Source organism: Microbacterium sp. K24, from assembly GCF_004794465.1.
In the GTDB taxonomy this organism is placed as follows: Bacteria; Actinomycetota; Actinomycetes; order Actinomycetales; family Microbacteriaceae; genus Microbacterium.
On record NZ_SSDJ01000086.1, the window covers coordinates 1 to 54611 of the forward strand.

Consider the following 54611-nt stretch of genomic DNA (forward strand, 5'->3'; position numbering starts at 1 on the left):
GGGCGATCGCGACGCGCTGCCGCTGGCCGCCGGAGAGCTCGTGCGGTCGGCGCTCGGCGAAGCTCTCCCCCGGTGTGAGGCGCACCCGCTCCAGCAGCTCGACGGCGCGCGCACGCACCTCGGCGCTGCTGAGCTTCGGGTGATGCAGCCGGATCGGGCGCTCGAGGTGATGCACGATCGTGTGGAAAGGATTCAGCGAGGCGAACGGATCCTGGAACACCATCTGCACATCCGACCGGTAGCGCTCCAGTGCCCGGCCGCGCGTGCCGGACGGGGCGCCGTCGAGCAGGATCTCGCCGCTCGTGGGCGTCTCCAGCTTCATCAGCATCCGGGCGATCGTGGACTTGCCCGATCCCGACTCCCCGACCAGTGCGACCGTCCGCCCCGGCTCGAGCGTGAAGGACACGTCCTTCACCGCATGCAAGGTCGTCGTCTTGAACCCGGAACGCAGGTGGAAGTCCTTGGTCAGGTTCCGCGCTTCCAGCGTGCCCGTGCCGCGCGCGGCATCCGTCTGAACGCTCATCGCGTGCCCTCCTGGCTGACGCCTGTGCGGACGAAGTCGCCCCGATCGCCCTTCAGCGACGGGAAGCTCGACAGCAGCTTCCTCGTGTACTCGTGCTGCGGGGTGCGGTAGATCTCCTCCGCCGTGCCCTGTTCGACGATCTGCCCCTGCAGCATCACCGCGATCCGGTCGCTGATCTCGATCAGCATCGGCAGGTCGTGCGTGATGAAGATGACGGCGAACCCGAGCCGCTCGCGCAGTCGCATGATCTCTCGGATGATTCCCCGCTGCACGACCACGTCGAGTGCGGTCGTCGGCTCGTCCATGATCATGACCTGCGGGTCGAGCGCCAGGGCCATCGCGATCATCATGCGCTGACGCATGCCGCCGGACAACTCGTGCGGGAAGCTCGTCAGTCGGGAGGGATCCACCCCGACGAGGGTCAGCAGCTCCTCGGCGCGCGCGGTCTTGTCCTTGCGCGACATGCCGGGGCGGTGCGTGTCGAAGATGTCGAAAATCTGCGCCTTGACGTCGATCACCGGGTTGAGCGAGTTCATCGCCCCCTGGAAGACCATCGAGATCTTGTCCCATCGGAACGCCCGCAGACCGTCACCGTCGAGACCCACGATGTCGATGTCGTGGCCGTCGCGGTCGTGGAAGACGATCTCGCCGCTGGTCATCAGCGCCGGCGCCTTGAGCAGGCGGTTCATGCCGTAGGCGAGGGTCGTCTTGCCGCAGCCCGACTCACCTGCCAGGCCCAGGATCTCGCCCCGGTGCAGCGTCAGCGAGACGTTGCGCACCGCCTTCACCGGCGGATCGACCTCGTACTCGATCGACACGTTCGTCGCGGTCAGCACTGCCTCGGTCACGCGGTGACCCCCTTGATCTTCGCGGCCTTGCGCACGCGGCGGGCGGCATCCGGCGCGTTGCGGAGCTTCGGGTTGATGACCTCGTCGATCGCGAAGTTGATGAGGGCGAGGCCCGCGCCGAGGATGGCGATCATCAGCCCTGGCGGCACGAACCACCACCACGCTCCGCGGCCGAGCGCCTGACCCGACTGGGCGTCGTTGAGGATCGACCCCCACGTGATCGAGGAGTTCGGTCCGAGACCGAGGTACGACAGGCCGGCCTCGCCGAGGATCGCGAAGATGATGGCGAAGAGGAACTGCGCCGTCAGCAACGGCAGGAGGTTCGGCATGATCTCGACGAGGATCACGCGGAACGACCGCTCGCCGGCGACCTTCGACGCGTACACGTAGTCGCGGGTGCGCAGCGAGCGCGTCTGGAGGCGCAGCACGTAGGCCGCTCCCGCCCAGGAGGTGATGCCGAGCACGAAGGCGACGAGCTGCCAGCTGCGCTGCGGCACGAACGAGGCGATCACCATGACGAGCGGGAGTCCGGGGATCACGATCATGACGTTGGTGAGGAGCGCGAGCGCATCCTCACGCCAGCCGCCGAGGTAGCCCGCGAGGACGCCGAAGATGAGCGACAGCACGATCGCGATGCCGCCCGCGACCACGCCGATGAGCAGGGAGCCCTGGGCGCCGATCGCGAGCTGGGCGAACATGTCGTTGCCGAGCTTGGTGGTGCCGAGCCAGTGCTCGGCCGAGGGCGCCTGCAGCGCGGGGTTCGCGGTGCTGCGCGGATCCTGCGAGAAGATCGGCGCGAGGATCGCGAACAGCACGATCGCCAGCACGAGGATCGAGCCGACGACGAACTTCGGCGAGGTGCTGGGGAGCACGCGACGTTTGCGGCCCTGCTGCGTGGCCAGCGAGACCGTGCTGGCCGGCGCTGTCATCGGCGCCTCCTCGACGGTGAGGAGCCCGGCGGTGTTCTGCGGATCAGACATTCTGGCGAGCCCTCGGGTCGATGAAGCCATAGACGAGGTCCATGAAGAAGTTGGCGGCGAGCACCGTGATCGTGATGACGAGGAAGAGCCCCTGCATCAGCGAGTAGTCGTTGTTGGTCACGGCCTGGAACATCAGCTTGCCGATGCCGGGGTAGGTGAACACCTGCTCCATCACGATGGAGCCCGCCACGACGAAGCCCAGGGTGATCGAGAAGCCGGCGATCGACGGGATCGCGGCGTTCCGGGCCGCGTACGTGGTCATGATGCGCCGCGGGCGGAGCCCCTTGGCCTCGGCGGTGAGGACGTAGTCCTCCGCGAGGGTGGCGACCATCATGTTGCGCATGCCGAACATCCAGCCGCCGACCGAGCTGATCACGATCGTGAGCGCAGGGAGGATCGAGTGGGCGAAGGCATCGGAGAGGAACGCCCAGGTCGGTTCGGGGCCGTTCGGGAAGTCGAAGACGTCGTACCCGCCGAAGAGCGGGAACCAGCCCAGCCCGACCGCGAACACCGCGACGAGGATCAGGGCCATCCAGAAATAGGGGATCGACTGGAGCACGGTCGTCGCGGGGATCAGATGATCGACCCAGGTTCCGCGCTTCCACCCCGCCCAGGCTCCGAGCACGATGCCGAGCAGGAACGAGATGATCGTCGTGGTGCCCACGAGGACGAGCGTCCACGGGATCGCGCCGGCGATCAGCTCCGTCACCGGAGTGGGGAACTTCGTCACCGAGACCCCGAGGTCCCCCTGGAACATGCGGCCCCAGTAGGCGAGGTACTGCTCCCACAGGGAGGAGTCGTCGCCGCCGAGCAGCAGCTTGATGTTCCGGATGGTGGTCTCGGAGATCTCGCCGCCGGCCCGCTGCATCTTGGCGATCATGATGTCGGCGGGGTTCCCCGGCATGAGACGGGGAAGCAGGAAGTTGATGGAGATCGCGGCCCAGAGCGTGAACGCGTAGAACCCGATTCTTCGTGCATAGAACTTCATGTCACTTCTTCCTGACCTCCTGCTTCCCCGTCCCTTCTGCTTATCCGACCGGCTTCAGCTGCGTCAGGACGTAGCCTGCCGCGATCGCACCCCAGGACGGCGGGAAGGCGTACAGGTCCTCCTCCGTCGGCCAGCCCGTGTAGTCCTTCGTGTTGTAGAAGGTCTGGGTGGCGTTGATCACGAGCGGGATGTAGGGCAGGTCACGGACGATCTCGGTCTGGATCGTGCCGTACAGCTCCTTCTTGGTCGCCTCGTCGTCGGTGCTGATCGCGGCCTGGATCGCGGTGTCGACCACCGGGTTGTCGTACCGGCTGAAGTTCCAGCGTCCTGCCGGGACCTCGGTGCCGACGGCGCTCGTCGACTGGACGGCCGTTCCGCCGAACCAGTCGCGGTAGATCTGGAACGGGTCGGCGACCGAGGTGCCGATCATGCCGCCGACGATGAGCTGGAACTCGCCGCCCTGACGCGAGTCCGAGAACTCCTGCCACTGGACCGTCGACGGAGTGATCTTGATGCCGGCGGCAGCAGCCTGTTCGGCGATCAGCTTCGCGGCGTCGTTGTAGTCCGTCCAACCGTCGACCGAGGTCAGCGTGAGCTCGAGCGGCACACCGTCCTTCGCGTAGAAGTCGCCGTCCTTGACGTAGCCGGCGGCCTCGAGGATCTCCCCCGCCTCGGCGGCGTTCGCCTCCTGCGGGCTGACCTCGTTCGCGGAGTCCGCGACCCACTTCTCGTCGCGCGGGAGGAGGGCGTAGGTCGGCGAGATGTCGCCGGTGAGGCCGACGAACGCCTTGTCCTTGATGGTGGCGCGGTCGATCGCCGCGTTGAGCGCCTGACGCACGGCGACGTCGGTCTGCGGACCGGTGCAGCCGAGCTCGGCGTTGGAGCAGGTGTAGAGGACCGTCGGGTCCTGCGGGGTGTTGACCCAGTCGATCGCGCCGTTGGCGGTCACGTCATCCGGGTTCGGGATGAACATGCCCGTCCAGTCGAGCTCTCCGGCCGCGAGCAGGTCCTGCGCGGTCTGGTTGTTGTCGACGGCGATGTACTGGACCTTCTTGACTCCGAGCTTGTCGGCGTCGCGGAAGTTCTCGTTCGCGACGAGGGTGTAGGACTCGCTGGTGGTCTTGTCGACGACGTAGGCGCCGGAGCCGACCGGCTCCTCGTTCGCGAAGTTCGCAAAGTCGGTGACATCCGCCCAGATGTGCTCGGGCAGGATGTAGGTCGATCCGAGGCGCTGGAACTCGGTGGTGTACTGCGCGGCCGAGTAGGTCAGCACGACGGTGGTGTCGTCGGTGGCCTCGGCGGACACGAGTCCGTTGCCCTCGGGGTTGTTCGCCTCGTAGTTGAAGGAGAATGCGACGTCCTTCGCGGTGAGCGGCTCTCCATCGCTCCACTTGAGGTCGGGCTTGATGGTGATCGTGATCACCGTGCCGTCCTCGTTGTACTCGTACGAGTCGCCGATGAGCCCCACCGGCTCGGAGTCCGACGTCTTGTTGAAGAAGAACAGCGGCTCATAGATGGGTCCGAGCGCGCCGTGGAGCACGGTCGGTGCGAACGGGTTGTAGTTCGCGGTGATCGGCGTCTGGCTGCCGGCCCACACACGGAGGGCCCGGTCGCCGTCGGCGTTGCCGTCGTCGCCGCTGCCGCCGGTGCCGCAGGCGGTGAGGCCCAGGGCGAGGACGGATGCCCCTGCGACGGCGGTGAGCGCGATCTTGCGCTTTCCGTTACGGATCATTCTTCTGTTTCCTCTCGGTGCTGCACTGCAGGAGGGATCCTCCGGATGGAGGGGTTTGTTAGGACAGTAACCTAACAAACCCCTCCACGGCGGACAAGCCTTCTTCCGAGCGGAAGATAACGTTTCGGACTCGACGAGAAAAACCGTCATCTGCGCGCACTAAGAGTCGCGAGGACACTAAGATCGATGACGGAGGTTAAGGTAGTCATGACTCAAACTCGCGGCATCCGGGTCGCCGTCTCGACGGTGATCCTCACGCTGCGTCGCGCGGAGAACGGCGACGCGGTGCTCGCGCTGCCGCTCGTGCTGCGCACCCGTGAGCCGTTCGCCGATCAGTGGGCGCTGCCCGGCGGCTGGCTCACCGCCACCGAGTCCCCCGTCGACGCCGCGGCACGCACGCTCGCCGAGACCACCGGACTCGCACCGAGTTATCTCGAGCAGCTCTACGCCTTCGGCGCCGTCGACCGCTCCCCCACACGCGTCGTCTCGATCGTCTACTGGGCCCTGCTCCGGCAGGACGACGTCGTCGCGCAGAGCGCCGCGCACCTGGCATCCGGTCGAGCCCCCGAGAACGTGCAGTGGTTCGACATCGCAGCCCTCCCGTCTCTCGCCTTCGACCACGCCAAGATCGTCGAGTACGCCCTCTGGCGGCTGCGCAACAAGGTCGGCTACAGCCGCGTCGCGCACGGGTTCCTCCCCGCCGAGTTCACCCTCGCCGATCTGCGCGAGGCGTATGAGGCGATCCTCGACAAGCAGCTGGATCCCGCCAACTTCCGCCGCCAGGTCGAGGCGGCGGGCAATCTGCTCCCCACCGACCGCTTCCGCACCGGAAGCCACCGACCTGCACGTCTGTACCGCTACAACACCGATGTCGAGCTGGCCGACCGCGGCCCGCTCGGTTCCGAAGAAACGAGCACCCGATGAGCATCACCTTCGTCCCCACGCCCGCGGTTCCGGCGCTGGATCCCTCCGTGGACCACGCGATCCAGGCGATCGTCGGCGGCGCGTCGACCGACGCCACCTGTGCGACCGACCTCGCCGCCGGCCCCTGGGACTTCGACTCCCGCCCCGGCTACGGTCCGGGCTCCTCGATGGGAGATGTCATCCCGACCGGAGCCCCACGCCAGGGCGAGCTCCCCTCCGCGTACCGCGAGGCGGATGAAGACGAGCTCCACGCGCGCATCGCCGCCGCGAAGGCGACTCTCGGCGACCGTGTCGTGATCCTCGGCCACTTCTACCAGCGCGAGGAGGTCGTGCGGCACGCGGACTACGTCGGCGACTCCTTCCAGCTCGCGACAGCCGCCAAGGGCAGGACGGATGCCGAGGCCATCGTGTTCTGCGGCGTCCACTTCATGGCCGAGACCGCCGATCTGCTCTCGCAGCCCGAGCAGGCCGTGATCCTGCCGAACCTGGCGGCAGGATGCTCCATGGCCGACATGGCCGACATCGACCAGGTCGAGGAGTGCTGGGAGCAGCTCGCCGACGTGCTCGGCGACCTCGACACCCCGGACGCCGACGGCCGGGTGCCCGTCATCCCGGTCACGTACATGAACTCCTCCGCCGCGATCAAGGGCTTCGTCGGGCGGCACGGCGGCATCGTGTGCACGTCGTCGAACGCCGAGACGGTGCTCGAGTGGGCGTTCGAGCGCGGGCAGCGCGTGCTGTTCTTCCCCGACCAGCACCTGGGTCGCAACACGGCGAAGGCGATGGGCGTTCCTCTCGAGCAGATGCCGATGTGGAACCCCCGCCGGCCGCTGGGCGGATCGTCGGCCGCGGAGCTCGTCGACTCCCGTGTGATCCTCTGGCACGGCTTCTGCTCGGTGCACCGACGGTTCACCGTCGCGCAGATCGACCAGGCGCGCGCCGAGCACCCCGGGGTTCGCGTCATCGTGCACCCGGAGTGCCCGATGGAGGTCGTGGATGCCGCTGACGAGGCCGGATCCACCGATTACATCCGTCGGGCGATCGACGCCGCCACCGAGCCCACGACCTTCGCGATCGGGACCGAGATCAATCTCGTGCGCCGCCTCGCGGCCCAGTACCCGCAGCACGAGATCTTCTGCCTCGACCCGGTCGTGTGCCCATGCTCGACGATGTACCGCATCCACCCGGGATACCTCGCCTGGGTGCTCGAGGAGCTCGTCGCGGGACGCACCCCCAACCGGATCACCGTGTCCGCCGACGTCGCCGATCCCGCCCGCGTGGCCCTGGAGCGGATGCTGGCGGCGAAGCCGCCCGCGAACACCGCGGCGAAGCCGCCGCTGACGGCGGCCGGAGCACGATGAACGTCCTCGTGGTCGGCTCCGGTATCGCCGGACTCACGGCCGCCCTCCACGCGCAGGAAGCCGGGCACGCCGTCACGGTCGTCACCAAGGGCGAACTCGGCGACGGCAGCACCGGCTACGCGCAGGGCGGCGTCGCCGGCGTGTACGGCGCGGGCGACTCCGCAGAGCAGCACGCGGCGGACACGGTGGCCGCCGGCGCCGGTCTCTCCGATGTCGCGGCCGTCGACGCCCTCGTGGCCGACGGCGCGGAGCGCATCGCCGAACTGATCTCCCGGGGCGTCGCCTTCGACCGCGACGCGGACGGTGTGCTGATGCTCGGACGCGAGGCCGCCCACAGCCACTCCCGCATCGTGCACGCCGGCGGCGACGCGACCGGAGCAGCCATCTCCCGCGCGTTCGTGGCCGCGGTGCGCCGCTCACCGATCCTCGTCATCGAACACGCGTTCGTGACGGAGCTCATCGCGACCGGCGGTGCCGTGCGCGGCATCCGTCTCCTGATCGACGACGCGTCGGCGCCGGCATCCGCGTCCGCACTCTCGGCCGATGCGGTCATCCTCGCGACGGGCGGGGCCGGTCACCTCTACGCGCACACCACCAATCCGGCGGGGACGACGGGCGACGGCATCGCCGCTGCCCTGCGCGCCGGCGCCGCGGTCGACGACCTGGAGTTCGTCCAGTTCCACCCGACGATCCTCGCGACGGGCGCCGCCTTCCTGATCTCGGAGGCCGTGCGGGGCGAAGGAGCGACCCTGATCGACGACGACGGACGACGATTCGTCTTCGACAGCCACCCCGACGGCGAGCTCGCCCCGCGCGATGTCGTCTCCCGGGCGATCGCACGGCGGGCAGCGGCGCAGGGTGCGCCCGTGCGGCTGGACGCGACGATGCTCGGTCGCGAGACCCTGGCGAGGCGGTTCCCGACGATCGACCGGGTGACGCGGGAGCGCGGCTTCGACTGGTCGACCGAGCCGATCCCCGTGACACCGGCCGCCCACTACCTGATGGGCGGCGTGGTCACCGACCTGCACGGCCGCAGCACGATCCCCGGACTCTTCGCGGTCGGCGAGGTCGCGCGCACCGGCGTGCACGGGGCGAACCGGCTCGCCTCGAACTCGCTGCTCGAGGGCGCGGTCTTCGGCGCTCGGGCAGCCGCGGCGCTCGGCGAGCCGTGGCCCGACTCACCCTCGCTCTCGGCGCCGTATCCGCGCGATCCCGCGCCCGCATCGCGGGAGTATCGCGACGGGAACGAGAGGGCGCCGTTCACCCGCGCAGCTCTGCAGAAGCTGATGTGGGACCACGTCGGTCTGCTGCGGTCCGACGAAGGGCTCCGATACGCCCTCGACACCCTTCGGGCGTGGCGGGCCGCCGCGACCGAGCCGCGCACCGTCGCCCAGCATGAGGATGCGAATCTGCTGCTGCTCGCCGAGGCCACGGCATCCGCCGCCCTCGCGCGGACGGGTTCGGTCGGCGCCCACTACCGGCTCTCGGATGCCGAGATCCGCACCACCGCACCGATCCTGGAGACCGTCTGATGCTCACCCCCGCCATCCTCACGCGCGTCGTCGGCGCTGCTCTCGAAGAGGACGCTCCTTGGGGCGACCTCACCAGCACGACGCTGCTGCCCGCCGAGGCGACGGCCACCGCCGACCTCGTCGCCCGCGAGGCGGGCGTGTTCAGCGGCGGTGAGGTCTTCACGACCGCCTTCGCCCTGACCGATCCCGCGTTGATCGTCGACCTCCACGTCGGCGACGGCGACGAGTTCTCCCCCGGCGACGTGCTCGCCTCGGTGTCGGGCTCGGCGCGCAGCATCCTCACCGCCGAACGCGTCGCGCTGAACTTCACCCAGAGGATGAGCGGCATCGCCACGCTCACCGCCGCCTACGTGCGCGCGATCGAGGGCACCGGCGCACGGATCGCCGACACCCGGAAGACCACCCCGGGGCTGCGCGCGTTCGAACGGCATGCCGTGGCGTCCGGCGGGGCGCGCAACCACCGCTACTCGCTGTCGGATGCCGTGATGGCGAAGGACAATCACCTCGCCGTGCTGAAGCGCTCGGGAGCCGACCTCGCCACCGCTCTGCGCGAGGCGCTGTCACGGCTGCCGCATACCACCCACGTGGTCGTCGAGGTCGATCGGCTCGATCAGATCCCGGCGGTCCTCGACGGCGGCGCGCACACCGTGCTGCTCGACAACTTCTCCCTCGACGAGCTGCGCGAAGGTGTCGCCCTCATCGGCGACCGGGCGACGGTCGAGGCCTCGGGCGGCGTGAACCTCGAGACCGTCGGCGACATCGCCGCGACGGGCGTCGACGTCATCTCCGTCGGTGCGCTCACGCATTCGGCGCGGGCGCTCGACCTGGGCCTGGATCTGCGGATCGACTGAGCCCGTGCCGTACCTGGACATGCTCTATTTCGACCACGCCGCCACCTCTCCCGTCCGTCCCGAGGTGCTGGAGGCGATGCGTCCGTACCTGACCGGGGTGTTCGGGAATCCGTCCAGCCACCACACGGCCGGCGAGGCCGCGGCGCGCGCGCTCGACGACGCCCGCGCGCGAGTCGCCGCGGTGCTCGGCATGCGCCGCAGCGACGTGGTCTTCACGGCGGGCGGCACCGAGGCCAACAATCTCGCGGTCAAGGGAATCGTCCTGGCCGCCCTCGAGCGGAACAGGCGGCACCTCGTCGTGTCGCCGATCGAGCACGAGTCGATCCTCGAATCGGCCGAGTACCTCCGGCGCTTCCACGGGGTCTCGGTCACGATGCTGCCGGTCGACTCCGCCGGACGGATCGACCCGGAGGCGCTCGATGACGCGATCCGCGACGACACTGCACTCGTCTCCGTCGGGCACGCGAACAACGAGATCGGCACGATCCAGGATGCGGCGGCGCTGGCGACCGTCACCGGGGCGGCCGGCGTTCCCCTGCATCTCGACGCCGTGCAGTCGGCGGGGTGGCTGCCGCTGCGCGACCCCGGTGCGGACGCCGTGTCGATCGCGGGACACAAGCTCGGTGCGCCGAAGGGCATCGGGGCGCTCGCTGTGCGCGGACGCGTGCCGCTGGAGCCCCTGCTGCACGGCGGAGGGCAGGAACGCGGACGCCGCTCCGGCACCGAGAACGTCGCCGGAGCTGTGGCGCTCGCGACGGCCCTCGACCTCGCCGAGGCCGAGAGGACGAGCGTCGCCGCCGTCGTCGCCGCCGCGACCGGACGATTCATCACCGGCGTGCTCGCGTCGGTGCCCCAGGCGACGCTCACCGGCGATCCCGTGCGCCGGCTGCCCGCCACGGCGAGCTTCACATTCGCGGGAACGAGTGGCGAGTCGGTGCTGCTGGAGCTCGAGCGGCGCGGTGTCATCTCCTCGAGCGGCTCGGCGTGTGCGGCGGGCAGCGATGAACCTTCGCACGTGCTCCTCGCCTGCGGCATCGCCCCGGACGTCGCGCAGACGTCGGTGCGCTTCACGTTCGGACGGGAACCTCTCGTCGCCGATGCCCCGGAGCGTCTCGCGGCGCTCGTCGCGGAATCCGTGCGGGCGGTCTCCGGCTGACGCACGGCCATAGACTCGGCTGGTGACTGCATCCGCCCCGATCGTGACGATGATCGTCCCCGGACGCGACATCGCCGCGTTCGCTCCGGCCGCGCTCGATTCCCTGCGGACGCAGACCGAGCAGCGCTGGCGCGCGATCCTCATCGACGACGGCTCGACCGATGCGACCGGGGCGATCTTCGCCGCGGCCGCCGACGACGACGCGCGGTTCTCGGTCGTCCGGCACGCGGCATCCCGCGGCCTGGGCGCCGCCCGCAACGTCGGACTCGCGCTCGTCGACACCCCGTTCGTGGGCTTCCTCGACGGCGATGACGAGCTCGCATCCGACGCGCTGTCGCGTCTGACCGGCACACTGGCCGAGACCGGGAGCGACTTCGCGGCCGGCGCCTACGTGCGCCTGCGTCCCCACGGCGACTCCTACAACGCCGGGCGTGTGCAGCCCTGGATCGCGGCGGCCACCGATCCTGCGCGGCTCCGCACGTCTCTCGCTCAGCATCCGCGAGCGGTGTCGAACATCGTGGCCTGGTCGAAGGTGAGCCGCACCGACTTCTGGCAGGACCTCCGCTTCCCCGAGGGCGTCGCCTACGAGGACCAGATCGTCGCCCAGCAGATGTACACGCGGGCCCGGTCGTTCGATGTGATCCCCGACGTCGTCGTGCGGTGGCGAGTGCGCCCCGACGGCACCTCGATCACGCAGGGGAAGTCGCAGCTTCCCGTGCTGCGCGACTATCTCGCGGCCCTGCGCGGCGGCATCCGTGTGCTGCAGGATGCCGGCCATCGAGCGGCCGTGACCGCGCGGCTCGACCTCATCCTCGCGATGGACATGCCGTCGCTGCTCGACATCGCGGCCACCCACGACGACCCCGCCTACGCCGCGGAGGTCGCCGCCTTCATCGACGAGCTGGAGGCACTGCCCGAGTTCGCCGACGCCTCCCCCGACGAGGCCATCGCGGCGGCGCTCTCCTGGTGAACGAACGAGAACGGTGAATCCATGAACGACTATCTCGCCTCCCTCTTCTCGCTCGAAGGTCGCACGGCCGTGGTGACCGGCGGCAGCTCGGGCATCGGCCGCGGAATCGCGACGGCGCTCGCCCGCGCCGGCGCGTCGACGGTGATCGTGGCCCGAGGCCGCGAGCGGATCGACGAGACCGTGCGAGAGCTCGAGGCGAGCGGATGCCGCGTCGCCGGCGTCGTCGGCGACCTCGGCACCCGCGAGGGGATCCACGCGCTCGCGAACGCCGCGATCGAGCCTTTCGGCGAGCCGGACATCCTGGTGAACTCGGCGGGCATCAACATCCGGCCGTCCTACGCCGAGATCACCGAGGCGGACTGGGATGCGACGATGACGGTCAACGCCCTCGCACCGTTCCTGCTGGGACAGCGCTATGCCCAGGGCATGGCGCAGCGCGGCTACGGCCGGCTCATCCACATCAGCTCTCAGCAGGCGCACCGCGCCTTCGTCGGCAGCGGCATCTACGGAGCGTCGAAGGGTGCCGTGGAGTCGCTTATGCGTTCTGAGGCCGAGGCCTGGGGCGGCACCGGTGTGACGAGCAACACGCTCGTGCCGGGATTCGTGCTCACCCCGCTCAACGCCCGTCTGCAGGAGGACCCCGAGAAGATCGCCGCTCTGGCGGCCCGCACGATGATCGGGCGCAACGGCCTGCCGAGCGACTTCGCCGGCGCTGCGGTGTTCCTGGCCGGCGCCGGCTCGGGCTACGTCACCGGCCACTCGCTGTTCGTGGACGGCGGGCTCTCGGTGCACTGAGCCTGCTCGGGGCGGCGGTCCCGGCTGTTCAGTTCTCCGGTGGGTACACCCGCTCGTCGACGCGGGGGTCGGCGAGCAGCGGGACCGCTGCGGTCAGCGCGGCCACGGCATCCGCTCCGGCCGAATCGACCGGAGCACGATCGGCGCGACGCTGCTCGAGCGCTGCTCGGAGGCCGCCGGTGACCGACTCCTCGACGACCGGCTCGGTGGCCAGCACGCGGGAGGCCGCGACCTGCTGTGCGGCGAGTTCCGCGTACAGACCGTCGCGGGCGAGGAGTTCCGAATGCGTGCCCGACTCGACGATCTTGCCGGCCTCGACGACATGGATGACGTCGGCCCCCATGACCGTCGACAGCCGATGCGCGATCGACAGAGTCGTGCGGCCCTTCGCCGCCTCGTCGAGAGCTTCCTGCACGACGCGCTCCGACACCGTGTCGAGGGCCGATGTGGCCTCGTCGAGGAGCAGCACCGGCGGATCCTTGAGCAGCACCCGCGCGATCGCGATGCGCTGCTTCTCCCCGCCGGAGAGCCGGTACCCGCGTTCGCCGACGATCGTGTCGTACCCGTTCTCGAATCCCGCGATGATGTGGTGGATGTTCGCCGCCTCGCAGGCGGCGATGAGCTCCTCCTCGGTCGCCCCGGGGCGCGCGTACATGAGGTTCTCGCGGATCGTGGCGTGGAACAGGTAGGTCTCCTGCGACACGATGCCGACGTTGTCGATGATCGATTCCTGCGTCAGGGAGCGCACGTCGGCGCCGGCGAAGAGCACGCTCCCGCCCTTCGCCTCGTACAGACGGGGCGCGAGGTACAGGATCGTCGTCTTGCCCGCGCCCGAGGGACCGACGAACGCGACGTGCTTCCCGGGCTCGGCGACGAACGACACGCCGTCGAGCGTCGGTCGGGCGTCGGCCGACGCATCCGGGTAGCGGAAGACGACGTCCGAGAACTCGATGCGTCCGCGCGGGCCGGGGGCCTCGTCGACCGAGATCGCGTCGGGAGCATCCTCGATCTCGGGCACGAGATCGAGGTACTCGAAGATCCGGGCGAACAGCGCCGACGACGTCTGCAGATCGAGCGACACCCGCATGAGCCCCATCAGCGGCATCAGCAGTCGAGCCTGCACGGTCGTGAACGCGACGACGGTTCCGGCCGTGATCGCGCCCGTGCCACCCGCGATCAGGTAGCCCGAGACCAGGTAGATGACGGCGGGCACACTGGCCATCAGCACCTGGACGACGGCGAAGAAACCCTGGCCGCTCATCGCCCGGCGCACCTGCAGCACGACCTGGTTGCGGTTCTCGGCCTGATATCGCGCGGACTCTGTGCGCTGCCGGTTGAACGCCTTCGACAGCAGCATTCCCGAGACGCTCAGCGTCTCCTGCGTGATCGAGGTCAGCTCCGACAGCGATTCCTGGGTCTCGCCCGCGATGCGCGCGCGCACCTGTCCGACGCGGCGCTGCACGAAGATCAGGAACGGCATCAGCACGACCGCGATGAGGGTGAGCCGCCAGTCGATGATGATCATCGCCACGAGCGAGGCGACGACGGTCACGACGTTCCCCAGGATGCTGGTGACCGTGTTGGTGAGGACGCCCGAGACCCCGCCGACGTCGTTCTGCAGCCGCGACTGGATCACGCCCGTCTTGGTGCGGGTGAAGAAGCCGAGTTCCATGGCCTGCAGGTGCTCGAACAGCTTCACGCGCAGGTCGCCCGTCACGCTGTTGCCGACCGTCGCCGTCAGCCACGTCTGCGCGACGCCGAGCATTGCCGAGAACAGGAACAGCCCGACCATCGCCGCGACCAGCCAGGCCAGCAGCTCGAGCTGCGGGCCGCCGCCGTCGACCGGGAAGAGCGCATCGTCGAAGATACGCTGAACGATCAGCGGCGGGATCACGGCGATGGCTGCGCCGGCCACCACGAGGATGCCGGTGAAGAAGATCCGCCAGCGGTACGGCCGGAACAGCGCCACGACCCGCGCGCCCAACCCGCTGATGCGCGGCGCCTCGGCGTTCTGCCTCCGCTGCGCGTTCTCGTCGACGCCGCGGAAGCCGCCGCCGCGCCCTCCGCCGCCCATACCGCCGCCCATGCTCATGGCGCCAGCGTACTCAGCGCGGCGGACACCGGGCTCCGCTGCATCCGCTCTCGGCGGATTTCGCCGGGATCGGAATGAAATGTCCGACCCTGTGGTTACGCTGAGAGACTCGCGCGATCTCTCGCACACCCCCCGCATCTCGTCGCCCAGGAGGCCGCCTATGTCTGCCGTCGATACCGGCTCCGTTCCGACCACCAACACCGCGCCTGCTTCCGGCGAGATCTCCCGCACCGACATGCGCGTGATCTGGCTGCTGCTCGTCGCCGCCTTCGTCGCCATCCTCAACGAGACGACGATGGGCATCGCGATCCCGCACCTGAACGCCGACCTGGGCATTCCGCCCGAGCTGGGCCAGTGGCTGACCAGCGCCTTCATGCTGACGATGGCCGTCGTGATCCCGACGACCGGGTTCATCCTGCAGCGCTTCACCACTCGTCAGGTGTTCATCGCGGCGATGGTCGCGTTCTCGCTCGGCACGCTCGTCGCCCTCGTCGCGCCCGGATTCGGCGTGCTGCTGATCGGCCGCGTCATCCAGGCCGCGGGTACCGGCATCATGATGCCGCTGCTGATGACGACCATCATGAACGTCGTCCCGCCGCAGTCGCGCGGACGCATGATGGGTCGCGTCGGCATGGTCATCTCGCTCGCGCCCGCGATCGGGCCGACGCTGGCCGGCGCCGTCCTCGAGACGTTCAACTGGCGCGCGCTGTTCGCGATCGTCCTCCCGATCGCGCTCGTCGCCCTCGGCATGGGCGTGAAGTGGATGACGAACCTCGGCGAGACGCGTCGCGTTCCGCTCGATGTCCTGTCGATCCCGCTCGCCGCCCTCGGCTTCGGAGGGATCGTCTTCGGTCTCAGCCAGTTCGGCGGCGAAGGCGGCTCCGGCGAGACGACGGGCATCATCGCCCTGGTCGTCGGCGCCGTGTCGCTGGGCCTGTTCGTGTGGCGCCAGCTCCTGCTGCAGCGGGTCGACGACGCGCTGCTCGACCTGCGGGTGTTCCGCGCCGGCAACTTCACGTTCTCCGTCATCATCATGACGATCCTGGCGCTGTCGATGTTCGGAACCCTCACGCTGCTGCCTCAGTACCTGCAGAACGTCGCCGGACTCAACGCCCTGCAGTCCGGACTGATCCTGCTCCCGGGCTCCGTGCTCATGGGTCTGCTGGGGCCGATCATGGGACGCGTCTACGACTCCCGCGGCACGCGCCCCCTGCTGATCCCGGGCACGATCCTGGTTTCGGCGGCGCTGTTCTACTACTCGACGGTCGGCGAGCACACCGTGTGGTGGGTGCTGATCATCGTGCAGGCCGCGATGTCGGTCGGACTGGCGATGTCGTTCACCCCGCTGTTCTCCGCCTCGCTCGGATCGCTGCAGCGTTCGCTGTACTCGCACGGTTCGGCCGTGCTGAACACGCTGCAGCAGGTCGGTGGCGCGGCCGGAGTGGCGCTGCTCACCGTCACCTACTCGGCGATCCTGCACGCCGGCGAGAACGAGGGCCTGCCGACCGCGGTCGCCGGTGCTCCGGGGGCGCGCATGGCGTTCCTCATCGCGGCGATCATCTCGCTCGCGGCCGTGGCGCTGAGCCCGTTCGTGCGCAAGCCGGCCGACGATGCCGGCGACGGGTTCCACGGCGGTCACTGACCGTCGCGCACGCCTGGTGGCGTCTGCCGTCTACTGCGTCTTGGGCGCAGGGAAATGGCAGACGCCACCGCTGCAATAACCGGCGGCATCCGCCTCGAGCAGGTTCAGGGCGTCCGCGAGAGGCAGCGGCGCGAGAGGCGCTTCCTGCTCCACGGAGTCCTGCTGCGTTTTCGTCATCCTTCGATGGTACGCCTGTCCGGCGGGGGTGGCGCCGGGGCTCTTCCGCGGCGCGTTGCCGCGGCGTATCGTGCGGGCATGATCATCACTCCCCCGGACCCGAACGCGGCAGAGGGTCACGTCGCAGAGATGTACGCCGATGACATCGACGATGACGGCTTCGTCTTCGTCCACACCCAGGCGATGGCGGTCAATCCCGAAGCGCACGCGGCCTTCGAGAACCTGATCCAGGCGATCGTGCCATCGATCGGTCTCCGGGTGTACGAGGCGGCGACGCTCGGAGCGGCTCGCGCACTGGGATCCACCCACTGCCTGCTCGCTCATGGCCGCAAGTCGTTGCGGGCCGGCATCGTCGACGAAGCGGGCCTCACTGCCTTCGCGCAGGGAGACGACAGCGGATTCGCGCCCGCCGAGCGGGTCGTCATCGATTACGCGGCGCGACTGTCGACCGACCCCGCATCGATGACCGACGACGATGCGCGGTCCTTGCGCGACGCCGGATACTCGGACCGGCAGATCGTCGACATCACTCTGGCGGCGTCGGCGAGGAATTACTTCAGCCGCACCCTCCTCGCCCTCGCCGTGCCGGTCGACGAGGTGCCAGGGCTCGACCCGGCGATCGCCGCCGCTTTGACGCGCCCGGCATCCGACGGCGCACCGCCGACAGCAGATCGATAACCGCGCTCGCCTACGGTTGAGCCATGCTCAAACGTCTCCTCGCCCGCGTGTTCTGGGCGTTCAGCCGATGGACGCTCGTGAGCGAGGGCGCACCGACCCGCCCGACGGTGCTGGTCGGCGCCCCGCACACGTCCAACTGGGACTTCGTCCTCATGCTCGCCATCGCGTGGCGTCTCGGCATCGACGTGCACTGGCTCGGCAAGAACAGCCTCTTCCGGGGCTGGCGCGGCCCGATCATGCGCCGCCTCGGCGGCATTCCCGTGGACCGCGCCGACCCGGCGCGTGTCGTGAAGGACGTCGTCGGCCAGGTGCACGCCGGTACGGTCTTCGGCCTCGTGGTCACGCCGGACGGCACCCGAGGGGGGAACGAGTACTGGAAGTCCGGCTTCTACCGGATCGCGCGGGAGACGGGGATGCCGGTGACGCTCGGCTTCGTCGACCGCACCACGATGACCTCAGGTCTGGGCCCCACGATCGATCTCACCGGTGACGTGGCAGCCGACATGGAGCAGATCCGCGCCTTCTACGCCGACAAGAGCGGGCTGCGTCCCGAGCGGTGGACCGAACCGCGCTTGCGCGAAGAGAACCCGACCGCTGGTCCCGACGCCGGATGACGCCCGACGCCCCCGTCAGTCCTCCGTCGGGGCGTGGGCGCGTGCGTATTTCCTGTCCGTGGCGGAGAGCTGCTCGACCATCCCGACGACGGCGCCGGTGATCTGGCGGATCTCCTCGCGAACGGTCTCATCGAGCAGGGCGGAGTCGCTGTCGAGCACGGACTGCTGGGCGTCGGGCGAGAGCTCCGACCACCATTCATCGATCGGGGGAAGCGTCATCATTCCTTCTTTCTGGCGGCCGCGGCAACGGGCTGGACATCAGCGGATCACGAGCACAACACTGAGATCATGACAGTCGATCTGCCTCCGGACGAGCCCCGCGTCGAGCCCCATGTCGACGATCGCGTGGACGGCCGCGACGAGACGCCGAACGAACGAGCGGATCGGAACTGGCTCGAGCTGCTGCAGGAGCTGCGGGTGATGCAGACCGGCACGCAGATCCTCACCGGCTTCCTTCTGGCTGTGGCGTTCCAGCCGCGTTTCACCGACATGGATCAGCTGCAGCGCGACGTCTATGTAGTCCTGGTCGCACTCGCCGCGATCGCGACGATCCTGGCGCTCGCTCCGGTGGGCATGCACCGTGCGCTGTTCGGCCACCGCCGAAAGCCCGAACTCGTGCGGATCGCGGCACGCATCGTGCAGATCGACCTCGTGGTGATCGGCGCGTTGACGATCGGTGTGACCACGCTGATCATCGACTTCACGCTGAACCGCACGGCCGGCATCATCGCTCTCATCGCCGCGCTCATCCTCGTCGTGGCGTTGTGGATCGCGCTGCCGGGAGTGATGCGCGGACGGCGCTTCGCCCAGACCTCGGAGGGGTGACCCCGACCCGTGCGGGCCGGGTGGAGGTCACCGGCCCGCGGGGCTCCGGTTCTCGGCACTGACCATCCATGCGAACTGCTCGAGGCGCTCGATGACGGCATGCAGGATGTCGGCCGACGTCGGGTCCGCCTCGTCGACGTCGTCGTGCACGTCGCGCATGGTCGACACGACCGCTTCGAGTCGTGCGGTGATGAGGTCGATCGTCTCTGAGGTCGAGACCTCGCCGGTCGGGAACTCCGGCAGCGTCGTCGTGGCCGACACGGTGACGCTGCGGCCATCCGGCACCGCGTGCAGCGCGCGCATGCGCTCGGCGACCGTGTCGCTGAACGTGCGGGCGTCGTCGATGATCTCGTCGAGCTGGCGGTGGGTGTCGCGGAAGTTGCGTCCGACGACGTTCCAGTGAGCCTGCTTGCCCTGGGTCGCGAGTTCGAGCAGGTCGACGAGCACGGCCTGCAGGTTCGCCGCGAGATCCGGAGAAGCCGTGAAACCCTTCTCGGCGTTCTGCCGCCGGGTCGTCTTCGCGCCGCCCTTGGTCGTGGCGGCAGTCTTCTTGGTCGTCTTCGTCTCAGCCATGGTGCGAGGTTAACGGCCCCAGCGGCGTGTGCCGAGGGGGTTGACACCGGTGCGGGCGCGCCCCGAGTGTGACGGGGGAACGAAAGGACAGCACGTGACGGAAGAGCAGCAGGACGGACGCCCGGACGTCGACATCATCGCGATCAGCGACGACGACGCGGGAGAGGTGCTGACGGTGCAACGGGCGGCCTTCGTGTCGGAGGCCGCGATCTACGGCAGCGTCGACATGCCGCCGCTGACCCAGACTCTCGCAGAGCTGGAGGCGGAGCTCCGGTCCGAGTCCGGTTTCGTCGCCCGCATCCAGGGACGCCTGGTGGGCGCGATCCGCTTCGTCGAACGCGACGGCATGCTCCTGATCGGACGCATCGCGATCGCTCCCGACATGCAGGGCGAGGGGATCGGCCGGATGCTGCTGCAGGCGGCCGAGGAATCGTCGGGGGCTCACCTGGCGGAACTGTTCACCGGCAGCCTCAGCGAGGCGAACCTGCGGCTGTACGAGGCGTGCGGATACGAGGAGCATGAGCGGATTCCCGACGGCGACGGGACCGAGCAGGTGTTTCTCCGCAAACAGCTGCGACCTTGAGAGCCTCCTGGCAATCGCGGCAAAGGGGTTGAGTCGATCGGGCAGGTCCGGCATCGTGGCCCGGACGTGTCGCGACCGCGGCATGCCCCAACCGGAAGGAGAGTCTCGTGCTCACCCTCACCGACAACGCCACCGCCATCGTCTCGACCCTCGTGAGTCGTCAGAGCGAAGCCCCGGATGCCGGCCTGCGCATCCATTCCACCGCGACCCCGGATGCCGAGGGCGGCGCGCGTCTCGCCGTGCTGGTCGCCGCCGACCCGGAGCCCCAGGACCAGGTCGTCGAGATCTCCGGAACCCGGCTGTTCCTCGATGAGACAGCGGCCACGGCCCTCGACGACAAGGTGCTCGACGCCGGCGTCGACGACGAGGGCGCCGTGTCCTTCGCCGTGATGCCCAAGGTCGCCTGAGCGAAGACTTCCGGATGCCGCGGCCCTCTCGGGGTCGCGGCATCCGTCGTGTCGGGAGGCTCTGACGGCGGCGTGGTCAGTTTAGACCCGTCACGAGGTTGATGATCGTGGCGAGGATGACGGTGCCGAAGAGGTAGGCGAGAACAGTCTGGGCGATGACGACGCGGCGGATGGCGTTCGTGGTGACATCGGTGTCGGCGACCTGATAGGTCATGCCGAGCCCCAGCGAGAAGTAGATGAAGTCCGTGTACTGCGGCGGCTCGTCCTGGTTGAAGTCGATGCCACCGTGCGCCTCGGAGTAGTACATCCGCGCGTACCGCAGCACGTAGTCGACCTGGATGAGGAGCCACGAGGTCGCGACACTCACCACCGCGATACCCGCGAGGAGGTACTCTTCGGCTCCCGGCGCGTTCTGTGCCTGGATGATCACGCTCAGAACCGCTGCCAGGCTCACCAGGCTGCCGATGACCGAGATCAGTCGGGCCACCCGCCTGCCAGGCGCTTCGACCGTCGCATGCTCGCGTGTCTCGGTCGGTCCCATCGGCCAGACCAGGCAGAGGACCCAGACGACATTGACGAGGGCGAAAACACCCCAGCCGGCGAGGATTCCCGGGGCCGGGCCGTAGAGGAAGGCCACGGACACTCCCGCGACGCCGCCGAGGATGATCGAGGCGAGCGCACGCAGGCGCACTCTCTTCCGCACGGTGATTGCAGCCATTCTCGGATGCTATCCGCCGGAGCGCCCGGATCCGCCCCTCGTCAGAGCTCGGTCACCGTGCCGGCCTCGACGCGCCACCGCCGGTCGGTGTGCACGGTGGCGAGCATCCGCCGGTCGTGAGTCACCAGCAGCAGCGTTCCCTCGTAGGATTCGAGCGCCTGCTCCAGCTGCTCGATGGCGGCGAGATCGAGGTGGTTCGTCGGCTCGTCGAGCACCAGCACGTTCGTTCCGCGAGCCTGCAGCAGGGCGAGCCCCGCGCGGGTGCGCTCCCCCGGTGACAACTCGTCGACGGGACGACCCACGTGATCGGCCTTGAGCCCGAACTTGGCGAGCAGCGTGCGCACCTCTCCGGTGGCCATCTCGGGCACGAGCTCCTCGAACGCCGCCGCGAGCGGCTGAGATCCGGCAAGGAGAGAGCGAGCCTGATCGATCTCTCCGATCTGCACGCTCGCCCCGAGACTCGCCGTGCCCTCGTCCGGATCCTGCTGCCCGAGCAGGGCACGGAGGAGAGTCGACTTCCCCGCCCCGTTCGGACCGGTGATGCCGATGCGCTCGCCCGCGTTCACCTGCAGCGACACCGGTCCGAGGGTGAACGATCCCTGGCGGAAGACCGCGGAGCTCAGCGTCGAGACGACCGAGCTGGAACGCGGGGCAGAGGCGATGGTGAACTCGAGCTGCCACTCCTTGCGCGGCTCGTCGACCTCTTCGAGTCGCGCGATGCGACTCTCCATCTGCCGCACCTTCTGGGCCTGCTTCTCGCTGGACTCCGTCGCCGCCTTGCGTCGGATCTTGTCGTTGTCGGGCGCCTTCTTCATCGCGTTGCGCACGCCCTGGCTCGACCACTCCCGCTGGGTTCGAGCGCGGCCGATGAGGTCGGCCTTCTTCTCGGCGAACTCGTCGTACTTCTCGCGCTGTTGGCGGCGCACCGTCGCGCGCTCCTCGAGATACGCGTCGTAGCCTCCGCCGAACACGCGGTTCGAGCCTTGTGCCAGGTCGAGCTCCAGCACTCGGGTCACGCAACGCGCGAGGAACTCGCGATCGTGGCTGACCAGCATCACTCCGCCACGCAGTCCGCGCACGAAGGCTTCCAACCGCTCGAGACCGTCGAGATCGAGATCGTTCGTCGGCTCGTCCAGCAGCGCGATGTCGAAGCGGGACAGGAGCAGCGCGGCCAGGCCGACGCGGGCCGCCTGACCGCCGGAGAGGGAGGTCATCAGGATCTCGTCGGCAGCGCCTCCGTCGAGTTCGAGGCCCAGGTCGGCGAGCACGGATGGGAGCCGCTCGTCGAGATCGGCGGCGCCGCTGGCCAGCCACCGGTCGAGCGCCGTCGAGTACGCGTCAGCGGGGTCGATGCCCGGGGCCGCGAGCGACGGGTCCCCGAGCGCAGCCGCCGCGGCATCCATCGCGATGGTCGCGGCGGCGCACCCCGTGCGGCGCGCGATGTAGGCCGCGATCGTCTCGCCGACGAGGCGGTCGTGCTCCTGGGGCAGCCATCCGACGAACGCGTCTGCCGGGGCGAGAGCGATGCTGCCGGCCTGAGGCTCGTCGAGGCCGGCGAGCAGACGGAGCAGGGTGGACTTTCCCGCGCCGTTGGCTCCGACCACTCCGACCACGTCGCCGGGGGCGACGGTGAGGTCGAGCGCGTCGAAGAGGGTGCGATGGCCGTACCCGCCGGCCAGCCCTTGGGCCACGAGTGTTGCGGTCATGACTCAATCCTGTCATCGGGCGGACGGTCGGATCTCCCGATCCACTCCCGCCGTCAGTCGGGACGGTGGGAGCTGTGGTCCTCCACGTCGGGTTTCGCCCGAAGGACGTCGGCGATCTCCTCCTCCGGCCGCGGCGCGATCGTCTCATCCTCCTCGAGTTCCGGGATGGTCGGCTCCCCGGGGGCCGGGATGTGTTCATGCGCGAAATGGTCGTGGTCGGACACGGCGAACCCTTCGATCGGCGGCATCCTCAGCGTACGCCGACCGGCCCATCGAAGACGCGTACGCTGAAGAGGTACCGCGATCCGTGCGGGAAAGGACTGCTCCCCCGTGAACATCACGCAACTTCGGCGTTTCGTCGCCGTCGCCGAGAAGCTGCATTTCCCCCGCGCGGCAGAGTCGCTGAACGTCTCTCTGGCTGCTGTCTACTCGTCGATCGAGCAGCTCGAAGAAGAGGTCGGGCATCCGCTCGTCACACGCGGAGGCGAGACTCGCCTGACGAAGGCGGGCGAGCTCCTGCTCGTCGAGGCACGCGAGCGGATCGCCGCCGCGCCGGCACCGGCCGCGAAGCCGGTCGTTCCCGCCGGAGGCAAGGCGAAGGCCTCCAAGGGCAAGGGGCGTGCTCCCGTGGTGAAGGGTCAGCCGAAGCCGTACAAGAAGCGCCAGGGACGCTGATCTCGCGCGGCGATCCGCGCCTCAGTCCCAGTCGAGGTACTCCTCGATGTTCACCGCGGTCTCGATGGGGTGCGTCATCGGGAACAGGTGGTCTCCGCCGGTGATGGTCTTCACGCTCGCGCGCTCGGGCACGGTCGACTGCAGACGCTCGCCGGTCGCCGGCGGAGTCTCGGTGTCGTCGGAGCCCTGGATGATCAGCACGGGGATCACCGGTGCGACCGGGATCTCGCTCTCCTCCACGCCCAGCAGGAGCAGGCCGTTGACGCGCTCATGGTGCGATGCGGCGAGCGCCCGGGCGATGGTGCCGCCGAAACCGTGTCCGCCGACCCAGGTGTCCGTGAGCCCGACGTGGTCGATCACCGCGAGCACGTCGTCGACCCGCTCCTCGAGCGGGACGTCGGCATCTGTGCTGCGGTACCCGATCCGCAGCACATGGAATCCGGCTTCCTCGGCGAGGTAGTGTCCGACGATGCCCAGCACATCGGTCGCCAGACCCTGCTCCTGGATCAGCACGAGCTTGACCGGACCGTCGCCCTCGTCGACGAACGGGATGGCGCGGGTCTCGGGCTCGAAAATCTGGGTGTCGGTCATCGGCGTCAATCTCCTCGTGCCGTCGGTATCGGAAGCGCGGGCGGAACGAACTCGGCGGACGCCTGCGGCCGGACCGCGGCTCACGCCGCCGCCATCCAGCCTATCCGGATGCCGTCGGGGCACCGCCCCACGGATAATGGTCCGGTGACGCGTTGGCAGGACAGCACCCGGCTTCCCGTCGTCCTCGATGCGCTCGAACGGTCAGAAGACGATCCGGCGGTGCGTCGCCTGGCCGCGGCGTTCGGAGGCGAACCCGTCGCCGTCGCGGAGCGCCTGATCGGGGAACCGGCAGTCCGGTCGCAGTGGCGGCGATTCGCCGCGGGTGGCGAGATCGTCCTGCACGACGGAGCGGTCGCCGGCGTGCTGCTGGAGGTCGTGCCGACCTCCACTGCTCCACAGGGACTCTCTCTGTCCGACTGGATCGACGGCGTCGACAACGATGCCACTCTCGATGACCTCGTGAACGCCATCGGCGCACCGCGTCGCTTCGCGGGGATGCGCGAGCCGTATCTCGATCTCGATGGCGGATACGCACGGCTCGATTTCGCGGGTGAGGGCGGCTGGAACTCACCGGGCAATCTGCGCCGCATCGTCATCACGCGTGCGAAGCCCGGTCTCGCTTGTCGGCCTGACGACGACGACTGCCCGACGTGCGGTGAACTCCTGGTGCGCGGGGATGGTCGCGACGGAGGCGTCGACGTGGAGCGAACCGTCAGGGCTCTCGCCGAGGGTCTCGACGCCGGGCTGCTCGCGGAAGACTCCCACCGGGTGCGGCTCGCCGACCTCCGGGCGCTTCACGCATCGGGGCTCATGGAGCGCGTGGAGACGCAGCTCACCTGCACGACGTGCCGACGGATCATCTGCTGCACGCTGATCCGCGGGTCCGCTCCGACCTTCGGTTACTTCGTGCTGAACGACGCCATGCGGCACCCGCTGGAGCCTCTGCCTCCTGTCGAGCTGTGGGGAGATCCGGAGCGGATCGCCCAGGAGCGGGATGCCATGCACTACCTCGCGCATGCGCCCGGAGCCTGGTTCCTCGTCGAGCAACGGGGAGTCCTGTACCTGCAGACTCGCTACACGTACGGCGCCATGGTCGACGATTCCGTACTGATCCGGCTGGATGACGCCGAGGTCGATGCGTACCTCGTCGGCGGGTCCGAGTACCTGTCAGACCTCGCTGCGCAGGTGCAAGACAGTGCTCCGTACAGTGACGCATCGCCGTACCGGCCTCGGGATCTCTATCGGGGTCCGGATGGGGCGAGCTATCGCGCGGCCGTCAGCGCCGCGATCGTCAACCACACCTGGATCGCCGGTCAGCGCCGTACGACGTGAAAGGTCGCGCGTGGATGCTCGGGGGTCTCGCCGGCGATGGCCGTGAGCGCGGAAAAGTAGCGTCGTCCGATCTCCACCGTCGTGATCGATCTCAGGCGGTATCCGAGCGGCTCAGAGTTCCACGCGGCGTCGTGCCGCACTTCGTGGAGGTAGACGAATCGGCCGAGGATCCCCTCGAGGATCCCGATCCACAGGGCGTCGCGCTCCTTCTCCTTCTGAATGCCGATCAATCGGCCGCCCCGGCCGAGTCCGTCGAGGACGCCCACCGTCGAGTCGAGATCGAGCGGAGCCGAGTACGCCGGGGGCCAGTCCGGCAACGTCTTCACGAACGCTGACGCAACTGACTGGTCATCCGAGATCCGCTTCACGTCCTTTACGCGAAACGCGACGAGCCCGTCGAGGTAGCCGCCGTCGACGGTCCGAGCCATCAACGCCCATTTCTTTCCGACACGCAAGACGATTCCGTCGAGGCGGTCAGCGTGCTTCGGTCTCCGCTCCACGTGCACGACAGACGTGGTCGCCGTCGCCTCTTGCAGCCGAGCGTGCAGCCTCTGGGATTTCACGAGTCTCCTCCAGAGCCGTCAGCTGCCGAACGACTGCCCGTTGATCGCGGAGAAGAACAGCGACAGCCACACGATGAAGAAGGTCGCCTGGGCTACCGTGCCCAATGCCCCGATGATCATCGCCCATCTGGCGAGACCAGCCCCCGATTCGATGTTGCCCGGCGTGCGCAGCTGCCGCAGGGCGAGCACACCGAGAACAAGCCCCGCGATAGGAATCACGAATGCGGCGATGAAGCCGACGAGCGAGAGCGTGTTCGTCCGCGGCGCAGTGGTTGTCGTTGTCATCGCGACCTTCCGGTTCTTCGTGTCGCCGCGCAGAGCATCGCGACGGAATCGACTGTGAGCATATTCTGCTGGATCGCCACCTCGAGCCGCTCCAGCGTGGCCGCGCTCAGTTTGCCACGCGCCACGTCAACCCGTCACGGAAAATCCACGACGTACCGCTACCGAACACCTCATGACGGGCGAGTCAGGCGGTCCTCGTCCGCTGGTGAGATGAGCATGCCCTCGTGGGTCACTGTTACCCCGAGAGTCTTGCCTCGCCGGTCGAGAAACATCACGTCGACGTCGCCCAGTTCTGTCCAGCGTTTCTTGCTCGCAGCTTCAGGGAAAAAACAGCCAAGGCTTTCAATCGCGCGAACTATATCGCGGTCGTAGGCATAACTGCGCTTCACTGCGGTCGGGCGCCCCCTCCTGTAGTGCCAGTTGTCTGGCGCCACACCAACCGTTCTCACCGAATCGAGGTGCGCCAATAGTTCGAGCAGCGGGTGCTGTGCGTCTCCGCTGTTGAAGACGAACTCGATGCGGGCGGTCGCCGGTCGCATCGCCTGCATCCACGCAGACTGCTCAGCGAACGAAGGTGCGGTCATACGGCCAAGCTAGCAAGAGAGGTGAGGTTCCGCCCCCGAAGCAACGGGCTCATCTCACCCGTCAAATGAGCTCGCGAGGCGTCAAGCGGAAGACGACTAGTTGTTGGAGCGGAACTCCGCCCCGTCGCCGTCGCTCATCGCATCCTCTTCTTCGTTGTCTTCGGCGAGAAACGCAGTCCCGAAGACATCGCACCCCAGCTTGGAAAGGCAGCGGATCAAGTCCGCCTCCAACACAAATCCACCTTGCGGACTGTCGGAGTCTCCTGACCACCAGAGCGTGGTCTCTCCGCCTTGACGTAGCTCCATGAGTGCCTGAGCGTTGGGTTCCAGTCTGACCACCAACGCGCGAAGAGCAGAGAAGCCGGTCTGATCGTCGGCACTCGGTTCGTCAACACTCTCTGTGAGCGACCAAAAGGTCCGCTGGTGCGTCAGGCGTTCGGGCGCATAGTTCCTACCGGGCCCGCCCCGCAGGAGTGAGATCACCGATGTCACCCCAGTCGGTGGGCTCCAGTCCGACCATTGCAGAGATCTCGGCTACCGTCTTCGTTTCGCTGCGGATGGTGAGCGACGCCCTGTTGCCCTGGATCATGAACGGAGCTTACTTGGGCCCGCCAGATGTATTTCAGATGCGGAACACCACGACGTCTCGCGAACGTCAGATTTCGATCCCACGTCTGATCATTTCGCCTTCCACGGCCTGTCGACGCGCTTTCCAACCGCGCCGCGTACTTGGGCTGTTGTGCCTGCCGTTACTGGATGTGCGAGCCTCGCCCGAGGCCGCCCAATGAAAGTTCGCCCGAAGGCGGTCGTCATCCGCCGTGCGCAGGTCCGATTCAAACGCGGCCTCGTTCTTCCAACGCATGTCGGCAGGCAATGCAGTTCACCCCACCCGCGACTTCGCTTGTCGTTACGCGGCCACCACCGGTCAGCTTGGATTCGAGAGGACTCCTCGCGGACACCGGACCTACTTCGTTCCGCCTCAGTTGTTGAAGCGGAACTCCACCACGTCGCCGTCCTTCATGACGTAGTCCTTGCCTTCGAGGCGCGCCTTGCCCTTCGCGCGGGCCTCGACGACGGAGCCGGTCTCGACCAAGTCGTCGAACGAGACGATCTCGGCCTTGATGAAGCCCTTCTCGAAGTCGGTGTGGATCACGCCGGCCGCCTGAGGGGCCTTCCAGCCCTTCCCGATCGTCCACGCGCGAGCTTCCTTCGGGCCTGCGGTGAGGTACGTCTGCAGGCCGAGGGTGTCGAAGCCGATGCGTGCGAGCTGGTCGAGGCCCGACTCGTCCTGTCCGGTCGACGCCAGCAGCTCAGCGGCATCCTCCGGGTCGAGGTCGATGAGCTCCGACTCGATCTTCGCGTCGAGGAAGATGGCCTTCGCGGGCGCGACGAGGGCGGCGAGCTCCGCCTTGCGCGCGGCATCCGTCAGCACACCCTCATCGACGTTGAAGACGAAGATGACCGGCTTCGCGGTGAGCAGTCCCAGTTCGCGGATCGGCGTCAGGTCGATGCCGGCGACCGACAGCAGCACGCCGCGCTCCAGCGCATCCTTGGCGGCAAGCGCGGTCTCGAGCACGACCGGCTCGATCTTCTTGCCGCGTACTTCCTTCTCGTAGCGGGTGATCGCCTTATCGACGGTCTCGAGATCCGCGAGCATCAGCTCGGCGTTGATCGTCTCCATATCGGATGCCGGGTTGACGGCGCCGTCCACGTGCACCACGTCGTCGTCGGAGAATCCGCGGACCACCTGCGCGATCGCGTCCGCCTCGCGGATGTTCGCGAGGAACTTGTTGCCGAGCCCCTCCCCCTCGCTGGCGCCGCGGACGATGCCGGCGATGTCGACGAACGACACGGCAGCGGGCAGGATCCGCTCGCTGCTGAAGATCTCCGCGAGCTTGTCGAGCCGCGGGTCGGGCAGGTTCACCACGCCGACGTTCGGCTCGATCGTCGCGAACGGATAGTTCGCCGCGAGCACGTCGTTCTTGGTGAGTGCGTTGAAGAGGGTGGACTTGCCGACGTTGGGCAGGCCGACGATGCCGATAGTGAGAGCCACGGAGGACGAGTCTACCGGTCGTGCCCCGCCCGACCCTGAACCGTCAGTCGCGCACGGCGCGGAACGCCCGCGTCACGTAGGGAAGGTCGATCGTGCCATCGCCGTGCAGGCCGAGTTCGTCGAACAGGGCATCCATGTCCCGTCGGATGCGCGCCTTCTCCTCGTCGGATGCCGTGATCACGTAACTCCGCGACGTCGCCATCGTGTGCAGCAGGTCCCGCGTCATCGGCCGGACCCACGCCCACTGCTCCTGAGCGAGAGCGCCGAACGGCGCGGCGACGACCGGGTCTCCCGCGGCGAGCATGATCTCGGCATTGCTGCCGTGCATGATCTCCGTGAGCCGCCGCACCCAGTCCACGCGCTCATCGCGGATGTTCCAGATGAGCCCGAGCACTCCCCCGCTGCGCACGACGCGCCCGATCTCGACGGATGCCGCGACCGGCTCCACCCAGTGCCACGCCTGTCCCAGCACGACCGCGTCGACGCTGTCATCCGGTAGCGGCAGGCTCTCGGCCGTCCCCACGAACGCCGGAACACCGGGCACTGCGGTGCGCAGCGTCGCGAGCATCTCCGGATCGGGATCGACCGCGACGACCTCGGCATCCGGCGCACCGATGAGCGTGCGGGTCAGCTTGCCCGTTCCCGCCCCGACATCGGCGATCCGACGGGAGCCGTGCGGCAGCGCGTCGAGCATCCATGCCACCGCATCGAAGGGGTACTCGGGGCGTCCGACCTCGTAGCTGTGGGCCTGCACGCCGAAGGATGTCGCCTGCTCGTCCGTCATGTCGCCAGCCTACGGCGAGCCTGCGATCGCTCGCAGAAGTCGCGAGGGAGAGTGGGATCGTGCCCCTGGACTTCACTGCGATCGACTTCGAAACCGCGAACTCCAGCCCCGCTTCCGCCTGTTCCGTCGGACTCGTCCGCGTGCGCGGCGGCGAGGTCGTCGCCACCGCCGGCTGGCTGATCCAGCCCCCGCCCGGTCACGACGTGTTCCAGGAGTGGAACGTGCGCATCCACGGCATCCAGCCGACCGACGTGCTCTCCGCCGCGACCTGGGTGGAGCAGTTCGACCGGCTGTGCGGCTTCGCCGGCGCCGATGTGCTCGTCGCGCACAACGCGGGCTTCGACCTGAACGTGCTGCGTCGGGCCGCGGAGGCCACCGGCATGCTGTGCCCGCCGTACCGCTCGCTCTGCAGCCTGCAGGTCGCGCGCAAGACGTACCAGCTCGACTCCTACCGCCTGCCGCTGGCCGCGGCGGCAGCGGGATTCGGAGATTTCCCGCATCATGATGCGCTGGCCGACGCCCGCGCCTGCGCGCAGATCGTGATCGATGCCGCACGTCGACACGGCGCTCCCGACGTCTTCGCTCTCGCTGAGGCCCTCAGCCTGCGGGTGACGGAGCCCGCGATGCCCGCCCTGGAGCGCGCCGTCGCCTGACGAGGATCGCGACGCCTGAGCGGGGCGGCGCCGCAATGTCGGATGCCGGCCGCATCATGAGACACATGGATGCTCTCTCGTTCGTTCTGATCCTCGCCGCACTCGCGGCGGGAGTCGCCGTGGGCTGGTTCCTGCGCGCCGGACGCGGGGCCGCCGATCTCGCCCGCTCCGAAGCAGAGCTGGCTGCCGCGCGCGACGATCGCGACCGTCAGTACGACCTCTACCGCGATGCCGTCGAGCATGCCCGCACCGAGCAGCGCGCAGAGGCACTGCGCGTGCAGCAGCAGAACGCCGTGCTCACGGCGCTCGCTCCGGTGCGCGAGAGCCTGCAGCAGATGCAGTCGAAGGTCACGGCGATCGAGCAGGAGCGTCAGGCGCAGTTCGGAACCCTGGCCGAGCAGCTCCGCCGGGCTCAGGAGTCCGATGAGGCCCTCCGCGCGACGACCGAGTCCCTCGCCGGTGCGCTGCGCTCCACGGCGACCCGCGGCGTCTGGGGCGAGACGCAGCTGCGGCGTGTGGTCGAAGCGGCGGGACTCACCCGGCATGTCGATTTCGACCTCCAGTCGACCATCTCGTCCGACCGCGGCACCGGGCGCCCCGACATGGTCGTGCGCCTCGCCGGTGGCACGTCGATCGCGGTCGACGCCAAGGTTCCGCTCGACGCCTACCTCGAGGCCTCGGCCCTGCCCGCCGGTGACGCGCATGAGAGTCAGCGCCGCGCGCACATGCAGAAGCATGTGAAGGCGGTCCGCGCGCACATCGACGCCCTCGCGAAGAAGGCGTACTGGTCGGGCCTCGACGCCAGCCCCGAGTTCGTGATCTGCTTCCTCCCGAGCGAGTCGCTGCTGGCAGCCGCCATCGACGAAGACCCGACTCTGCTCGACTACGCCTTCAGCCGGCGCGTAGCGTTGGCATCACCCGTGAATCTCTGGGCGGTGCTCAAGACCGTCGCCTACACCTGGACGCAGCAGGAGGTGTCGACCGAGGCGCGCACGCTGCTGAACCTCGGAACACAGCTCTACGAACGGCTCGGCACGCTCGCCGGTCACGCCGACGACCTGCGGCGGGCGCTGGAGCGCACCGTCGACAGCTACAACAAGTTCGCCGGATCCCTCGAGACCCGTGTCCTCGTCACGGCGCGGCAGTTCCCCGGCATCGACGCATCGGGGCTCGCGACCGCGCCGGCCGTGACGGCCGGCGTCACCCGTCGTTTCATCGCACCGGAACTGGTCGGCATCGACGACGAGGAATCACTTGAGGAATCAGGCGGCGCCGCCGCGGGTGACGACGGATCGATCACGGTGCGCGCCGACGTGGGCGACGTGCGCGCGCGGCTCGACGACGCGTAGGTCGAACGACCCGTAGGTCAGGCGACGCTGAGGTCAGTCAGACGCTGCGCGGGTCAGGCGACGCCCGGGACGCCGCTCAGCAGAACGATGACGAGCCCGCTCGTGGCGAGGAAGGCGCCGATCATCCACCAGGCGCTGATCTCGTGACCCTCGTCGAGGCGTTTGCGGAACAGCACGTCGGCGCGACGGGCCGGATCGCTGACCGCCGTCGGCGGCGGAGAGGTCGGAGCGGGCGCGATGACTTCCGCGTCAGCGCTCACCCGGAGGATGCGCCCCGTGTTCGTCGTCACGATCTTCGTCGGGGCGGCCTTGGAGCCACTCGTGTGCTGCGTTGTCATCTGTTCGCCCTCCTGCGCCTGCGGTGCCTGGCGGCTCCGTCGACGGCGACAAACCCAGTGACAATTGTGACACGGCACTCCGCAGAAGCGGGGATCGCGATGTATCGACCCGATACCGGGTCGATAACGATGGTCTTCTCAGGCGTTCCGGACCGCCGGCTCAGAGCCACTTGGAGACGAGGTGCTCCGACGCGATGCGACGCAGTGTGCCCGATGCTCCACGGAGCACGACGCTCTCGGTATAGACGAAGCCTCGCTCCCGACGCACGCCCGCGACGAGCTGACCGTCCGTGACACCGGTCGCCACGAAGATCGTGTTCTTGCCCTGCACCAGGTCGTCGGCCTCATAGACCTTGTCGATGTCGAGACCCGCGTCGATGCCGCGCTGACGCTCATCGTCGTCCCGCGGCCAGAGAATCCCCTGGATGTGCCCGCCGAGCGCCTTGATCGCGCACGCGGTGACGATTCCCTCCGGACTGCCGCCGACCCCGACGCACATGTCGGTGCGCGCGTCATGTCGGGCGGCGTTGATCCCGCCGGCGACGTCGCCGTCGCTCATCAGACGTGTGCCGGCGCCGGCGTCGCGGATCTCCTGGATCAGCTTCTCGTGGCGCGGACGGTTCAGAACCGAGACGACGATCTCGTCGACCGGCTTGCCGAGTGCACCCGCGAGCTTGCGGATGTTCTCGCCGATGGGCAGGCGGATGTCGACGACACCCACGCCTGCCGGGCCGGTGACGAGCTTGTCCATGTAGAAGACGGAAGAGGCGTCGAGCATCGTCCCGCGATCGGAGACCGCGATCACCGAGAGCGCGTTCTGCCGCCCCGCCGCCGTGAGGGACGTGCCGTCGATCGGGTCGACGGCGATGTCGCACAGCGGTCCGCGACCGGTGCCGACGACCTCTCCGTTGAAGAGCATCGGCGCGTTGTCCTTCTCGCCCTCGCCGATGACGACCTTGCCCTGGAAGTCGACGGTGCCGAGGAAGGCCCGCATCGCGTCGACGGCGGCGCCGTCCGCTGCTTCCTTCGCCCCTCGACCGATGAACGGCACGGCACGGATGGCCGCAGCCTCCGTGGAGCGGACCAGCTCCATCGCGAGATTACGGTCGGGATGAAGAGGGCTCAGATCCGCTGTCAGACTAACCATGCGGTCAGCCTAGCCATCGGGCGTCGCGAACCGCTCAGCTTTCGTCCTCTTTCGCGTGAAGGAATCACGATTCTTAACGCATGTGCAGGAGAGACCGCGTCAGGGTGGCTACCGCGCTGCGGCATCCGCTCACACACCCCGATAGAGTGACTGCTGTCCCGGCTTCACCTACCGCAGGAGTTCTCATGCCCGTCGCCACCCCGGATCAGTACGCCGAAATGCTCGACCGCGCGAAGGCCGGCGGCTTCGCGTACCCCGCATTCAACGTGTCCAGCTCGCAGACGATCAACTCCGTTCTGCAGGGCCTCACCGAGGCCGGCTCCGACGGCATCATCCAGGTCACCACGGGCGGCGCGGACTATTTCGCCGGCCACACCGTCAAGGCCCGCGCGACCGGCGCCCTCGCATTCGCCCGCTTCGCGACCGAGGTCGCCAAGAACTACCCGATCACCGTGGCGCTGCACACCGACCACTGCCCCAAGGACGCCCTGGCCGGCTTCGTCGAGCCGCTGATCTCCGCTTCCGAAGAAGAGGTCAAGGCCGGACGCAACCCGATCTTCCAGTCGCACATGTGGGACGGCTCGGCCGTGCCGCTCGCGGAGAACATCGAGATCGCCAAGGATCTCCTCCCCCGCATGAAGGCGATCAACGCGATCCTCGAGGTCGAGATCGGTGTCGTCGGCGGCGAAGAGGACGGCGTCGCGCACGAAGGCTCGAACGAGGCGCTCTACACCACCTTCGCCGACGTCGACCAGGCCGTGCAGGCGCTCGGACTCGGTGAGCAGGGCCGCTACATCGCCGCACTCACCTTCGGCAACGTCCACGGCGTGTACAAGCCGGGTGGCGTGAAGCTGCGTCCCGAGCTGCTGGGCGAGATCCAGGAGCAGGTCGCCGCGAAGTACAACACGGGCGCGAAGCCGCTCGACCTCGTCTTCCACGGCGGCTCCGGCTCGACCGACGACGAGATCGCCCTCGCGGTCGCCAACGGCGTCGTCAAGATGAACATCGACACCGACACGCAGTACGCGTACACGCGTGCGATCGCCGATTACATGTTCAAGAACTACGACGGCGTTCTGAAGGTCGACGGCGAGGTCGGGAACAAGAAGCAGTACGACCCGCGCGCATGGGGCAAGATCGCGGAGACCGCGATGGCCGCCCGCGTCGTCGAGTCGACGCGCCAGCTCGGTTCGTACGGCCAGTCGAAGAGCTGAGTTCCGCACGACACGCAAGGAGGGCCCCGCCGTTCGGCGGGGCCCTCCGTGCGTGCAGGGGTCCGCGTCAGCTGCTGCCCATGTTCTGGACGTACGACATGAAGGCGGGGTCGCCGAACATCGGCACGGCCAGACACATCGAGGTGATGAGCATCGTCACCGCCGCGCCCACCAGCGGCACCCACCAGCTGATCTTCGCGCTGCGGAGACGCCGGATCGACGCCCAGGCGGTCAGCGACCAGCCGACCACGAGCACGACGGCGGCGATGGCGCCCCAGAGCTTGCCTTGCTCGTAGTTCGTGAACTCCCCGTCGATCCCGAGGATCTTCATGCTCTCGTTCATCACGCGCGTGAGATCCAGATACGACACGGCCGTGAAGATGACGTTGAACAGACCGTAGGCCAGCAGCCCGGCGGTGACGACCCGGTCGACCGGATGCGGGCGGCGGGGCACAGCGTCGGCGATAGGCTCAGGCGCCGTCACGATCGGCGCGGCGACGATCTCGTCGAGGGGCGGGAGGCCTGCGGCCCTCCGCTGCTCCTCGGGAGTCGCGAGTTCGCCGTACTGAGGACGCTGATCGGTCATCCCGCCATGCTAATCCTCGAGGCTCGGAGCGGCTCACAGCCGGATGGGTCCGAAAATGATGGCGGCCCCGGAGAAGTGGGGACTCCTCGGGGCCGCGGATTCGGAACGCTGGGGACGCTCGTCATCCAGATGGGTTCGACGAAGAGCTGGGGACCCTCCGCGAACCTGTAGTGCCGTTTGCACAGACGCCTACTTTTCTGATCATAGGAAAGGGCCCGTCGCCGCGCTAGGGCCGAAACTTCAGATAGTGAACTCGCCATCGGGTGTCCCCTTGTCGAAAGCGTCGGCCCCGAGCTGCAGGGAGAGCTGACGGGCGATCCGCTGGAGGCTCGAGACCAGCTCCCTGTCCACGACCGCTCGATCGGACGGCAGCGAGATCGCGAGCGACGCGGTGATGTGGGGAGCGATCACCGGCACGGCGACGCACGTCGCCCCGATGGCGTACTCCTCTTCATCGAGAACCCACCCGGGCGAATGCTCGAGTTGCGTCAGCAAGGTCGTCCGATCGCTGATGGTGCGCGGCGTCAGCTCTTCGAGGCGATGACGTGAGAGATAGTCGAGGCGATGCTCGTCGGGCAGCTCCGCCAGGATCTGCTTGCCCAGCGCGGTCGCGTGCGCGCTCGACTGCAGTCCCACCCAGAGCTCCACCCGGGGGTTATGCACCGCGTCGACGATGTCGACCAGGTGCATCTCGCCGTCGTCGAAGCGCGACAGGTACGCCGTCGCTCCGACCACCTCGGTGACCTCGCGGAGCGTGGCGCGCACCCGGGCGAGGAACACGCCGCGAGAGTCGATCTGCTGCTGGAAGGCCGGGAAGCGCGTGCCGAGCACGAGGCCGTCGGGCTCGGCGGACAGATACCCCTCGTGGATGAGCGTGCGGACCAGATTGTAGGTGGTCCCCGGCGTCAGACCGGTGGCTGCCGCGAGCATCTTGGCGGGCAGGGGCCGCGGTGAGTTCGCGACGATGTCGACCAAGCGGAGCGCACGCTGCACAGACCCGATGAGAGTCTGCTCGCCCTCCGCAGGGCTCACCGCTACGCGCCTCCTCCTGTGGCACGGCCGCCGAGCGCCCGAGCGTCGCGCTGGCCGGACGAATCCTGGCGCAGCTCCTTGGGGAGAGAGAACATCAGATCCTCCTCGGCCGTCTTCACCTCTTCGACGTCGCGGTAGCCGGCGTCGCTCAGCGCTTCGAGGACCTCACGGACGAGCACTTCGGGAACAGATGCCCCGCTCGTCACGCCGACGGTCTCCACGCCGTCGAGCCATTCCTGCTTGACCTCTTCGGCGTAGTCGACACGATACGCCGCCTTGGCACCGTATTCGAGGGCCACCTCGACGAGGCGGACCGAGTTGGACGAGTTGGCCGAGCCGACCACGATGACGAGGTCGGCGTTGGTCGCGACCTTCTTGATCGCCACCTGCCGGTTCTGGGTCGCGTAGCAGATGTCGTCGGACGGCGGATTGTGGAGTTCGGGGAAGCGGAGACGCAGACGGTTGACCGTCTCCATGGTCTCGTCGACCGACAGCGTGGTCTGCGAGAGCCACACCACCTTCGACGGGTCCTTCACCTGCACGGTGTCGGCCTCGGCCGGCGAATTGACGATGGTGACGTGCTCGGGGGCCTCGCCCGCCGTGCCCTCGACCTCTTCGTGGCCTTCGTGGCCGATGAGGAGGATCTCGAAGTCGTCCCGGGCGAAACGCACGGCTTCGCGGTGCACCTTCGTGACGAGCGGGCAGGTGGCGTCGATCGCGTGCAGCCCTCGATCGGATGCCGCGTTCACGACGGCCGGCGAGACGCCGTGGGCGCTGAAGACGACGTGGGCTCCGGCGGGGACCTCGTCGACCTCCTCGACGAAGATCGCGCCCTTCTCCTCGAGCTCGGAGACGACGTGGATGTTGTGCACGATCTGCTTGCGCACGTAGACGGGGGCGCCGTAGCGCTCCAGCGCCTTCTCGACGGCGACGACGGCCCGATCGACGCCGGCGCAGTAGCCGCGGGGAGCGGCCAGCAGAATCCGCTTGTGTCCGACGATCGGGTTATCCTGAAGCCGCCCGGCAGCCGCCCGCACTCGTGGGACGCGCGGGACGGGGAGATGAACGGCAGTCGAAGTCACCCCTTGATTCTACCGGCGTCCTCCTGAGGAAGGCCGGGGTGCCGCCAGACGGCACGATGGCACGGAACGGGAGCACATGACAGTCTTCGAAGCGGCGGCGGGTCCGGGCGAGACGCCGCCGGCCGACGCCGTCGCGCCCCGCGACTCCACGTCGGCCGCCCCCACATCGGTCGCACGGTTGAACGCGACGATCCGCGACTTCATCGCACGATGGAACACCGTGTGGGTCGAGGGCGAGATCACCTCGTGGAACGTCCGTGCCGGCAACGTGTTCGCGCGTCTGAAGGACACGCAGTCCGACGCCCAGATCTCGATCCGGATCTGGTCGAGCGTCCGCGGCCGCATCCCCTCCGACCTCGGCGTCGGCGATCACGTCGTCGCCGCGGTGAAGGCCGATTACTTCGTCAAGTCCGGCGACTTCAGCTTCGCCGTCTCGGCGATGAAGCACGTGGGGCTCGGAGACCAGCTCGAACGCCTCGAGAAGCTGCGGCTGCAGCTCCGCCAGGAGGGTCTGTTCGATTCCTCGCGCAAGAAGCGCCTGCCCTTCCTCCCCCACATGATCGGCCTGATCACGGGCGAGCGGTCCGACGCCGAGAAGGATGTGCATCGGAACGCCGAGCTGCGCTGGCCGCAGGTGCGCTTCCGCACCGAATACGCGGCGGTGCAGGGCGATCGCTGCGTGCCCGACACGCTCGCCGCACTGAAGAGACTCGACGCCGATCCCGAGGTCGACGTCATCATCATCGCGCGCGGCGGCGGCGATCCGCAGACCCTTCTCGGCTTCAGCGACGAACGACTCGTGCGTGCCGTGGCCGCGGCATCCACGCCGATCGTCAGTGCGATCGGGCATGAGAACGACCATCCTCTCCTCGACGACGTCGCCGACCTCCGGGCCTCGACGCCGACGGATGCCGCCAAGCGGGTCGTGCCGGATGTCGGCGAGCAGCGCGCGCTGATCGCCCAGCTGCGCTCACGGGCGACATCCCGCCTCACACAGCGGCTGTCCCACGACATCGCGCAGCTCGAACAGCTGCGCTCCCGACCGGTGCTCCGCTCCCCCGATCCGATCATCGATGCGCGCGCGCAGGAGCTGTGGCTGCTGCAGTCGCGCGGTCGCGATGCGCTCACCCGGCAGCTCGACGGCGCCGGTCGTCGCACCAGCGAGCTGCGGGCATCGCTGCGAGCGCTGTCGCCGGCAGCGACCCTCGCGCGCGGCTACGCGATCGCGCACGTCGAAGGCGGCGTGATCCTGCGCGACGCGGCAGATGCTCCGGCCGGCAGCTCCCTGACCATCACGGTCGATCGCGGCTCGGTGGCCGCCCGTTCCGAGGGCGAGATCGCGGAAGGTTCCTGAGCCAGGCAGCGATCGCGCACGCCGTAAGATGGAGGAGTGAGCGCTCTGAACGAGATCCCCGTCGAGACGCTGTCGTTCGAGGCAGCCCGCGATGAGCTCGTCACCGTCGTCGCCGAGCTCGAACAGGGCTCCCCCACCCTCGAGCATTCGCTCGCCCTCTGGGAACGCGGCGAAGCGCTCGCGGCTCGCTGCGAGGAGTGGCTGCTCGGCGCGAAGCGCCGTCTCGACGCCGCCCGGGCCGCGGCATCCGACTCCGATCCCGCCGGCGGGGCCTCATGAACAAGCCCGCTCCGATCGTCGCCGAGCTGGGCCGCCCCGAGACGCCCGACGAGACCGCGGCACGCAAAGCCGCCTCCAGCAAGGCGTATCGCGGCAGCCAGACCCTGCGCAACCTGATCGCCGCGCTTCTGGTGACCGTGGCCGTCGTCGCCGTGATCATCTTCGCCGTCCCGCGCGGCGAGCCGGTCACCGCGCAGAAGATCGACGTGGCGGGCATCGCCGCAGGCGTCGAGTCGACCATGGACAGCCCGGCGATCGTTCCCGAGCTCGACGGTTTCTGGCGCGTCAACGCCGCCGAGCTGCAGAGCGGCGCCACCGTGGTCTGGGAGATCACGCTCGCCCCGGCCGCCGACGACGAGCGCGGCTTCATCAAAGTCGCCCAGGCCTTCGACGCCGACTCCTCGTGGGCGCCGCAGCGCCTGAACGGCAACGCCCCGACCGACGAGATCCGCATCGGCGGACTCGACTGGGACGTGTACAAGCTCGGCGATGCGGGTGCCAACGCCAACGTGTCCTACGCCATCGGCACGCAGGCGGGCGATGACTACGTGCTGCTCTACGGCTCTCGCTCCGCCTCATCGACAGCCGACCTCGCTGAATCCCTCGTGCCACAGATCCGTGCCCTCTCGGAGGCTTCATGACGCACCCGCTCACCCCCGCCGCAGCCTGGCAGCAGATGCAGGAGGGGAACGCTCGTTTCGTGCGTGACGAGCCTCAGCATCCGAACCAGGACGGCGCCCGTCGGCAGGATCTCGCGGCGGCGCAGCATCCGGTGGCGACGCTCTTCGGCTGCTCCGATTCGCGCCTCGCCGCCGAGATCATCTTCGATCTGGGTCTCGGCGACCTGTTCGTCGTGCGCAACGCCGGCCAGGTGCTGGGCGAGTCGATCGTCGCGAGTCTCGAGTACGCCGTCGCCGTGCTGGAGGTGCCGCTCATCGTCGTGCTCGCACATGACTCGTGCGGAGCCGTGCGCGCGGCCATCGACGGCACCGCGATCGATGCGGCTCCGCTCCCCCCGCACATCTGGCGCCTCATCGCCCCGATCGTGCCCGCCGCACGGAAGGTGCTGCATGAGAACGGCGGCACCACGGTCGCCGAGATCGACGCCGAGCTCGTCGGCGAAGAGCACCTGCGCAACACGGTCAAGGACCTGTTGCAGTCGTCCGAGCTGATCAGCACCGCCGTCGCCGAGGGCCGTCTGGGCATCGTCGGCGCCAACTACCGTCTGGCCGAGGGCACCGCGTCGCCGGTGATCACGGTCGGAATCGATACCGAGGGGGCCACCCCCGCAACCAAGGAGGGTTCGGAATGACCGAGCAGGACTACCGCATCGAACACGACACCATGGGTGAGGTGCGGGTCCCCGTGAACGCGCTCTACGGTGCGCAGACGCAGCGTGCCGTGGAGAACTTCCCGATCTCGGGCAAGGGGCTGGAGTCGACGCAGATCGCCGCCCTCGCTCGCATCAAGAAGGCCGCCGCCCTCGCGAACAAGGAGCTGGGCACTCTCGACGGCGCCATCGCCGACGCGATCGCCCAGGCTGCCGACCAGGTCGCCTCGGGCGCGCACGACGGAGAGTTCCCCGTCGACACGTACCAGACCGGTTCCGGCACGTCGTCGAACATGAACATGAACGAGGTGCTCGCGACGCTCGCGACGCGCATCCTCGGCGCGACCGTTCACCCCAACGACCACGTGAACGCCTCGCAGTCGTCGAACGACGTGTTCCCGACCTCGGTGCACATCGCCGTCACCCAGGCTCTCATCGACACGCTCATCCCGTCGCTCGACCACCTCGCCGTCGCCCTCGAGGCGAAGGCGGAGCTGTGGAAGGATGCCGTGAAGTCCGGCCGCACCCACCTCATGGATGCGACACCCGTCACGCTCGGCCAGGAGTTCGGCGGCTACGCCCGTCAGGTGCGGCTCGGCATCGAGCGCGTTCAGTCGGCGCTCCCCCGCGTCGCCGAGGTGCCCCTGGGCGGCACCGCCGTCGGCACCGGCATCAACACCCCGCTTGGCTTCCCGCAGAAGGTCATCGCGCTGCTCGCGGCCGAGACCGAGCTGCCGATCACCGAGGCCAAGGACCACTTCGAGGCCCAGGCGAACCGCGACGGGCTCGTCGAGGCGTCCGGCGCCCTGCGCACGATCGCGGTCTCGCTGACCAAGATCAACAACGACCTGCGCTGGATGGGCTCGGGCCCCAACACGGGTCTCGGAGAGCTGCACATCCCCGACCTGCAGCCCGGCTCGTCGATCATGCCCGGCAAGGTCAACCCCGTCGTCCCCGAGGCTGTGCTGATGGTCTGCGCCCGCGTGATCGGCAACGACGCGACCGTCGCCTGGGCCGGAGCATCCGGTTCCTTCGAGCTGAACGTCGCGATCCCCGTCATGGGCACGGCGCTGCTGGAGTCGATCCGCCTGCTGTCGAACGCCTCGCGCGTGCTCGCCGACAAGACGATCGACGGCCTGCAGGCGAACGTCGAGCGCGCGGCGGCCTTCGCGGGCATGAGCCCGTCGATCGTGACCCCGCTGAACAAGCTCATCGGCTACGAGGCAGCGGCGAAGATCGCGAAGCACTCGGTCGCCAAGGGCATCACCGTGCGCGACGCCGTGATCGACCTCGGCTACGTCGAGCGCGGCGACCTCACGCTCGAGCAGCTCGACGAGAAGCTCGACCTGCTCTCGATGACGCATCCCGGCTGAGTCCGGAGCACGACAAGCGGATGCCGCGGGGGCCTGGCCCTCGCGGCATCCGTCGTCTCCTGCCTGTGGTCCGCACCCGCTGATGACGACCGCAGCCCCCTCCCTCGGGGGCCGACACGCCAGATGTCGGACAATTGCGGGCATTCGGTCCGACATCTGGCGTGTCGGCCCCCGGAATGAAGCAACGGCCTGCCCTGCACAGGAAGGTTTCCGGCGCGTCATTCCCCGGTTTCCGCAATCGGGCGCCTCGGGTGCCGACTCCGCGCGGCAGGGCCAGGCATGGTGGAAGGATGCTCGATCCACAGCTGCTCCTCACCCGTCTCGGCGGGCTTGCCAGCGGCGTGCAGCTCCAGCAGTACGGCATCAGTCGGATGCAGCTGGCGAATGACGTCCGCGCGGGCCGGATAGACCGAGTCCGGCCGGGGCTCTTCGCCACGAAGGGGCTGCATGACGCGCTGCATCGTGCGGCTCTGCACGGCGGCTCCCTCACCTGCGCGGAAGCGCTGCGGCGTCACGGCGTGTGGGTACTCGATTCGGAAGGCCCACCCCACGTATGGGTCGGCAGGCGCGGTCGCATCCATCCGCACGTCGGATGCCGGTGCACGAGTCACTTCTTGCGAGGAGACCCTGGGCTCGGCCTTGTCGACGTCGAGACCGCACTCATCCACCTTCATCGCTGCGCCGGAGATGAGGCGTTCTTTGCCTCCTTCGAGTCCGCCTGGCGTCTCCGGAAGCTGTCCGCCGCAGCACGTTCGCGCATCCGCGCCGCTCTCCCCGCGTACGCACGCTGGCTCGTCGACTTCGCGCGCCCGGATGCCGACAGCGGATTGGAATCACTGGTACGTCTCCGCCTGCACCTCCTCGGCCTGCTTCTGGCATGCCAGGTCGTGCTCCCTGGAGTCGGGCGGGTCGACTTCCTCATCGAGGAGCGGCTGATCCTGGAGATCGACGGGCGAGAGAATCATGAAGGTGCATCTGAGCGGCATCGCGATCTGGCTCGGGATGCGGCGGCCTCGCGCCTGGGCATCGAGACGCTCCGCTTCGACTACGCCCAGGTGATCCACGACTGGCCGTCCGTGCAGGCCGCGATCCTCGCCGCCGTCGAACGGACGCACGACCACCGGTGAACCTCGCCAGCCATCGACCGCTTCCTCGTTCACACTGGGGGCCAGTGAAGAAGAAGAGCGGATGCCGAAGGTCACGGCATCCGCTCTCCCGCCGTCGTCAGCTGAGCTCTCCGCCCTCCAGGAGTTCAGTGACGAGGGCTGCGATCGCCGAGCGCTCTGAGCGCATCAGCGTCACGTGTCCGAAGAGGTCGTGCCCCTTCAGGGTCTCGATCACGCTGGCGATGCCGTCGTGGCGGCCGACCCGGAGGTTGTCGCGCTGTCCGACGTCGTGCGTGAGGATCACCCGGGAGTTCTGGCCCATGCGGCTGAGTACCGTCAGCAGCACGTTGCGCTCCAGGGACTGGGCCTCGTCGACGATCACGAAGGCGTCGTGCAGGGAGCGTCCGCGGATGTGGGTGAGCGGGAGGACCTCGAGCAGTCCGCGCTCGATGACCTCTTCGACGACGTTGCCCGAGACCACCGAGCCGAGGGTGTCGAACACCGCCTGGCCCCAGGGGCCCATCTTCTCGCCCTGGTCGCCGGGAAGGTATCCGAGCTCCTGCCCGCCGACCGCGAAGAGCGGACGGAAGACGATGATCTTCTTCTGCTGCTGACGCTCCAGCACCGCTTCGAGTCCGGCGCACAGCGCGAGCGCCGACTTTCCGGTGCCGGCCCGGCCGCCGAGCGAGACGATGCCCACCTCCTGATCGAGGAGCAGGTCGATCGCGATCCGCTGCTCCGCCGAGCGCCCGTGCATGCCGAAGATGTCGCGGTCGCCGCGCACCAGGCGGTACTCGCCGTCGCCGGTCACTCGTCCGAGAGCCGACCCGCGCTCCGAGTGGATGATCAGGCCGGTGTTGATCGGAAGGCCGCGCGCCTCTTCGCTGATGCCGACCTCGCTCTCGTACAAGTCACTGATCTCGTCGCCCGAGAGGTCGAGCGTCGAGATGCCCGTCCATCCGGAGTCCACGGCCTGCTCGGCGAGGTACTCCTCGGCGCGGATGCCGAGAGATGCCGCCTTGACGCGCATCGGCAGGTCCTTGGAGACGATCGTGACGTCCTGGCCGTCCTGCGCCAGGTGCATCGCGACCGAGAGGATGCGGGTGTCGTTGTCGCTGAGCCGGATGCCGGCCGGCAGCACCGACGGGTCGGTGTTGGCGAGCTCGACGCGCAGGGTGCCGCCCTCTCCGACCTCCACCGGGAAGTCCAGACGACCGTGCTCGATGCGCAGGTCGTCGAGGTGACGCAGTGCCTGACGGGCGAAGTAGCCGATCTCCGGGTCGTGGCGCTTGCCTTCGAGCTCGGTGATGACGACGACGGGGAGCACCACGGAGTGCTCGGCGAACCGGAAGAACGCCTGCGGATCGCTCAGCAGCACCGACGTGTCGAGCACATAGGTGCGCAGGTCCTGATCCGGTTCGATCGACGAAGCGCTCCTCGTCGTCTTACGGGTGGACTGCTGCGCGGTGCTGGTGGACTGCTGCGCTGTACGTGTGGTCACGACCCACTCCCGACCCGGGGATTGATCCCCGCCTGAGAACGAGTCGACCTGGGGCCACGAGTCGTCAACCGGAAGGCCGACTCGACCGGGCTCCTTGCCCGATGCCTAGAACGTACGACTTCGCGGTGGCTTAACCGCGCGTCGACACGCGGGCGATTCTTACGAGCTTGTGAACGTCTCGTTTCCGAAAGCGCCGAGCGCGTCGTCCAGCTGCTGCAGGGTGGCGGCGTCGGTGCCCGCGTGGACGCCGATGCGCACGGAGGAGCCGCGTGCCGTCACGACGATCCCGGCGTTGGAGAGGGCCGCGGCCAGGCGGGCGGGCTCCTCGGGCGAGAGCACGACGATCCCTGCCCGCTCCGCGCGATCTCGGGGCGATGTCACGACGATGCCGTGCCGATCCGCGATCTCCAGGACCGTGTCGACGTGTTGGGCGATCCTCGCCTCGATGGCCGCGACACCCGCATCGCGCACATCGCGCACGCCGATGGCCAGCCGACCGGCGGCCAGAGTGTCGGGCGAGCTCACCGTGAATGCCTGAGCGGATGCCGTCGGCGCCATCACCTCGTCCACCGACAGGCTGTCCGTGCCGGTGATGCCCGACAGCACGGGAACGATGCGCTGCCTGGCTCGCGGCGAGAACCAGGCGAAGGCGCTGCCGCGACCCGCCCGCAACCATTTGTAGCCGTGACCGACCACGACGTCGGCCATCGTGAAGTCGGCATCCACGACGCCGAACGACTGCACGGCATCGACGATGAGCAGGCGGTCCGGTCCGATGACGTCGCGCAACGCCGCGAGATCGGCGCGGTAGCCGGTGCGGAAGTCGACGTGACTGACCGCGAGCGCCGTGACCTCGTCATCCAGCACCTCGGCGACGGCATCCGCTGTCACCCGGCTGTCGGCGGGTGTGATCCACCGCGGCGTCAGCGCGCGATCCGATGCTGCCGCCGCACGATCGAGGGTGAGACTGATACTCGGGAACTCGGCCGTGCTCGCGATCACCGCGCCGGTCATCCCGTAGAAGGCGTGCATGAGACCCTGCGTCGACGACGGCTGCAGCGTGACATCCACGGCGTCGCCGCCGAGAAGCTCCGCGACGAGTTCCTGCGCCTGCCCGACCCGCTCCCAGACCAGCGACAGCGACGACGGGCGCCCGCTGCCCAGCAGATCGGCGTCGGCGAAGATCTCCTCGCGCACCGAGGGCGACAGCGGACCGAATGCAGCCCAGTTCAGGTAGCCGGATTCGTTGTCGAAGGTGCCGACATAGTCGTCGAAAGTGCTCACCGCGTCAGTCTGGCACGGGTGCGCGGCCCCCGGAACGCGCTAGCGTCCGAAGCGGCGGTCGCGGTCGGCGAAGTCGCGGATCGCGCGCAGGAAGTCGACCTGGCGCAGGTCGGGCCCCAGCGCCTCGACGAAGTAGAACTCGCTGTGCGCGCTCTGCCACAGCAGGAAGTCGCTGAGCCGCTGCTCACCGCTCGTGCGGATCACCAGATCGGGGTCGGGCTGTCCGCCCGTGTAGAGGTGCTCGCCGATCATCTCGGGAGTCAGGTGGGCCGCCAGATCCTCCAGCGTGCCACCCGACGCCTCGTGCTTCGCGATGATGCTGCGGACGGCGTCGACGATCTCGTGCCGTCCGCCATAGCCGACGGCGAGATTCACGTGGAGGCCCGTGTGGCTCTTCGTGCGCGCTTCGGCCTCCGCGAGCACACGGGCGAGCTCGGGAGGGAGGATGTCGGAGCGGCCGACGTGCTGCACCCGCCAGTTCTCCTCCTGCGACACCGCCTCAGCCAGCTCCGCGATGATCTCGATCAGGTCGGCGAGCTCGGCGGAATCGCGCTTGCGCAGGTTGTCGCTGGAGAGGAGGTACAGCGAGACGACCCGCACGCCGAGCTCATCGCACCAGCCGAGGAACTCGCGCATCTTCGCGGCACCGGCCCGATGCCCCTCCGCGGGCGTGGTGTAGCCGAGCTGCCGTGCCCACCGTCGATTGCCGTCGATCATCATCGCGACATGGTGCGGCACGGACGCCGGATCCAGATGGCGTCGCAGCCGGCTGGTGTAGAGCCGGTACAGCGGTCCGCGCCCCGGACTCTCGCGTGACATCACCCACCTACGCTACCGTGTCGGGCCCGCGCGCACCGTGTGCGAAGCCTGGGGATATGTGCCTTCCACGGCATGCGCACCCACCTAGAGTGAGCACGTGAGCACTCCCGAGCCGTCCGAACCCGAACTCCCCCAGCTGCCCCTTCTCGAGGTGGCCGCGGCGGATGCGGCGGTCGAGATCCGGCCGACCTGGCGCGGATGGATCCACGCCGGCGTCTTCCCCGTCGCCATCGTCGCCGGCATCGTGCTCATCGTCCTCGCGCAGGGCGGAGCCGCGAAGTGGGCGGCGGCCGTGTTCATGGCGAGCTCGCTGCTGCTCTTCGGCAACTCGGCCCTCTATCACCGCTTCGACTGGAAGCCGAAGGTGAAGCTGATCCTCAAGCGGATCGACCACGCCAACATCTTCCTGCTGATCGCCGGCACCTACACGCCGCTGGCGACGCTGGCGCTCCCTCCCGAGAAGGGCGCTCTGCTGCTCTGGCTGGTGTGGGGCGGAACCGTGGTCGGGATCCTCTTCCGCGTGTTCTGGATCCACGCGCCGCGCTGGCTCTATGTGGCGCTCTACCTGCTCATGGGGTGGGCGGCGGTGATGTTCATGGCCGACCTTCTCGCCGCGAACGCCGCCATGATGATCCTCGTGATCGTCGGCGGCCTGCTCTACACCGGCGGGGCGATCGTCTACGCGCTGAAGAAGCCGAACCCCTGGCCCGGGCACTTCGGCTTCCACGAGATCTTCCACGTCTGCACGGTGCTCGCGTTCCTGTGCCACTGGACCGCGTGCCTGCTGATCACTCTGGAGCCGCTCAGCCCCTCGCTCGGCGCCTGACGCCGTCAGGTCGCGCGCGGGTCGTCGTCGCCTTCGCGGGTGATGGGCAGGTCGGCATCCGTCTCGGTCGCCTCGTCGGCCGCGCGGGCGGCCTGTTCGGCATCCAGCTCGTCGCGCACCTCTTCGCGGTAGCGCACGCGGCGGATGCGGCGGTTCATGTCCCAGATGAGCAGGATCACCGCGATGACGATGACCACGATCACGGCGAAGCCGACGAAGCCGGGAGTCACGGCTTCGGGAGCCACCGTCATGGTGGGCGTCGGCATCGGAGTCTCGGACAGAGAGCGCATGTGTCGGCCTTTCCTACTCAGGTCGCATAACCTGGTATCACCAGCCTAACGACCGGAAGACCGCCCCGTGACGACCGCAGAAGAGCTCGACGAACGCTATGGCCGCACGCGCACGCGGCGGACGCCGTGGATCATCGCCGGCATCGTCGCACTGCTCGTGGTGGGGGCGTTCGGCTGGATGATCGTCGCCCAGTCGATGAGCTCGGTGGATGCCGACGATCTCGGCTTCGAACTGGTCGACGAGCACACCGTCGACGTGCGCTTCCAGGTCAGCGGCGTGCAGGGCAAGGACGTCGTCTGCGTGGTCGAGGCGCTCGACGAGGAGTTCGGCGTCGTCGGCTGGAAGGTGGTCGAGATCCCTGCCGGAGACAGCCACACCCAGGCGATGTCGGCCGTCGTTCCGACGGTGTCCGCGGCCACCACAGGTTTGGTGAACACCTGCTGGGTCGCTTAGACTCATCGCAGACAGACGACGCCCTGGCAACGTGCCGGGGCGTCTTGGCATATCCCCCGCAGTACCCGGTGGGATCCGAAAGAAGGAGCTTCGTCATGTCCACCGACGCTCAGGTTCCCTTCCTCACGCAGGAAGCATATGACCGGCTCGTCGCCGAGCTGGAGCACCTGTCCACCACCGGCCGCGATGAGATCGCCAAGCGCATCGAGGCCGCCCGCGAAGAGGGCGACCTCAAGGAGAACGGCGGCTACCACGCCGCCAAGGACGAGCAGGGCAAGCAGGAAGCCCGCATCCGCACCCTCGAGGGTCTGCTGAAGACCGCGAAGGTCGGCGAGGCTCCCGCAAGCCGCGGCATCGTCGAGCCCGGCACCGTCGTGACCGCGGTCGTCGCCGGCGGCGAAGAGGTCTTCCTCCTCGGCAGCCGCGAGATCGCCGCCGGCGGCAGCGACCTCGACGTCTACAGCGAGGCCAGCCCGCTCGGGCAGGCGATCCTGGGCCTCAAGGTCGGCGAGAAGTCGTCGTACGAGGCGCCGAACGGCCGCTCGATCGCCGTCGAGATCGTGAACGTCGAGACGTACACCGGCTGACGCCCCGTCGCAGCAGAGCGCCCCGGCATCCCTGCGGATGCCGGGGCGCTCTGCTGTCCGCTCAGTCCGGGACGATGAACGGCTGGAAGCCGGCCTGACGCAGAGTGTCGAGCGTGAGCTCCGAGTGCTCGGGTCCGCGCGTCTCGACGCTCAGTTCGAGGATCACGTCGCTGATCTGCAGTCCGTGACCGTGCCGCGTGTGCATCGCCTCGATGACGTTCGCCCCCGCCGCGGCGATGAGCTCGGACACCCGGGCGAGCTGACCGGGGCGGTCGGGCAGCGGCACGCGGATCGTGAGATAGCGGCCCGATGCCGCGAGACCGTGCGAGACGACGCGCTGCAGCAGCAGCGGGTCGATGTTGCCGCCGGACAGCACAGCCATCGTCGTCCCGGTCGCGGAGACCTTCCCGGCGAGGATGGCCGCGACGCCTGCAGCGCCCGCGGGCTCGACGACGACCTTGGCCTGCTCGAGGAGGATGAGCATGGCGCGCGCCAGATCGTCGTCCGAGACCGTGACGACCTCGTCGACGAGGTCCTTGATGATGTCGAACGGGATCGCTCCGGGACGGGCGACGAGGATGCCGTCGGCGATGGTCGGCCGCGTCACGATGTCGACGGGCTCTCCTGCTGCGAGCGACGGGGCCATGGCGGCCGCGTTCTCGGCCTGGACGCCGATCACCCGCACGGTGCGGCCGAGCTCGGCGGCGCGGGCCTTGACGGCGGCGGCGACGCCCGCGATGAGGCCTCCGCCGCCGATGCTGAGCACGATGGTGTCGACCTCGGGTGCGTCCTCGAGCAGTTCCAGACCGAGTGTGCCCTGCCCGATCACGACGTCGCGGTGATCGAAGGGAGGGATGAGCACGGCACCGGTGCGCTCGGAGAACTCGGCGGCGAGGCGCAGCGAGGTCGCCACGGTCTCGCCCTCGAGCACGACCTCGGCGCCGTAGCCGCGCGTGGCCAGGAGCTTGGGCACCGGCACGCCGAGAGGCATGAAGATCGTGGCGGGGATGCCGAGGGCCTGGGCGGCGAGTGCGACGCCCTGTGCGTGGTTGCCGGCGGAGGCCGCCACGACCCCGCGCGAACGCTCCTCGGCGCTGAGCCGCGAGAGACGGTACGCCGCGCCGCGGATCTTGAACGAGCCGGTGCGCTGCAGGTTCTCCATCTTCAGCAGCACCGGAGCACCGAGGATGTCGGACAGTGCTCGCGACGGCAGCGTCGGCGTATGGGAGATCACCTCAGCCAGGCTCTGAGCCGCATACTCGAACTCGGACAGGCTGGGGACTGCGCTCATCGATTCCTCCGTTGCCGCTCGCGCGGCACTGTGCTCCAGATCAGATCTCCACTCGGGACGTCGCCGGTGCGCCACGACCCCGAACTCAATGTCACCGCGGCGACGTTCACGAATGCCGCCAACGGCACGGCGAACAGCGCCCCCGGGATGCCCGCGATCATCGCGCCTCCCGCGACGACGAGCACGACGGCCAGCGGATGCACCTTCACTGCCGATCCCATCATGATCGGCTGCAGGATGTGGCCTTCGATCTGCTGCACCGCGAGCACGACCAGCAGCATGAACAGCGCGGTCCACGGCCCGTTGTACACGAGGGCGAGGAACACGGCGACGGCGCCGGTGGCGACCGCACCCACGATCGGGATGAACGAGCCGAGGAAGACCAGGACGGCCACCGGGAGGGCGAGCGGAACCTGCAGCAGGAACGCGCCGATCCCGATGCCGATCGCGTCGATGGTCGCGACGAACAGCTGGGTCCGCGCGTAGTTCACGATCGTCCGCCAGCCGTTGCGTGCGGCGCTGTCGACGGCCGGACGCGCCTTGCGCGGGAAGAGCTTGACGGTCCAGCGCCAGATCCCGCCGCCGTCGGCGAGGAGGCAGATGAGGCTGAACAGAGCGAGGAGTGCTCCCGTGAGCACGTGCCCCAGCGTGGTGCCGATCGCCAGGGCACCCGACAGCAGAGCCTGCGTCTGCTCCTCGATCATCGCGAGGCCCTGGTCGATGTAGTCGGCGATCTGCTTGTCGGAGAGCTGCAGGGGACCCTCGTGCAGCCAGACCTGGAACCCGTCGATGGCCTTCGTCGTGCTCTCCTGCACGGCGGGGAGCTCGAGCCGGACCTGCCAGACGACGAGCCAGACGAGCCCGGTGACGATCGCCGCCGTGCCGAGGAGGGAGATGGCGATGGCGGCCCAGCGCGGGACGCGATGGCGCAGCATCCACTCGAAGGCCGGCCACAGCAGGGCCGTGATGAGGATGGCGACCATGAGCGGGATCACCAGAAGCTTGAGCAGCATGACGAGCCAGATGAACACGCCGATGACGGCGGCGATGAGCAGGAGCCGCCACGCGTAGGCGGCCGTGATGCGCAGTCGCGGCGGAACGGCCTCGTCGGCCTCGGTCGTCACGGTGCGGTCGGTGGAGATCGGGCGCGGGCGGAACAGGTCTCGCAGCCGTGGTCGCTGGTCCTCGCTCATCGCCCAAGTCTACGGCGGTCGCCGCTCGGCTCATGACGCGATGTCCTCGGCCGGGGATACGCTGACGTCGTGACCGACACCCTCAGTTCCGCCCAGGCGCGCCGCATCGCTCTGGCCGCTCAGGGTTTCACCCGTGCACGCCCGGCATCCGTCTCCCGGCGTCACATCGATCGGGTGATGGAACGACTCGGAGTGCTGCAGATCGACTCGGTGAACGTCTTCGCGCGGTCGCACTACCTGCCCCTCTTCTCGCGTCTGGGCGCCTACGAGCCGGCGCTGCTCGACCGCGTGTTCCTCGCCCGCACCACCCACTACGTCGAGTACCTCGCCCACGAGGCGACCTTCATCCCGATCGAGGACTGGCCGCTGTGGCGGTTCCGCATGGACGACTTCCGCCGCCGCTGGGCGGGTGAGGATTCGTGGATGAGCACGAACGCCCGCACGGTGCAGTGGGTGCAAGACGAGCTGCGCACGCGGGGTCCGCTGCGTCCGGCCGACCTCCGCGCCGATGCACCGCGCGAACGCGGCACCTGGTGGGACTGGGACGAGGTCAAGCTCGCGCTCGAGCACCTCTGGCGCACGGGTGATGTGGCCGTGAGCGGCCGCCGCGGATTCGAGCGTTCCTACGCGCTGGCCGAACAGGTCATCCCCGATGCGATCCTCTCGCAGGAGATCCCTCGCGCCGAGGCGATCCACGAGCTGGTCCGTCGAGCGGCGAGATCGAGCGGGGTGGCGACGCAGTCCGACCTCGCCGACTACTACCGCATCAAGGATCGCCCCTCGGTCGCGCGCTCGATCGTCGACCTCGTCGAGGCGGGCGAACTCGAGCCGGTGCACGTGCGCGGCTGGGAGCGGGGCGGCCGCCCCCTCCCGTCGTGGCGGCACCGCGACGCGGTGCTGCCGCGGAAGATCGACGCGGCCGCCGTGCTGACGCCGTTCGACCCGGTGGTGTGGTTCCGCGACCGCGCGCTGCGCGCGTTCGACCTCGACTACCGCATCGAGATCTACGTGCCGGCCGAGAAGCGTCGATACGGCTACTACTCACTGCCCGTGCTGGTCGGGGATCGCATCGTGGCCCGCGTCGACCTCAAGGCCGAGCGGGCCACCTCGACGCTGCAGGTGCAATCGGCGTGGTGGGAGCCGCAGGCGCGGCCCGACGACGTCGGCCGGATCGCCGAGGAACTGGCCCTGGCAGCTTCGTGGCAGGGGCTGGAGCACATCTCGGTCTCGGGCTGGGGCGATGCCACCGACGCGATCCACGATGCGCTGCGCGGAGACGTGGGCGCGTCGATCCGGCGTCACCTGCACACCAGAGAGGGCGTGTCATGACGCGTCGCCGGTGGTGGGTGATCGGCGGCGGCGTCGCCGTGGTCGTCGTCGCTGTGGCCGGCGTGCTCATCTGGCAGGCTGCGAGCCGTCCGGCCACCGCCGAGGAGGCGGCGACCGCCTACCTGCGCGCGCTGGAATCGGGTGATGCGGCGGCCGCCGAGGCGACCGGAATCGCCGTGACCGAGACGGCCCTCGATGCCTTCGCCAACGCTGCGGAGTTCATCGAAGACGCGGAGGTGTCAGCCCTCGATGAGAACGGCGGTTCCGCGACCGCCGATGTCGCCTTCCGCCTCGGAGGTGAGGAGCGCTCGGCGCAGCTGACGCTCTCGAACGACAGCGGACGGTGGACCGTGGATGCCTCCGCGCTCGGAACGATGACCGCCACGGCCGCGATCGGCGCCTTCGTCGGCATCGGCGACGCGACGTTCCCGGTCGGCGAGGCGGTGGGCCTGCTCCCCGCCGCCTACACGGTCTCCGCCGCTCCCGCCTCGCTCCTCGACGGAAAGGGCACGGCGATTCTCCTCCCGGGCGAGACGGCAGATGTCGCTCTGGAGGTCGCTCTGCGCCCGGAGGCGACGGACGCAGCGCAGGAGAAGCTCGACTCGCACCTCGACACGTGCACCGCTCCGGCGGCGACAGCGCCGGAGGGCTGCGGCATCCGCATCCCCTGGGGCACCGAATTCCGCGCCGTCTCCGAGATGCGCTACCGCATCGAGCAGGCGCCCTCCGTGGTGGTGACGGCGACGGGGTTCTCCGCCGACGGAGGTGTTCTCGTCGCGACCGTCACAGGCATCGGGCAAGACGGCGCAGATCGCACCACGACCTACCGCACGGAGTCGTGGAGCATCCGTGGCGACATCTCGTTCACTGCCGACGGGGTGGAACTGACGCCCTGGTGACGCGCATCAGAACTGCACGCGGGGCGGCTCGGAGATCGCACCGCTGTCGGCGACCTCGAAGAACTCGCGCTCCGTGAAGCCCAGACCCTTCGCGAAGAGGTTGTTCGGGAACACCTTGATCTTCGTGTTCAGCTCGCGCACACCGCCGTTGTAGAAGCGACGCGCGGCCTGGATCTTGTCTTCGGTGTCGACGATCGCCTGCTGGAGCTGGAGGAAGTTCTGGCTGGCCTGCAGCTGCGGATACGCCTCGGCGACGGCGAAGAGGCTGCGCAGCGCCTGCTGCACGTGCCCCTCGGCGATACCCGCTTCACCCGGGCCGCTGGCCGACAGCGTCTCGGCACGCGCGCGAGTGACGTTCTCGAAGACCGCCTTCTCATGGGAGGCGTAGCCCTTCACCGTCTCGATGAGGTTGGGGATGAGGTCGGCTCGTCGCTTGAGCTGCACGGTGATGCCGCTCCACGCCTCATCGACGCGGACCTTCAACTGCACCAGCGAGTTGTACGTGGCCCAGAGATAGATGCCGACGAGCAGGATCACTCCGACGACGATCAGTACTGGCACGAGCCATTCCATCAGAGGCCCACCCTTCCTCGTGTTTCTCTCATCCTAGACGCGCTGTCTGCACGTGTACTGGGGATGGCACGTGCGATTCCGATCGATCCGGAGGTCAGGCACCGAGCACGCGCTTGAGGTAGCGGTTGCCGAACCGCCGCTCGGGGTCGAGCCGGTCTCGCACGGCCAGGAAGTCGTCGAACCGCGGATAGCGCTCGCGCAGCGTCTCGGCCGTCTGGGTGTGGAGCTTGCCCCAGTGCGGCCGGCCGCCGTGCTCGCGCATGATCAGCTCGACGGCCTCGAAGTACTCGGTCGGATCGGCGCGCCAATAGCGGTGCACCGCGATGTACGCACTCGCCCGGCCATGGGCCGTGGACAGCCAGCGATCGTCTTCCGCGGCGAAGCGCACCTCGACGGGGAACTCGATACGCCAGTTCCGCTGATCGATGAGCTTCCGCACAGCGCGGAAGGCCGCCACGACGTTCTCGGCGGGGATCGCGTACTCCATCTCGCGGAACCGCACCGTGCGACTCTGCGTGAGGACGCGGTTCGACAGATCGGTGTACTCGCGGTCACCGGTGAGCTTCACAGCCAGGCGGCTGAACGGCGGCGTGACGGCCGGGACGATCTGTCCCGCGGCGCAGACCACCCGGTAGACGCCGTTGGAGAGCAGCGTCTCATCGATCCACTTCCCCACCGCAGGCAGCGGCTTGCGCACGGCCGACTCGGGCAGGCGCGTCTGGCGCTTGGTGAGGGCGACGTCGGTGTGGGGGAACCAGTAGAACTCGAAGTGATCGGATGCCGCGACGTGGCCCTCGATGTCGTCGAGCACCTCGTCGAGCGGCATCGGCTCGTCGATCGCATGCATGACGAAGGCCGGAACGCACTGGAGGGTCACCTCGACGAGGATGCCGAGGGCGCCGAGGCCGAGCGCCGCGGCGGGCAGGAGCTCGCTGTTCTGCTGCTCGTCGATGCGCAGGAACTCTCCGGCCGCGGTGATCATCGTGACGCCGACGACCTGAGTGGCGAGGCCGCCGAACCCTGCGCCGGTGCCGTGCGTGCCGGTCGAGATCGCGCCCGAGATCGATTGGCGGTCGATGTCGCCGAGGTTCTCCATCGCGAGGCCGTAGGGAGCGAGGAGCCTCGGGATCCGGTGCAGGCGCGTGCCGGCGAGCAGGGTCACGCGCCTGGTGGCGGCATC

The 54611-nt window shown here is 68.6% G+C and carries 62 protein-coding genes (1 of these 62 running past the window's edge); 29 read left to right on the forward strand and 33 right to left on the reverse strand.

Annotated elements, in window-relative coordinates:
* From DW306_RS06530 to DW306_RS06550, 5 genes are all read right to left on the reverse strand, one after another.
* On the reverse strand, window positions 1–523 hold a 523-nt coding region (locus tag DW306_RS06530), incomplete at its 3' end, for an ATP-binding cassette domain-containing protein (RefSeq protein ID WP_136054807.1).
* Window positions 520–1371, reverse strand: a complete 852-nt coding sequence (locus tag DW306_RS06535) for an ABC transporter ATP-binding protein (protein ID WP_136054808.1) — start codon at window positions 1369–1371, stop codon at window positions 520–522. The genes DW306_RS06535 and DW306_RS06530, both read right to left, overlap by 4 nt.
* Entirely contained in the window at window positions 1368–2351 is a 984-nt protein-coding gene (locus tag DW306_RS06540) for an ABC transporter permease (protein WP_136054809.1), read from the reverse strand. The genes DW306_RS06535 and DW306_RS06540 overlap by 4 nt, the downstream gene beginning before the upstream one ends.
* Complete coding sequence (locus DW306_RS06545) at window positions 2344–3339, reverse strand: ABC transporter permease (RefSeq protein ID WP_136054810.1); 996 nt, start codon at window positions 3337–3339, stop codon at window positions 2344–2346. The genes DW306_RS06540 and DW306_RS06545 overlap by 8 nt, the downstream gene beginning before the upstream one ends.
* Before the next feature lie 40 nt (window positions 3340–3379).
* Window positions 3380–5071 carry an ABC transporter substrate-binding protein gene (locus tag DW306_RS06550; protein ID WP_136054811.1) on the reverse strand — a complete coding sequence of 564 codons (1692 nt, stop codon included), beginning with the start codon at window positions 5069–5071 and terminating at the stop codon, window positions 3380–3382.
* 207 nt (window positions 5072–5278) lie between these two features.
* Between DW306_RS06550 and DW306_RS06555 the strand changes: the two genes are divergently transcribed.
* The 7 genes from DW306_RS06555 to DW306_RS06585 are packed head-to-tail and all read left to right on the forward strand — an operon-like array spanning window position 5279 to window position 12660.
* Entirely contained in the window at window positions 5279–5995 is a 717-nt protein-coding gene (locus tag DW306_RS06555; protein ID WP_136054812.1) for an NUDIX domain-containing protein, read from the forward strand.
* A complete protein-coding gene (gene nadA / locus DW306_RS06560) occupies window positions 5992–7356 on the forward strand; it encodes a quinolinate synthase NadA (RefSeq protein WP_136054813.1) in 1365 nt (454 codons plus the stop codon). Before DW306_RS06555 ends, nadA begins: the two co-directional genes overlap by 4 nt.
* The gene (nadB, locus tag DW306_RS06565) at window positions 7353–8888 is read left to right on the forward strand and encodes an L-aspartate oxidase (protein ID WP_136054814.1); all 1536 of its coding nucleotides are present in this window, start codon (window positions 7353–7355) and stop codon (window positions 8886–8888) included. The genes nadA and nadB overlap by 4 nt, the downstream gene beginning before the upstream one ends.
* Entirely contained in the window at window positions 8888–9739 is an 852-nt protein-coding gene (gene nadC / locus DW306_RS06570; protein ID WP_136054815.1) for a carboxylating nicotinate-nucleotide diphosphorylase, read from the forward strand. The genes nadB and nadC overlap by 1 nt, the downstream gene beginning before the upstream one ends.
* 19 nt (window positions 9740–9758) lie before the next feature.
* Window positions 9759–10895, forward strand: coding sequence for a cysteine desulfurase family protein (locus DW306_RS06575; protein ID WP_136054910.1), 1137 nt, complete (start codon window positions 9759–9761; stop codon window positions 10893–10895).
* A gap of 22 nt (window positions 10896–10917) precedes the next feature.
* Window positions 10918–11865, forward strand: a complete 948-nt coding sequence (locus DW306_RS06580; protein WP_240747100.1) for a glycosyltransferase family 2 protein — start codon at window positions 10918–10920, stop codon at window positions 11863–11865.
* A 21-nt stretch (window positions 11866–11886) separates the two neighbouring features.
* Window positions 11887–12660 (forward strand): SDR family oxidoreductase, encoded by a 774-nt coding sequence (locus DW306_RS06585; RefSeq protein ID WP_136054816.1) that lies wholly within the window; start codon window positions 11887–11889, stop codon window positions 12658–12660.
* Window positions 12661–12688: 28 nt separating this feature from the next.
* On the opposite strand, the gene DW306_RS06590 is transcribed toward DW306_RS06585, so the two are convergent.
* Window positions 12689–14746 (reverse strand): ABC transporter ATP-binding protein, encoded by a 2058-nt coding sequence (locus DW306_RS06590; RefSeq protein ID WP_136054912.1) that lies wholly within the window; start codon window positions 14744–14746, stop codon window positions 12689–12691.
* 166 nt (window positions 14747–14912) lie between these two features.
* On the opposite strand from DW306_RS06590, the gene DW306_RS06595 reads away from it, so the two are divergent.
* Window positions 14913–16394, forward strand: a complete 1482-nt coding sequence (locus DW306_RS06595) for an MDR family MFS transporter (RefSeq protein ID WP_136054817.1) — start codon at window positions 14913–14915, stop codon at window positions 16392–16394.
* Between the two features lie 30 nt (window positions 16395–16424).
* Here DW306_RS06595 and DW306_RS21245 read toward each other — a convergent pair whose 3' ends face one another.
* On the reverse strand, window positions 16425–16571 hold the full coding sequence (locus DW306_RS21245; protein ID WP_168429252.1) for a hypothetical protein: 147 nt from the start codon (window positions 16569–16571) through the stop codon (window positions 16425–16427).
* A 78-nt stretch (window positions 16572–16649) separates the two neighbouring features.
* On the opposite strand from DW306_RS21245, the gene DW306_RS06600 reads away from it, so the two are divergent.
* Both DW306_RS06600 and DW306_RS06605 read left to right on the forward strand, forming a co-directional pair.
* Window positions 16650–17249: a carboxymuconolactone decarboxylase family protein gene (locus DW306_RS06600; RefSeq protein ID WP_136054818.1), complete on the forward strand. Its 600-nt coding sequence runs from the start codon at window positions 16650–16652 to the stop codon at window positions 17247–17249.
* A 23-nt stretch (window positions 17250–17272) separates the two neighbouring features.
* Window positions 17273–17863: a 1-acyl-sn-glycerol-3-phosphate acyltransferase gene (locus DW306_RS06605; protein WP_136054819.1), complete on the forward strand. Its 591-nt coding sequence runs from the start codon at window positions 17273–17275 to the stop codon at window positions 17861–17863.
* Between the two features lie 15 nt (window positions 17864–17878).
* On the opposite strand, the gene DW306_RS06610 is transcribed toward DW306_RS06605, so the two are convergent.
* Window positions 17879–18082: a hypothetical protein gene (locus tag DW306_RS06610; RefSeq protein ID WP_168429253.1), complete on the reverse strand. Its 204-nt coding sequence runs from the start codon at window positions 18080–18082 to the stop codon at window positions 17879–17881.
* A 69-nt stretch (window positions 18083–18151) separates the two neighbouring features.
* On the opposite strand from DW306_RS06610, the gene DW306_RS06615 reads away from it, so the two are divergent.
* On the forward strand, window positions 18152–18688 hold the full coding sequence (locus tag DW306_RS06615) for a DUF6328 family protein (protein ID WP_136054821.1): 537 nt from the start codon (window positions 18152–18154) through the stop codon (window positions 18686–18688).
* A 27-nt stretch (window positions 18689–18715) separates the two neighbouring features.
* On the opposite strand, the gene DW306_RS06620 is transcribed toward DW306_RS06615, so the two are convergent.
* Entirely contained in the window at window positions 18716–19261 is a 546-nt protein-coding gene (locus DW306_RS06620) for a DNA starvation/stationary phase protection protein (RefSeq protein ID WP_136054822.1), read from the reverse strand.
* A 94-nt stretch (window positions 19262–19355) separates the two neighbouring features.
* Here DW306_RS06620 and DW306_RS06625 point away from each other — a divergent pair, with 94 nt between their 5' ends.
* Together DW306_RS06625 and DW306_RS06630 are read left to right on the forward strand one after the other, a co-directional pair.
* Window positions 19356–19844, forward strand: a complete 489-nt coding sequence (locus tag DW306_RS06625) for a GNAT family N-acetyltransferase (RefSeq protein WP_136054823.1) — start codon at window positions 19356–19358, stop codon at window positions 19842–19844.
* A gap of 107 nt (window positions 19845–19951) precedes the next feature.
* Window positions 19952–20251 (forward strand): Fe-S cluster assembly protein HesB, encoded by a 300-nt coding sequence (locus tag DW306_RS06630; protein ID WP_136054824.1) that lies wholly within the window; start codon window positions 19952–19954, stop codon window positions 20249–20251.
* A 76-nt stretch (window positions 20252–20327) separates the two neighbouring features.
* Here DW306_RS06630 and DW306_RS06635 read toward each other — a convergent pair whose 3' ends face one another.
* From DW306_RS06635 to DW306_RS21250, 3 genes are read right to left on the reverse strand one after another with little or no spacing between them, the layout of a single operon-like run.
* Window positions 20328–20969: a DUF1345 domain-containing protein gene (locus tag DW306_RS06635; RefSeq protein ID WP_136054825.1), complete on the reverse strand. Its 642-nt coding sequence runs from the start codon at window positions 20967–20969 to the stop codon at window positions 20328–20330.
* A 41-nt stretch (window positions 20970–21010) separates the two neighbouring features.
* A complete protein-coding gene (locus tag DW306_RS06640) occupies window positions 21011–22675 on the reverse strand; it encodes an ABC-F family ATP-binding cassette domain-containing protein (RefSeq protein ID WP_136054826.1) in 1665 nt (554 codons plus the stop codon).
* Window positions 22676–22728: 53 nt separating this feature from the next.
* Window positions 22729–22899, reverse strand: coding sequence for a hypothetical protein (locus DW306_RS21250; protein WP_168429251.1), 171 nt, complete (start codon window positions 22897–22899; stop codon window positions 22729–22731).
* Between the two features lie 106 nt (window positions 22900–23005).
* On the opposite strand from DW306_RS21250, the gene DW306_RS06645 reads away from it, so the two are divergent.
* Window positions 23006–23350 (forward strand): LysR family transcriptional regulator, encoded by a 345-nt coding sequence (locus DW306_RS06645; RefSeq protein WP_136054827.1) that lies wholly within the window; start codon window positions 23006–23008, stop codon window positions 23348–23350.
* A gap of 21 nt (window positions 23351–23371) precedes the next feature.
* Here the strand turns inward: DW306_RS06645 and DW306_RS06650 are convergent, their stop codons facing one another.
* Window positions 23372–23941, reverse strand: coding sequence for an alpha/beta hydrolase (locus DW306_RS06650; RefSeq protein ID WP_136054828.1), 570 nt, complete (start codon window positions 23939–23941; stop codon window positions 23372–23374).
* 144 nt (window positions 23942–24085) lie between these two features.
* On the opposite strand from DW306_RS06650, the gene DW306_RS06655 reads away from it, so the two are divergent.
* Window positions 24086–25273: a hypothetical protein gene (locus tag DW306_RS06655; RefSeq protein WP_136054829.1), complete on the forward strand. Its 1188-nt coding sequence runs from the start codon at window positions 24086–24088 to the stop codon at window positions 25271–25273.
* Here the strand turns inward: DW306_RS06655 and DW306_RS06660 are convergent.
* From DW306_RS06660 to DW306_RS06685, 6 genes are all read right to left on the reverse strand, one after another.
* Entirely contained in the window at window positions 25255–25701 is a 447-nt protein-coding gene (locus tag DW306_RS06660) for a hypothetical protein (RefSeq protein WP_136054830.1), read from the reverse strand. The two genes, DW306_RS06655 and DW306_RS06660, sit on opposite strands and share 19 nt — an antisense overlap.
* A gap of 153 nt (window positions 25702–25854) precedes the next feature.
* Window positions 25855–26121 (reverse strand): DUF4190 domain-containing protein, encoded by a 267-nt coding sequence (locus tag DW306_RS06665; protein ID WP_136054831.1) that lies wholly within the window; start codon window positions 26119–26121, stop codon window positions 25855–25857.
* 170 nt (window positions 26122–26291) lie between these two features.
* Window positions 26292–26705 carry a hypothetical protein gene (locus DW306_RS06670; protein WP_136054832.1) on the reverse strand — a complete coding sequence of 138 codons (414 nt, stop codon included), beginning with the start codon at window positions 26703–26705 and terminating at the stop codon, window positions 26292–26294.
* A gap of 96 nt (window positions 26706–26801) precedes the next feature.
* A complete protein-coding gene (locus DW306_RS06675) occupies window positions 26802–27188 on the reverse strand; it encodes a hypothetical protein (protein WP_136054833.1) in 387 nt (128 codons plus the stop codon).
* Window positions 27189–27684: 496 nt separating this feature from the next.
* Window positions 27685–28758: a redox-regulated ATPase YchF gene (ychF, locus tag DW306_RS06680; protein WP_136054834.1), complete on the reverse strand. Its 1074-nt coding sequence runs from the start codon at window positions 28756–28758 to the stop codon at window positions 27685–27687.
* 43 nt (window positions 28759–28801) lie between these two features.
* Window positions 28802–29542: a class I SAM-dependent methyltransferase gene (locus DW306_RS06685; protein ID WP_136054835.1), complete on the reverse strand. Its 741-nt coding sequence runs from the start codon at window positions 29540–29542 to the stop codon at window positions 28802–28804.
* A 59-nt stretch (window positions 29543–29601) separates the two neighbouring features.
* Between DW306_RS06685 and DW306_RS06690 the strand changes: the two genes are divergently transcribed.
* Window positions 29602–30195 (forward strand): 3'-5' exonuclease, encoded by a 594-nt coding sequence (locus tag DW306_RS06690; RefSeq protein WP_136054836.1) that lies wholly within the window; start codon window positions 29602–29604, stop codon window positions 30193–30195.
* Between the two features lie 65 nt (window positions 30196–30260).
* The gene (rmuC, locus tag DW306_RS06695; RefSeq protein WP_136054837.1) at window positions 30261–31544 is read left to right on the forward strand and encodes a DNA recombination protein RmuC; all 1284 of its coding nucleotides are present in this window, start codon (window positions 30261–30263) and stop codon (window positions 31542–31544) included.
* Between the two features lie 53 nt (window positions 31545–31597).
* Here the strand turns inward: rmuC and DW306_RS06700 are convergent, their stop codons facing one another.
* Both DW306_RS06700 and glpX read right to left on the reverse strand, forming a co-directional pair.
* Complete coding sequence (locus tag DW306_RS06700; protein WP_136054838.1) at window positions 31598–31882, reverse strand: hypothetical protein; 285 nt, start codon at window positions 31880–31882, stop codon at window positions 31598–31600.
* A 160-nt stretch (window positions 31883–32042) separates the two neighbouring features.
* On the reverse strand, window positions 32043–33029 hold the full coding sequence (gene glpX / locus DW306_RS06705) for a class II fructose-bisphosphatase (protein ID WP_136054839.1): 987 nt from the start codon (window positions 33027–33029) through the stop codon (window positions 32043–32045).
* A 185-nt stretch (window positions 33030–33214) separates the two neighbouring features.
* Between glpX and fbaA the strand changes: the two genes are divergently transcribed.
* Window positions 33215–34243 carry a class II fructose-bisphosphate aldolase gene (gene fbaA / locus DW306_RS06710; protein WP_136054840.1) on the forward strand — a complete coding sequence of 343 codons (1029 nt, stop codon included), beginning with the start codon at window positions 33215–33217 and terminating at the stop codon, window positions 34241–34243.
* A 67-nt stretch (window positions 34244–34310) separates the two neighbouring features.
* Here fbaA and DW306_RS06715 read toward each other — a convergent pair whose 3' ends face one another.
* The 3 genes from DW306_RS06715 to DW306_RS06725 form a co-directional block, all read right to left on the reverse strand.
* Window positions 34311–34829 carry a DUF6264 family protein gene (locus DW306_RS06715; protein WP_136054841.1) on the reverse strand — a complete coding sequence of 173 codons (519 nt, stop codon included), beginning with the start codon at window positions 34827–34829 and terminating at the stop codon, window positions 34311–34313.
* Between the two features lie 240 nt (window positions 34830–35069).
* Window positions 35070–35861: an IclR family transcriptional regulator gene (locus DW306_RS06720; RefSeq protein ID WP_136054842.1), complete on the reverse strand. Its 792-nt coding sequence runs from the start codon at window positions 35859–35861 to the stop codon at window positions 35070–35072.
* A 2-nt stretch (window positions 35862–35863) separates the two neighbouring features.
* The gene (locus tag DW306_RS06725) at window positions 35864–36943 is read right to left on the reverse strand and encodes a 4-hydroxy-3-methylbut-2-enyl diphosphate reductase (RefSeq protein WP_205814112.1); all 1080 of its coding nucleotides are present in this window, start codon (window positions 36941–36943) and stop codon (window positions 35864–35866) included.
* Between the two features lie 76 nt (window positions 36944–37019).
* On the opposite strand from DW306_RS06725, the gene xseA reads away from it, so the two are divergent.
* From xseA to DW306_RS06750, 5 genes are read left to right on the forward strand one after another with little or no spacing between them, the layout of a single operon-like run.
* A complete protein-coding gene (xseA, locus tag DW306_RS06730) occupies window positions 37020–38297 on the forward strand; it encodes an exodeoxyribonuclease VII large subunit (protein ID WP_136054843.1) in 1278 nt (425 codons plus the stop codon).
* A gap of 36 nt (window positions 38298–38333) precedes the next feature.
* Window positions 38334–38576, forward strand: coding sequence for an exodeoxyribonuclease VII small subunit (locus DW306_RS06735; RefSeq protein ID WP_136054844.1), 243 nt, complete (start codon window positions 38334–38336; stop codon window positions 38574–38576).
* Window positions 38573–39217 carry a DUF4245 family protein gene (locus tag DW306_RS06740; protein WP_136054845.1) on the forward strand — a complete coding sequence of 215 codons (645 nt, stop codon included), beginning with the start codon at window positions 38573–38575 and terminating at the stop codon, window positions 39215–39217. The genes DW306_RS06735 and DW306_RS06740 overlap by 4 nt, the downstream gene beginning before the upstream one ends.
* Window positions 39214–39888, forward strand: a complete 675-nt coding sequence (locus DW306_RS06745; RefSeq protein ID WP_136054846.1) for a carbonic anhydrase — start codon at window positions 39214–39216, stop codon at window positions 39886–39888. The genes DW306_RS06740 and DW306_RS06745 overlap by 4 nt, the downstream gene beginning before the upstream one ends.
* Window positions 39885–41279 (forward strand): class II fumarate hydratase, encoded by a 1395-nt coding sequence (locus DW306_RS06750; protein WP_136054847.1) that lies wholly within the window; start codon window positions 39885–39887, stop codon window positions 41277–41279. The genes DW306_RS06745 and DW306_RS06750 overlap by 4 nt, the downstream gene beginning before the upstream one ends.
* Window positions 41280–41497: 218 nt before the next feature.
* Here DW306_RS06750 and DW306_RS21575 read toward each other — a convergent pair whose 3' ends face one another.
* The gene (locus DW306_RS21575; protein ID WP_240747105.1) at window positions 41498–41953 is read right to left on the reverse strand and encodes a hypothetical protein; all 456 of its coding nucleotides are present in this window, start codon (window positions 41951–41953) and stop codon (window positions 41498–41500) included.
* 213 nt (window positions 41954–42166) lie between these two features.
* Here DW306_RS21575 and DW306_RS21580 point away from each other — a divergent pair, with 213 nt between their 5' ends.
* The gene (locus DW306_RS21580; protein WP_240747103.1) at window positions 42167–42406 is read left to right on the forward strand and encodes a DUF559 domain-containing protein; all 240 of its coding nucleotides are present in this window, start codon (window positions 42167–42169) and stop codon (window positions 42404–42406) included.
* 97 nt (window positions 42407–42503) lie between these two features.
* Here DW306_RS21580 and DW306_RS06760 read toward each other — a convergent pair whose 3' ends face one another.
* From DW306_RS06760 to DW306_RS06770, 3 genes are all read right to left on the reverse strand, one after another.
* Window positions 42504–43808 (reverse strand): PhoH family protein, encoded by a 1305-nt coding sequence (locus DW306_RS06760; RefSeq protein ID WP_168429255.1) that lies wholly within the window; start codon window positions 43806–43808, stop codon window positions 42504–42506.
* Window positions 43809–44045: 237 nt separating this feature from the next.
* Window positions 44046–45170 (reverse strand): aminotransferase class V-fold PLP-dependent enzyme, encoded by a 1125-nt coding sequence (locus DW306_RS06765; RefSeq protein ID WP_136054850.1) that lies wholly within the window; start codon window positions 45168–45170, stop codon window positions 44046–44048.
* Window positions 45171–45209: 39 nt separating this feature from the next.
* Entirely contained in the window at window positions 45210–45989 is a 780-nt protein-coding gene (locus DW306_RS06770; protein WP_136054914.1) for an isoprenyl transferase, read from the reverse strand.
* 97 nt (window positions 45990–46086) lie between these two features.
* Between DW306_RS06770 and DW306_RS06775 the strand changes: the two genes are divergently transcribed.
* Complete coding sequence (locus DW306_RS06775) at window positions 46087–46815, forward strand: hemolysin III family protein (RefSeq protein ID WP_136054851.1); 729 nt, start codon at window positions 46087–46089, stop codon at window positions 46813–46815.
* Between the two features lie 5 nt (window positions 46816–46820).
* On the opposite strand, the gene DW306_RS06780 is transcribed toward DW306_RS06775, so the two are convergent.
* Window positions 46821–47105: a hypothetical protein gene (locus tag DW306_RS06780; RefSeq protein ID WP_136054852.1), complete on the reverse strand. Its 285-nt coding sequence runs from the start codon at window positions 47103–47105 to the stop codon at window positions 46821–46823.
* 67 nt (window positions 47106–47172) lie between these two features.
* Between DW306_RS06780 and DW306_RS06785 the strand changes: the two genes are divergently transcribed.
* A complete protein-coding gene (locus tag DW306_RS06785; protein WP_136054853.1) occupies window positions 47173–47559 on the forward strand; it encodes a DUF4307 domain-containing protein in 387 nt (128 codons plus the stop codon).
* A 95-nt stretch (window positions 47560–47654) separates the two neighbouring features.
* Entirely contained in the window at window positions 47655–48146 is a 492-nt protein-coding gene (greA, locus tag DW306_RS06790) for a transcription elongation factor GreA (protein WP_116636933.1), read from the forward strand.
* Window positions 48147–48207: 61 nt separating this feature from the next.
* Here the strand turns inward: greA and ilvA are convergent, their stop codons facing one another.
* Together ilvA and DW306_RS06800 are read right to left on the reverse strand one after the other, a co-directional pair.
* The gene (ilvA, locus tag DW306_RS06795) at window positions 48208–49437 is read right to left on the reverse strand and encodes a threonine ammonia-lyase (RefSeq protein WP_136054854.1); all 1230 of its coding nucleotides are present in this window, start codon (window positions 49435–49437) and stop codon (window positions 48208–48210) included.
* Window positions 49434–50630 (reverse strand): AI-2E family transporter, encoded by a 1197-nt coding sequence (locus DW306_RS06800; RefSeq protein WP_136054855.1) that lies wholly within the window; start codon window positions 50628–50630, stop codon window positions 49434–49436. The genes ilvA and DW306_RS06800 overlap by 4 nt, the downstream gene beginning before the upstream one ends.
* A gap of 69 nt (window positions 50631–50699) precedes the next feature.
* Here DW306_RS06800 and DW306_RS06805 point away from each other — a divergent pair, with 69 nt between their 5' ends.
* Together DW306_RS06805 and DW306_RS06810 are read left to right on the forward strand one after the other, a co-directional pair.
* Window positions 50700–51959, forward strand: a complete 1260-nt coding sequence (locus DW306_RS06805; protein WP_136054856.1) for a crosslink repair DNA glycosylase YcaQ family protein — start codon at window positions 50700–50702, stop codon at window positions 51957–51959.
* Window positions 51956–52858, forward strand: a complete 903-nt coding sequence (locus DW306_RS06810) for a hypothetical protein (protein ID WP_136054857.1) — start codon at window positions 51956–51958, stop codon at window positions 52856–52858. The genes DW306_RS06805 and DW306_RS06810 overlap by 4 nt, the downstream gene beginning before the upstream one ends.
* Window positions 52859–52864: 6 nt before the next feature.
* Here the strand turns inward: DW306_RS06810 and DW306_RS06815 are convergent, their stop codons facing one another.
* Together DW306_RS06815 and DW306_RS06820 are read right to left on the reverse strand one after the other, a co-directional pair.
* Window positions 52865–53431 carry a LemA family protein gene (locus DW306_RS06815; RefSeq protein WP_136054858.1) on the reverse strand — a complete coding sequence of 189 codons (567 nt, stop codon included), beginning with the start codon at window positions 53429–53431 and terminating at the stop codon, window positions 52865–52867.
* 94 nt (window positions 53432–53525) lie between these two features.
* Window positions 53526–54611, reverse strand: the 3' portion of a protein-coding gene (locus DW306_RS06820; protein WP_136054859.1) for a D-arabinono-1,4-lactone oxidase. Its footprint extends 228 nt past the window's final position; 1086 of the gene's 1314 nt are visible here — the last part of the coding sequence; its start codon lies beyond the right edge, outside the window; it ends in the stop codon at window positions 53526–53528.

What these genes read in the sequence shown, in the direction of transcription:
- DW306_RS06810 (WP_136054857.1), top strand. Translation starts at nt 51,956, where the DNA reads ATGACGCGTCGCCGGTGGTGGGTGATCGGCGGCGGCGTCGCCGTGGTC.
- DW306_RS06540 (WP_136054809.1), bottom strand. Translation starts at nt 2,351, where the DNA reads ATGTCTGATCCGCAGAACACCGCCGGGCTCCTCACCGTCGAGGAGGCG.
- DW306_RS06780 (WP_136054852.1), bottom strand. Translation starts at nt 47,105, where the DNA reads ATGCGCTCTCTGTCCGAGACTCCGATGCCGACGCCCACCATGACGGTG.
- nadB (WP_136054814.1), top strand. Translation starts at nt 7,353, where the DNA reads ATGAACGTCCTCGTGGTCGGCTCCGGTATCGCCGGACTCACGGCCGCC.
- fbaA (WP_136054840.1), top strand. Translation starts at nt 33,215, where the DNA reads ATGCCCGTCGCCACCCCGGATCAGTACGCCGAAATGCTCGACCGCGCG.
- DW306_RS06660 (WP_136054830.1), bottom strand. Translation starts at nt 25,701, where the DNA reads ATGGCTCGGACCGTCGACGGCGGCTACCTCGACGGGCTCGTCGCGTTT.
- DW306_RS06590 (WP_136054912.1), bottom strand. Translation starts at nt 14,746, where the DNA reads ATGGGCGGCGGTATGGGCGGCGGAGGGCGCGGCGGCGGCTTCCGCGGC.
- DW306_RS06595 (WP_136054817.1), top strand. Translation starts at nt 14,913, where the DNA reads ATGTCTGCCGTCGATACCGGCTCCGTTCCGACCACCAACACCGCGCCT.
- DW306_RS06545 (WP_136054810.1), bottom strand. Translation starts at nt 3,339, where the DNA reads ATGAAGTTCTATGCACGAAGAATCGGGTTCTACGCGTTCACGCTCTGG.
- DW306_RS06550 (WP_136054811.1), bottom strand. Translation starts at nt 5,071, where the DNA reads ATGATCCGTAACGGAAAGCGCAAGATCGCGCTCACCGCCGTCGCAGGG.
- DW306_RS06640 (WP_136054826.1), bottom strand. Translation starts at nt 22,675, where the DNA reads ATGACCGCAACACTCGTGGCCCAAGGGCTGGCCGGCGGGTACGGCCAT.
- glpX (WP_136054839.1), bottom strand. Translation starts at nt 33,029, where the DNA reads ATGGTTAGTCTGACAGCGGATCTGAGCCCTCTTCATCCCGACCGTAAT.
- greA (WP_116636933.1), top strand. Translation starts at nt 47,655, where the DNA reads ATGTCCACCGACGCTCAGGTTCCCTTCCTCACGCAGGAAGCATATGAC.
- DW306_RS06685 (WP_136054835.1), bottom strand. Translation starts at nt 29,542, where the DNA reads ATGACGGACGAGCAGGCGACATCCTTCGGCGTGCAGGCCCACAGCTAC.
- DW306_RS06575 (WP_136054910.1), top strand. Translation starts at nt 9,759, where the DNA reads ATGCTCTATTTCGACCACGCCGCCACCTCTCCCGTCCGTCCCGAGGTG.
- DW306_RS06665 (WP_136054831.1), bottom strand. Translation starts at nt 26,121, where the DNA reads ATGACAACGACAACCACTGCGCCGCGGACGAACACGCTCTCGCTCGTC.
- DW306_RS06670 (WP_136054832.1), bottom strand. Translation starts at nt 26,705, where the DNA reads ATGACCGCACCTTCGTTCGCTGAGCAGTCTGCGTGGATGCAGGCGATG.
- DW306_RS21245 (WP_168429252.1), bottom strand. Translation starts at nt 16,571, where the DNA reads ATGACGAAAACGCAGCAGGACTCCGTGGAGCAGGAAGCGCCTCTCGCG.
- DW306_RS06745 (WP_136054846.1), top strand. Translation starts at nt 39,214, where the DNA reads ATGACGCACCCGCTCACCCCCGCCGCAGCCTGGCAGCAGATGCAGGAG.
- DW306_RS06650 (WP_136054828.1), bottom strand. Translation starts at nt 23,941, where the DNA reads ATGACCGACACCCAGATTTTCGAGCCCGAGACCCGCGCCATCCCGTTC.
- DW306_RS06610 (WP_168429253.1), bottom strand. Translation starts at nt 18,082, where the DNA reads ATGACGCTTCCCCCGATCGATGAATGGTGGTCGGAGCTCTCGCCCGAC.
- DW306_RS06800 (WP_136054855.1), bottom strand. Translation starts at nt 50,630, where the DNA reads ATGAGCGAGGACCAGCGACCACGGCTGCGAGACCTGTTCCGCCCGCGC.
- DW306_RS06555 (WP_136054812.1), top strand. Translation starts at nt 5,279, where the DNA reads ATGACTCAAACTCGCGGCATCCGGGTCGCCGTCTCGACGGTGATCCTC.
- DW306_RS06750 (WP_136054847.1), top strand. Translation starts at nt 39,885, where the DNA reads ATGACCGAGCAGGACTACCGCATCGAACACGACACCATGGGTGAGGTG.
- DW306_RS06615 (WP_136054821.1), top strand. Translation starts at nt 18,152, where the DNA reads ATGACAGTCGATCTGCCTCCGGACGAGCCCCGCGTCGAGCCCCATGTC.
- DW306_RS06770 (WP_136054914.1), bottom strand. Translation starts at nt 45,989, where the DNA reads ATGTCACGCGAGAGTCCGGGGCGCGGACCGCTGTACCGGCTCTACACC.
- ilvA (WP_136054854.1), bottom strand. Translation starts at nt 49,437, where the DNA reads ATGAGCGCAGTCCCCAGCCTGTCCGAGTTCGAGTATGCGGCTCAGAGC.
- DW306_RS21575 (WP_240747105.1), bottom strand. Translation starts at nt 41,953, where the DNA reads ATGAAGGTGGATGAGTGCGGTCTCGACGTCGACAAGGCCGAGCCCAGG.
- DW306_RS06815 (WP_136054858.1), bottom strand. Translation starts at nt 53,431, where the DNA reads ATGGAATGGCTCGTGCCAGTACTGATCGTCGTCGGAGTGATCCTGCTC.
- DW306_RS06740 (WP_136054845.1), top strand. Translation starts at nt 38,573, where the DNA reads ATGAACAAGCCCGCTCCGATCGTCGCCGAGCTGGGCCGCCCCGAGACG.
- DW306_RS06600 (WP_136054818.1), top strand. Translation starts at nt 16,650, where the DNA reads ATGATCATCACTCCCCCGGACCCGAACGCGGCAGAGGGTCACGTCGCA.
- DW306_RS06585 (WP_136054816.1), top strand. Translation starts at nt 11,887, where the DNA reads ATGAACGACTATCTCGCCTCCCTCTTCTCGCTCGAAGGTCGCACGGCC.
- xseA (WP_136054843.1), top strand. Translation starts at nt 37,020, where the DNA reads ATGACAGTCTTCGAAGCGGCGGCGGGTCCGGGCGAGACGCCGCCGGCC.
- DW306_RS06715 (WP_136054841.1), bottom strand. Translation starts at nt 34,829, where the DNA reads ATGACCGATCAGCGTCCTCAGTACGGCGAACTCGCGACTCCCGAGGAG.
- DW306_RS06620 (WP_136054822.1), bottom strand. Translation starts at nt 19,261, where the DNA reads ATGGCTGAGACGAAGACGACCAAGAAGACTGCCGCCACGACCAAGGGC.
- DW306_RS06635 (WP_136054825.1), bottom strand. Translation starts at nt 20,969, where the DNA reads ATGGCTGCAATCACCGTGCGGAAGAGAGTGCGCCTGCGTGCGCTCGCC.
- nadC (WP_136054815.1), top strand. Translation starts at nt 8,888, where the DNA reads ATGCTCACCCCCGCCATCCTCACGCGCGTCGTCGGCGCTGCTCTCGAA.
- DW306_RS06605 (WP_136054819.1), top strand. Translation starts at nt 17,273, where the DNA reads ATGCTCAAACGTCTCCTCGCCCGCGTGTTCTGGGCGTTCAGCCGATGG.
- DW306_RS06700 (WP_136054838.1), bottom strand. Translation starts at nt 31,882, where the DNA reads ATGACAACGCAGCACACGAGTGGCTCCAAGGCCGCCCCGACGAAGATC.
- nadA (WP_136054813.1), top strand. Translation starts at nt 5,992, where the DNA reads ATGAGCATCACCTTCGTCCCCACGCCCGCGGTTCCGGCGCTGGATCCC.
- rmuC (WP_136054837.1), top strand. Translation starts at nt 30,261, where the DNA reads ATGGATGCTCTCTCGTTCGTTCTGATCCTCGCCGCACTCGCGGCGGGA.